Below are 54,906 nucleotides of genomic sequence, written 5' to 3'. Positions count from 1 at the left end.
ACCACCGGCTCGCCGACCACCAGGTAGACGGCCACCACGACCGCCGCGAAGGATGCGGCGCCGAAGTCGGCGAGGGAGCCCGGCAGGTCGCTCACGCCGGGCTCAGGCCTCCGCGCGCAGCAGGGCCAGCGCGCCGGCGAGGTCGGCGGGGTACCCGCTGGTGAACTCGACCCAGCGACCGTCCGCGGGATGCGGGAGGCCCAGCCGGACGGCGTGCAGCCACTGCCGCTGCACACCCAGGCGGGCGGCGAGCGTCGGGTCGGCGCCGTAGGTCGTGTCCCCGACGCAGGGATGGCGCAGCGCGGAGAAGTGGACCCGGATCTGGTGGGTCCGCCCCGTCTCCAGCCGGACGTCCACCAGGCTGGCCGCGGGGAACGCCTCCATCACCTCGTAGTGCGTGATCGACGGCCGTCCGCCCTGCACCACCGCGAAGCGCCAGTCGTGCCTCGGATGACGGTCGATCGGGGCGTCGATCGTCCCGCGCGACGGATCGGGGTGGCCCTGCACGAGGGCGTGGTAGCCCTTCTCGACCGTCCGCTCCTTGAAGGCGGCCTTGAGCGCGGTGTAGGCGCGCTCGCTCTTGGCGACCACCATCACGCCGGTCGTCGCGGCGTCCAGCCGGTGCACCACCCCTGGCGCTCGGCGGCGCCCGACGTCGATATCCGGTAGCCGGCCGCGGCCAGGCCGCCGATGACCGTGTGCCCGTCCCAGCCCGGGCTCGGGTGCGCGGCCACGCCCACGGGCTTGTCCACCACGACCATGTCGTCGTCGTCGTGGAGGATCGACATCCCGACGACGGGCCGGGGCGCGGCGGGCTCGCCCGGCGGCGGGGGCAGTTCGACCTCCAGCCAGCTGCCACCGGTGAGCCGGTCACCCTTGCCACGGACCCGCCCGTCGACCACCACGTTCCCGGCGTCGGCGAGGTCGGCCGCGGCGGACCGGGTGAGACCGAACAGCCGGGACAGCGCCTGGTCGACCCGCTGCCCCTCCAGCCCGTCGGGGACCGGTAGCGCACGGGTCGTTCCGGGGGCAGGTGGGGTCACGCGACCTATTGTGACGTGCTGCCGTCCCGACGGACGGCGACGTCGTGGGCCGTCGACCGGTCCTTCGCCGTCGAGCCGTCGAACTCGATGCCACGCAGCGCCAGGATGGCGCCGAGGATCCCGCCGCACACGATCGCGGAGTCCGCGACGTTGAACACCGGGAAGACGCTGCCGTCGGGACCGAACACCGACAGGAAGTCCACCACTCCCCGCGCAGGAAGCCGGGGTCGCGGAACACGCGGTCGATGAGGTTGCCCAGCGCGCCGCCGAGGACCAGGCCGAGCGTCACGGCCCAGGCGGTGGAGAACATCCGCCGCGCCGTCCGCACGATCACCACCGCGACGACGGCGGCGATCAGGGAGAACACGATCGTGAAGCCCTCGGCGAAGGAGAAGGCCGCTCCGGTGTTGCGCAGGTTCGTCAGGTACAGCGCGCCACCGAGCACCCGGATGTCCTCGCCCGGCTCGATCGTGGCGACGACGACCAGCTTGGTGATCAGGTCGGCCACCAGGATCGCTGCCGCGAGGGCGAGCAGCAGGCGCGCCCGTGGCCGGCGCCTGGGGGCCGGGCCCGGGGTCTCGGGCGGATCCGGCTGCTCGCTCACCTCGACGACGATAGCCGCGCCGCCGTCGGAACCGTGCTCACGCGCCGCCCGGGTCGCCGGGCGCCAGCCAGGCGGCCGCGTCGGTGGGCAGGCCCTCGGTGCACGGGGCGCTGGAGAGGAGGACCCGACCCTGTCCGCTCAGGCCCAGCGGCTCGGTGGAGAAGTTCACGACGCAGCGGAACGACGCGCCGCGGTCGAACGCGAGGACGTCGCGGCTCGTGTTCTGCCAGGTCATGCCCGTTCCCGCCAGGTCTCGCCGCAGGCGGAGCGCCGTGCGGTACAGCGCGAGCGTCGACTCCGGGTCCGAGCGTTGGGCGGCTGCAGTGGACGCCGCCCAGTCCGCCGGCTGCGGCAGCCAGGGGTCGGCGTCGTCCGCGGTGAAGCCGAACGGCGGCCGATCGCCCTCCCACGGCAGAGGCACTCTGCATCCGTCGCGACCCCGGACGGTGTGGCCGGAGCGCTCCCACGTCGGGTCCTGGAGCGTGGACTCCGGCAGGTCCTCGACCTCCGGCAGACCGAGTTCCTCGCCTTGGTAGACGTACGCGGAGCCCGGCAGCGCGAGGGTGAGCAGGGCGGCCGCCCGGGCGCGGCGGCGCCCCAGCGCGAGGTCGGTGGACGACGCGGGCAGCGGGGCGCCCCCGAAGGCCGCTCCTGTGTGCGCCCGCCCGAAACGGGTTACGTGCCGCGTCTCGTCGTGGCTGGACAGCACCCAGGTCGCCGGCGCCCCGACGGGTTCCAGCGCGGCCAGGGTGCCATCGATGACATGCCGCAGGGCGCCGGCCTCCCACGGGGCCGTCAGGTAGTCGAAGTTGAAACTGGTGTGCATCTCGTCGGGGCGCACGTATCGGCTCAGCCGCTCGGGACCGTTCACGACCGCCTCGGTGACGAACAGCCGGCCGCCCGGATAGGAGTCCCCGATGCGGCGCCAGCGCCGGAGGATGTCGTGCACCTCGTCGACGTCCCAGTGCGGGTTGTCCACCCAGAGGCGCGACTCGAACGCCGCCCCGGGCCCGTGCCCGGCGTCGGGCAGCCCGGGGCCTTCGCCATGGCCGGTGCGGCATCCACCCGGATGCCGTCGATGCCACGGTCGAACCAGAACCGCAGGATCGCGTCGAAGTCGTCCCGGACCCCTGGTGCTCCCAGTCGAGGTCGGGCTGCTGCGGGGCGAACAGGTGCAGGTACCACTGCCCCGGTCGCCCGTCCGGCTCCCGGGCCCGCGTCCAGGCCGGGCCGCCGAAGGCGCTGATCCAGTCGTTCGGCGGCTCGGCTCCCCCAGCCCTCCCGTCGCGGAAGAAGAAGCGCTCCCGCTCCGGCGAGCCCGGGCCGGCGGCGAGGGCGGCGATGAACCAGGGGTGCCGGTGCGAGGTGTGGTTGGCGACCAGGTCGATGATCAGCCGCAATCCGAGGGCGTGCGCCTCAGCCAGCAGCGCATCGGCGTCCGCGAGGGAGCCGAAGCGCGGGTCGATGTCGCAGTAGTCGCTGACGTCGTAGCCCCCGTCGGCCATCGGCGACGGGTACCAGGGCGTCACCCAGATGGCATCGACGCCCAGGTCTGCCAGGTAGGGCAGCCGCCGCCGGAGCCCGCCCAGGTCCCCGATCCCGTCCCCGTCGGAGTCGGCGAAGCTCCGGAGGTACACCTCGTAGACGACCGCGTCACGCCACCACTCGCCCGATCCCATCGATGCCATCCCCGAGCCTGTGCCGTGCGGACCGGCCACCCTCCAGGGTCCCGCGCGCAGCCTGCGAGGCGCGGGAGGAGGGCGGTCCTCCATCAGGCCGAGGCTGCCGTGGCCCCACCCCGCTGCGCACCGGCCGGCTGGGACTGTGAGTCCTCGAGCTGCTCGACGCGGTCCTGGGTCGCCAGCCGGGTCAGCTCGGCGCCGGCCTCGGCGTCACGGGTGAGGTTCTCCCCGACTCCGGGTCGAACACGTGCACCTTGCGGCTGTCGAGCCAGAACTCGGCCTCGCGGCCCTCGCGGATGCGGCTGGTCGCGTCGATCGACACGATGGCCTGGGTCCGGAGCTCCTCCGCGTCCAGCTCGCGGGACAGGTCGCGCAGCTGGGTCTGGATCGCCTCCGGGGCCTCGTACGGGATGTAGGCGTACTGGGAGTCACCGAGCCATTCGGTGACGTCGACCCGAGCCCGGAAGATCGAGCCGAGCGGCCGCTTGGCGTCGTCGACGAGGAGGCGTCCTCGAAGTACTCCGGGCGGATGCCGACCAGGAGCAGGTCGCGACCGCCGACGGCCGCCGCCCGCTTGTCGTCGAGTTCGATGTCGCCGAACGGCGTCTTGAGCCGGTTGCCCTCCGGGGTGGCGGGCAGGAAGTTCATCGGCGGGGAGCCGATGAAGCCCGCGACGAACAGGTTGACCGGCTGCTCGTAGAGCTCGCGCGGTGAGGCGACCTGCTGGATCTTGCCCTTGCGCAGGACGCAGACCCGGTCGCCCAGTGTCATGGCCTCGGTCTGGTCGTGGGTGACGTAGACGGTGGTGATGCCCAGCCGGCGTTGCAGCCGGGAGATCTCGGTGCGCATCTGACCGCGCAGCTTCGCATCGAGGTTGGACAGCGGCTCGTCGAAGAGGAATGCCTCGGCCTGGCGGACGATCGCGCGGCCCATGGCCACGCGCTGCCGCTGACCACCGGACAGGTTGGCCGGCTTGCGCTCCAGGTGCTCCTTGAGCTCCAGGACGTCGGACGCTTCCGTGACGCGGCGGCGCACCTCGTCGTCCGGGGTCTTCGACAGCCGCAACGGGAAGGCGATGTTCTCGTACACCGTCATGTGCGGATAGAGCGCGTAGTTCTGGAACACCATCGAGAGGTTGCGGTCACGCGGCGCCAGGTCGTTGACGCGCTTGCCGCCGATGATCATGTCCCCGCTGGTGATGTCCTCGAGGCCGACGATCATCCGGAGCAGCGTGGACTTCCCGCACCCTGACGGGCCGACGAGGATCATGAACTCCCCGTCGGCGATGTCCAGGCTGACGTCGTTCACCGCCGGGAACCCGTCCCCGTACTTCTTGACGATGTTGTTCATCTCGATGGAGGCCATCAGTGCTCGTCCCCTCGGTGGGATGTGGTTCGGGAGGTGGTGATCGGGGGTCGGTTCACGGCGGTCAGCCCTTGACCGCGCCGTTGGTCAGACCGGCGACGATGCGCCGCTGGAAGAGCAGCACCAGGACGACGACCGGGATCGTGACGATCACCGCGGCCGCCGCGATCGCCCCGGTCGGGTCCTCGAACTGCGAGGCACCGCTGAAGAGGCCGAGCGCCGCAGGCACCGGACGGGCCGCTTCCGTGGAGGTCAGGACGATGCCGTAGACGAAGTCGTTCCAGGCGATGAAGAACGCGATGATCGCCGTGGTGAAGACACCCGGGGCGGCCAGCGGGACGATCACCCTGCGGAACGCCTGCCAGGTCGTGGCGCCGTCGACCTGGGCTGCCTGCTCCATCTCCCACGGGATCTCCCGGAAGAACGCCGACATGGTCCAGATGGAGATGGGCAGGGTCAGCGACAGGTACGGGAGGATCAGACCCGGCCAGGTGTCGTACAGCCCGATCTGGCGCCAGACGTTGAACAGCGGCGTGACGATCGAGATGACCGGGAAGATCGCCACCGCCAACGCTGTGGAGAGGATCAGCCGCTTACCGGGGAAATCCAGCCGGGCGATCGCGTAGGCCGCGAACATCGCGAGCACGCACGAGATGGCCGTGGCGATCAAGACGATGCCGAATGAGTTCCGCAGCGCCGGGAGGAACAGGTCGCTGGCGCTGCCGGTGAGAACCGCCTCGTAGTTCACCCAGGACGCGATCGTCGGCAGGAACTGGCCGTTGGCGATGTCCGAGGGCGCCTTGAGCGAGATGGAGATGATCCAGGCGATCGGGAACAGCGCGTACAGCACGATGACCGCCCCGCCGACCCACCACAGGACCTTCTTGCGTGTGGACATCGGTCACTCCCCCGCGCCTGGGACAGGTCGATTTTGAAGCCCTTGATGAAGCTGAATGCGATCAGCACCACGGCGATGAACAGCAGGACCGAGACCGCGGATCCCAGCCCGATCTCCAATCGGGCGATTGTCTGTCGGTAGGCCAGGAACGACACCGACTCCGTGCCGTTCGAGCCGCCGGTCATGATGAAGATGCTGTCGAAGACACGGAAAGCGTCGAGGGTGCGGAACAGCAGGGCGACCATGATCGCCGCCTTCATGTTCGGGATCGTCACCTTCCACAGCCGCTGCCACCACGTCGCGCCGTCGACCTGCGCGGCCTCCTGCAACACTTCGGGAACCTGGGCGAGGCCGGCCAGCAGCAGCAGCGAGATGAAGGGCGTCGTCTTCCAGATCTCGGCGAGGCAGATGACCAGGATCGAGGTGCCCCAGTCGCCGAACCAGTCGGTGTTCGCGGACACCCCCGGTATCCAGGCGAACCACGAGTTGACGAAACCGGTGTTGATGTCGAAGGCGAACTGCCAGGCGAAGGCCGACACGACCGTGATCACGGCGTACGGGATGAGGATGGCGGCTCTGAGCACAGGCCGGAGGGCCTTGAGCGCCTTCGCCATCACCATCGCCAGGCCGAAGCCCAGCACGAGCTCCACCGCCACCGTCACCACCGTGATGAGAACGGTGACCCATATGGACTGCCACCAGAGGGGATCGCTGAGGATCACCCAGTAGTTGGTCAGCCCGATGAACTCCCGATTGGTCGGGTCGGTGAGCCGGTAGGAGAACAGCGACTCGTAGGTCGCTTGCAGGATCGGGTAGGCGGTCACCGCCAGCATCACGAAGAATGCGGGTCCGGCGAGCATCCAGCCGAGCTTCCGCTCGCTGCGGGACCTGTCGCTGATCCCGGCCTTTTTCCTCGGCGCCGACTTCGGCTGGGTCTTCTCGCCGGGCGGCAGGGTTGTCGTGCTCACAGCAGTTGCTCCCCTCGCAGGACGGCGAGAATCAGCTCACTGGCCTCTTCCCCGGTCGATCCCGGATCGATCGAGGTGGCCGGGTGGTAGATGCGTTGAAGGGCTCCCGACACCTCGCTGTAGTAGACGGTCTGCGGCCGGGGTGCGGCGTTCTCGAGCGACTCGCGGATGACCGGCGCCTGCGGGAAGACGTCGAGCACCTCGGGGTCGTCGTAGACGGTCGTCTTTGACGCGGGGTTCCCGTTGGAGATGAAGTAGTAGGCCTGGTTCTCCTCGGAGACGATGCACTCCGCGGCCTCGAAGGCGGCATCGACGTTCTCGCTGAAGGCACCCACCACCAGGTTGATGCCGCCGTAGGGAGGTGCGCTGGGCTCGTCCTCGGAGACGCGGGGGTAGAGGCTCCAGCCGTAGTCCTCGGGCACGCTCGCGTCCAGCGTCCCGGCCTCGACAGCGCCGAGCGCCCGGCCCCAGACGAACGGCCAGTTGACCATGAACGCGGCGTCGCCGTCCTCGAAGTCGGTGACGTTGGCGTCCTCCCCGGCGGTGGAGAACGCCGGCCCTCCGACCGTGGCGACGCTGTTCATCACCTCGGCGGCCGCGACGGCGGCGTCCGAGGTGAGCCCCAGCTCGATGTCTCCCGGGTCCGGCGCGGTCTCCTCGATGATGGAGCCGCCCGCAGACTCGATGAGGGCGTTGACCCACACGGTCAGGGCCTCGGCCCTGATGCCCTGCGCCGCGATCTGCGTGTCCTGCTCCTCGGCTGCCTGCACCAGCTGTTCCCAGGTGACCGGCTCCTCCATGTCCAGTCCGGCCGCCTCGGCGACCGACTGCTTGTACCAGAGCAGCTGCGTGTTGGCCCAGAAGGGGACGGCGACCAGTTCCTCGTTCCACGTCGACCCGTCAATGGCGCTCTGGACGACGTCCTCGGTCACCCGCTCCGCGACGTCCTCGGGCACCGGGGCCGTGAAGCCGGCTTCGGCGAACTCCGGGATGTAGGGCGGGTCGAGGCTCACGAGGTCGATCGAGGAGTCCTCGGCGGCGAGCCGGCGGACCAGCTGCTCGCGCTGCTGGGAGGACTCACGCGGCAGCTGCGCGGTGTCGATCCGGTACGCACCCCGGCCTCCTCGGTGCAGCGGCTCGCGATCTCGACCTGGCCTCCGGCGTCCGGGTTGATGTACCAGGTGAGCGTGTCCGCCCCTCCGTCGTCACTGCCGCACGCGGCCAGGGTGCCGACGGCCATCAGAGCGGCGGCCGTGCCCGCGACCGCTCGTCGTCGGGGCAGCCTCCCGCTCGCGGCTCGCGGAACGGTCGACCCTGCGTTGGGTCGTCCCTGGCCAGCAACTTTCGGCATTCGTCATCGCCTCCGTTTGGCGCGACAGCAACAGGTGGTCACCGCGGTCTTCGGAGCGTGGTGCAGGTCACAGGGGTGTCAATTCGAACCGTTGCGGCGCCGTGATCGTGACCGACTCGTCATCCGCCGACGGTGGTGCATCAGGTCTCCGAGAGTTCCGCCCGCACCGACGGCGTGGTGATCTCCTCCGGCGTCTGCGGCAGCACGTGGGCGACATAGGACCTCGTCGCCTCCGGCGTCCCGACGTCGCGCCGGGCCTTCTCCGACAGGAACCACCGGTGCTCGAGCACCTCGTGGAAGATCTCCGCGGGCGCCAGCCGGCCGGCCAGCTCGCGTGGGATCGCCTCCACCACCGGCTGGTAGACCTCGGCGAGCCAGCGGTGGGCGGCGAACGACTCGCTGACCGGGTGCCCGGTCTTCTGCTCCAGGTGGGCACGGAAGGCGACGATGTCGCCCCGCAACCGACGGGCCTGGCGCTCCTGCACCTCCAGGCCGGTGAGCCGCAGCAGTTCGCGGCGGTGCTGGCCGGGCTCGGCGACCCGCGTCTCCACGCGCAGCCGGGCGCCCTCCGGCGAGGTGATCAGCTCCACCTCGCCGACGTCGAACCCCAGGTCGTTGAGCCGCCGCAGCCGCTCGGTGATCCGCCACTGCTGCTCGTCGACGCCAAACACCTGCTCAGCGGTCACCTCCTCCCACAGCGCGTCGTAGCGCGCGGGCAGACCGGCGGCGACGTCGATGGGGTCGATGCTCTCGGGCAGGAGCCCGCCGAACTGCAGGTCCAGCAGCTCCGCGCCCACTCGTTCCCGGGCGAGGTCGACGTCGTAGGCGCGCAGCCTCGCGGAGAGCGACGGGTGGCGTTCGGCGGTCTCGGCGTCCACCAGGTAGGCCGCGAGCGCCCCGGCGTCGGGCCGGAACAGGGTGTTGGACAGCGAGCAGTCACCCCAGAAGATCCCGGCCAGGTGCAGGCGGACCAGCAGCTCCACCATGGTGTCGAGGAGCTGCTCGGCCGAGTGCTCGGCCCGGGGCGTGGAGAACAGCCAGCGGTAGGACATCGAGTACTCGAGGTAGCGGGTGACGAGGATGGCCTCCTGGTCGTCCGGCCGGTCGACGCAGATGCCCAGGACCGAGACCGTCGGCAGCCCCTCCTCCTCGAACTGGCCCAGCAGCGCGTACTCGTGGCGGGCGAGGCGCTCGTTGATCTCCTTCAGCGCGAAGACCCGTCCTCCGGTGGCCACGAAGCGGACCACGTGCCGCGAGATGCCCCGCTGCGGCACCTCCAGCAACAGGGCGGGGTCCCACTCCGCCAGCGGCCTGTCCCAGGGCAGGCTCAGCAGGCCCGTCGCCTCGGCGGCGGGAGGCCTGAACAGGAACCGCATGCCGCGCTCCCACCCGTGGACGGCGCCATCGCGCTCACGATGCCACGGCAGGTGCCCTCCCGCAGGGTTCCCACCGCGAGCCCTCGACGTTCCTGGAGCGGCCACCCTTCCGGGGCCTGCGCCGAGCCCGGTGACGTCCTGGAACGGCCACCCTTCAGGGGCCCGCGCCGAGCCTGCGAGGCGTGGGGGAAGGGTGGTCCTTCGTCAGTCGAGGTCGCTGGCCCGTCCTTCCTCTCCCCGCCAGCCGGCCAGCCGCCCGGCGCGGCTGACCGCGCGCAGCCGCCGTTCGGCCTCCGGCCTCGACCGCCTGGCCGACACGAGCAGCGCCTGGTCGCCGCGCATCAGCCGGGTCGTGTCGTCGGGGACGAAAGCGCGCCCGTCGCGGACGATCAGGACCACCGCGGCGTCCTCGGGCAGCCGCAGCTCCGGGAGGTACACACCGTGCAGCCGGGAGCCCGACGGCACGGTCATCTGCATCAGGTCGGCATCGAGCTCCTCGAGGGGTGCCGACTCCACGTCCACGTCGCGCGGCGCGACCGGCGCGGCGATCCGGAGGCGCCGGGCGACCCACGGCAGCGACCACCCCTGCACCAGGGTGAAGACGACCACGAGGACGAACACAGTGTCGAAGATGTTCTCCGCGCCGGGCACGCCCGCCGTCAGCGGAAAGGTGGCCAGGACGATGGGGACGGCGCCCCGCAACCCGGCCCAGGACACGAAGGCCTGCTGGGCCCAGGGCCATCGGAACGCCGCCAGGCTCACCACCACCGAGATCGGCCGGGCCACCAGGAGCAGGGTCCCGCCGACCACCAGGGCCGGTCCGAGGGCGTCCAGCAACCGGGACGGCGAGGCCAGGAGCCCCAGCAGCACGAACAGGCCGATCTGCGCCAGCGAGGCCATGCCCTCGGCGAAACCGATGCTCGCCGAGCGGTGCGGCAGGGCGGCGTTGCCGAGGACGACGCCGGCGAGGTAGACCGCGACGATGCCCGAGGTGGCCGCCAGGGTGGCGACCGCGTAGGCGAGCACGCAGAGCGCGAGCACGGCCAGCGGGTAGAAGCCGGCCAGCGGGAGCGCCACCCGCCGCAGGAGCGCGGAGCCGGCGAGCCCCAGCGCGATGCCCAGCACGGCGCCACCCACCAGCTGCCCCATGACCTGCGGCACCACCAGCCACCAGGCCGCGGCGTCGGCGTCGGTCAGGTAGGCGGCCAGCGTCGTGACGAGCAGGATCGCCGGGGCGTCGTTGAGCCCGCTCTCGGCCTCGATCGCGGCGGCGAGCCGACGCGGCAACGGCAGCCTGCGCAGGGCCGCGAACACCGCCGCCGCGTCGGTGGACCCGATCACCGCCGCGAGGAGGAGGGCGAAACCCCAGGTGGCGCCCAGCAGCCAGACGGTGACCGCCGCGGTGATGCCGACGCTCACGGCAACCCCGACGGTCGCCAGCGTGAGGCCGGGGCCGATGGCGCGGCGCACGTCGGACCAGCGGGTGGTCAGGCCACCCTCGGCCAGGATGATGACCAGCGCGGCGACGCCGAGGTTCTGGGTGAGCTCGGCATCCTCGAACTGCACACCGAGCCCGGCCTCCCCGATCGCCAGGCCGAGGCCGAGATAGATCAGCAGGCTGGGCAGGCCGAGCCGGTCGGCCAGCCGGAGGGCGACCGCGGCGACGAGCACGACGACGGCACCGATCGCCATGGCGACGGTGACCGTGGTGTTCACCGGGCGCCGTCCATGGGGGCAGTCTCCCGTACGCCGCGACGCCTCCCTCCGGGCACTCGGACGCGCCCGCAACCCGTTTGGCGGGTCGGGGAGAATGGTCGCCGTGAGCTCTCCCTCCCCGCCGGTCCCTTCGCCGCGCTGCCCCCGCAGGTCGACCTGCCGGCCATGGAGCAGCAGATCCTGCAGCGCTGGGAGGAGGGCAAGGTCTTCGACCGGACGCTGGAGGCATCGGCCGGCAGGCCGCAGTGGGTGTTCTACGAGGGCCCGCCCACGGCCAACGGCCGCCCGGGCACGCACCACATCGAGGCGCGGGCGTTCAAGGACGTCTTCCCCGGTTCAAGACCATGCAGGGCTTCTCGGTGCCGCGCCGCGCCGGCTGGGACTGCCACGGCCTGCCGGTGGAGATCGCGGTCGAGCAGGAGCTCGGCTTCGCCGGCAAGCCCGACATCGAGCGCTACGGCATCGCCGAGTTCAACGCCCGCTGCCGCGAGTCGGTGGAGCGGCACGTGGACTCGTTCTCCGAGCTCACCCGGCGCATGGGCTACTGGGTGGACATGTCCACGGCCTACTGGACGATGGACCCGGCCTACATCGAGAGCGTCTGGTGGTCGCTCAAGCAGATCTTCGACAAGGGGCTGCTGGTCGAGGACCACCGCGTCGCGCCGTACTGCCCGCGCTGCGGCACCGGCCTGTCCGACCACGAGGTCGCCCAGGGCTACGAGACCCTCACCGACCCCTCGGTGTACGTCCGGCTGCCCGTCACCAGCGGCGAGTGGGCCGGGAAGGCGGACCTGCTGATCTGGACGACGACGCCGTGGACGCTGCCGTCCAACACCGCCGTCGCCGTGCACCCCGACGTGACCTACGTGGTCGCCCGTCGGGCGGGTGGGGAGAACGGCCCCGCCGGCACGTTCGTCGTCGCCGAGCCGCTGCTCGGCGCCGTCCTCGGCGAGGACGCCGAGGTGCTCGCGCGCACGACCGGCCGCGACTGGGAGCGGGTCAGCTACCAGCGGCCGTTCGAGCTGGTCGAGTTCCCGACCGACGCGCCCACCCACTACGTGGTCCTGGCCGACTACGTCACCACCGAGGACGGCACGGGCCTGGTGCACCAGTCCCCCGCGTTCGGCGCCGAGGACCTCGCAGTGTGCCGCGGCTACGGCCTGCCGGTGGTCAACCCGATCGACCCGACCGGGCACTTCCTCCCCGAGGTCCCGCTGGTCGGGGGCCACTTCTTCAAGGCCGCCGACGCGGCACTGGTCGAGGACCTGAAGAACCGCGGCGTGCTCTTCCGCGAGCTGCGCTACGAGCACAGCTACCCGCACTGCTGGCGCTGCCACACGCCGCTCATGTACTACGCGCAGCCGTCCTGGTACATCCGCACCAGCCAGATCAAGGACCAGCTGCTCGCCGAGAACTCGACGACGAACTGGTACCCAGAGAGCATCAAGAACGGCCGCTACGGCGACTGGCTGAACAACAACGTCGACTGGGCGCTCTCCCGCGACCGGTACTGGGGCACGCCGCTGCCGATCTGGCGCAACGACGCCGACCCGAGCCGGCTGGTCGCCGTCGGCTCGCTCGCGGAGCTCTCGGAGCTGACCGGCCGCGACCTGTCCGACCTCGACCCGCACCGGCCGTTCATCGACGACGTGACCTTCACGCTGCCCGGTGAGGAGGGCACGTTCCGCCGGGTCCGCCAGGTCATCGACGCCTGGTACGACTCCGGGTCCATGCCCTTCGCCCAGTGGGGCGCGCCGCACCGGAACAAGGCGGAGTTCGAGGCCGCGTACCCGGCGCAGTTCATCTGCGAGGCGATCGACCAGACCCGCGGCTGGTTCTACACGCTGATGGCGGTCGGCACGCTGGTGTTCGAGAAGAGCTCCTACGAGAACGTGCTGTGCCTGGGCCACATCCTCGCCGAGGACGGCCGCAAGATGAGCAAGCACCTGGGCAACATCCTCGAACCGATCCCGCTGATGGACCGGCACGGCGCCGACGCCGTCCGCTGGTTCATGCTCGCCGGCGGCTCCCCTGGTCGGCCCGGCGGGTCGGCCACGAGACGCTGTCGGAGGTGGTCCGGAAGATCCTGCTCACCTACTGGAACACCGCCAGCTTCTTCACCCTGTACGCGTCGGCCAACGGCTGGGGAGGGCGGGGGACGACGTAGCGTCGCCGTCACCGGCGCCCGCGGACCGGCCGCTGCTCGACCGCTGGGCGCTGGCCGAGCTGGCCGCCGTCACCGACGGGGTCACCACCGCGCTGGAGGACTTCGACACCCAGGGCGCCGGCCGGCTGATCGCGCAGTTCGTGGACGACCTGTCCAACTGGTACGTCCGCCGGTCCCGGCGGCGCTTCTGGGACGGCGATCCCGCCGCCCTGGCCACGCTGCACGAGGTGCTCGACGGCCTGACCCGGCTCATGGCGCCGTTCACCCCTTCGTCACGGAGGAGGTCTGGACCCGTGCGGTGCTGCCCGGCCACGGGGCGGACGCCCCCGACTCGGTGCACCTGGCCACCTGGCCGGCCGTCGACGAGAGCGCCCGGGACGACGCACTCGTCGGCCAGGTGGACCTGGTCCGCCGGCTGGTCGAGCTGGGCCGCTCCGCCCGGACGTCGGCCAAGGTCCGCACCCGGCAGCCGCTGGCCCGCGCCGTCGTCGCGGCGCCGGGCTGGACGTCGCTCCCCGCGACCTGGTCGGCGAGGTGGCCGACGAGCTGAACGTGGCCGAGTTGTCCGAGCTGTCCGCGGTCGGCGAGCTCGTGGACGTCAGCCTCAAGGTCGACTTCCGGGCCGTGGGGCGCCGGCTGGGCAAGCAGGTCCAGGCCGTCGCTGCGGCCGTGGCCGCGGCCGACGCCACGGCGCTGACCGCCGCCTACCGGGCCGGTACCGCGACCGTGGAGGTCGACGGGGTGCCCGTGCCGCTCGAGGCCGGGGACCTGATCGTCACCGAGACGCCTCGGGAGGGCTGGACGGTGGCCAGCGGCGGCGGGCTGACCGTGGCGCTGGACCTCACGCTGACCCCGGAGCTGGAGCGTGCCGGGCTGGTCCGCGAGGTGGTCCGCCTGATCCAGGAGGCCCGCAAGTCCAGCGGCCTGGAGGTCAGCGACCGGATCGAGCTGTGGTGGACCGCCGACGGCGCCATGGCCGAGGCGCTCACGGAGCACGGCGAGCAGGTGGCGGGCGAGGTGCTCGCCGCGGCGGTCCACCCCGGGACGGCCGGCGAGGGCGCCGCGTTCGACGGGCCCGAGGGCTTGCGCTTCTGGGTGGCCCGCGCCTAGCTCAGGAGCTGCCCGCGGCCTTCCTGTCCCGGGCGCGCTGGGCGAGGGTCCGGTCCGGCGCGCAGACGGCGCACGGGGTGAAGCCGTCGGTACGCGCCTCGTCGAGGGGCAGCGGGATCGGGGTGTGCCCGGCCAGGTGGACGCAGCCGTCGACGTGGTAGCGAGGGTGCTCGTCGACGACGAGCACCTCGTCCTTGAGGTCGACCACGACGAGCAGGTCGGTGACCTCGACCTCCTCCACCGGTGGGTCGGCGAGGTCCGCGGCGGGAGTCGCCCCGGCCACGGACGCCGCGGTCGCCCCGCCGGGGCGGCGGAGGCGGACGCTGCCTCGGGCACGGCCGCTGCCCCGGCGGCCGGTGGTGGGCGCTGGCGCGCGCGGACGACGTCGTGGCCGGCGTACCGACCGTGGCGGTCCCGGCGGCCGGCCGGGGGACTGCGTGAGCTTCCGCCGGGCCAGGAAGAGGAGGACCGCCGCGACGACGCAGACGGCGACGCACCCCCAGTAGAAGGCCGTCACCCCGGTGAGGATGCCTCCCAGGAACAAGCCGAGGCCGAGGAGCACGCAGAGTCCGGCAGCCACGATCACGCTGCGACTCTAGAAGGACCCTCTCCTCCGCACACCTCGCAGCGTCCGCGGGCCCCGCGGCGACGTCGGCACGCGACAGGGCCCCGGACGGTGTCCAGGGGCCCTGTCGGACGAGCTGTCGTACGTGCCGTCGTGGTGCTCGCCCCGGAGGGCGCGCGCGTCAGGCGGGGGCGTGCTGGTTCTGCCGGTTCGCGGCGGCCGGCTCGGCCGACCCGCGGGTGTCCAGGTCGCGCAGGTGCGACTCCAGGTAGGACCGCAGCCGGGTGCGGTACTCGCGCTCGAAGGTCCGCAGCTCCTCGATCTTGCGCTCGAGGCTGCTGCGCTTCTCCTCGAGGCCGCTCATCGCCTCGACGTGCCGGCGCTCGGCGTCCTGCTCGAGCGCCGCGGCCTTGGCGCGGGACTCCCGCTCCATCGTCTCGGCGTGGGTGCGTGCCTCACCGACCATGGTGTCGGCGCGGTGCTTGGCCTCGGCGACCATCTGCTCGCTCTTGGTGCGGGCGTCGGTCATCAGCCGCTCGCTGTTGGTCTTGGCGCCGGTGAGCATCTGCTCGGCCTGCGCCTTGGCCTCGTTGACGTAGCGGTCGGCCGTCTCGGTGGCCAGGGCCAGCATCCGGGAGGCGCGGGCGCTGTCGTCCTCGCGGGGCTGCTGCGCCGGCGGCGGCGGAGCGGCCACCGGGGCGGGCGCGGGCGCCGCCGCGGGCGCCTCGTCCATGCGGCCGCGCCCCACACCGGCGCGCAGCTCGTTGTTCTCCTCGATGAGGCGGGCCAGCTCGGCCTCCACGACGTCGAGGAACGCGTCGACCTCGTCCTCGTCGTAGCCCCGCTTGCCGATGGGCGGCTTCTTGAAGACGACGTTGTGCACGTCGGCAGGCGTGAGTGGCATCCGGGTCACCTCGGGTCGGACGGCGAGAACGAGGACGTTCTCGGACGGGCGGCGGCTCTGGTCCCGATGGACTCAGCCATAAGCGAGCGAGTCCGTGATGTTCTTGAGAACGAGGACGGCGATCAACAGCACCATAAACCCGAGGTCCAGTCGGATGGACCCCAGGTTCAGTGGCGGGATGACCTTGCGCACCGCCTTCAGCGGCGGATCGGTGGTGGTGTACACGACCTCGAGCCCGGCGGCGACGAGGCCGGTAGGACGCCAGCTACGGGCCAGCACCATCACCCAGTCGACGACGAAGCGCGCGAAGAGCAGGACGAGGAAGACGAGGAGCACCGTAGAGACGATCTGCCAGAAGAGAGCCACGGTCCTCGTTCGGTCGGGGCACCTCGCGTGCCTTGTCCACGGTCGCGCGAGCTCTCCCCGCGCAGGCCTCAGGACTGGTTGAAGAAGCCGCCTTCGCGGATCCGCGCCTTGTCCTCGGCCGTCACGTCGACGTTCTGCGGGCTGAGCAGGAACACCTTCGCCGTGACGCGCTCGATACTACCGCGCAGTCCGAAGGACAGTCCCGCAGCGAAGTCGACGAGCCGCTTGGCGTCGGAGTCGTCCATCTCCGTCAGGTTCATGATGACCGGCATCCCGTCCCGGAACCGCTCCCCGATGGTCCGCGCCTCGTTGTAGGTGCGCGGGTGCAGCGTGGTGATGCGGTACGGCTGCGGCACGGGTGCGGGCTCGACGACGGCGACCGGCTCACGGACGGCCAGCTTGGCCGCGGTGGCACCCACCGGGCCGCTGCCGTTGGCGGAGCCGGCATTCATCACCGAGCCGCCGACCGTGGCGGAGGCGTTACCGGCCATGACGGAGCCGTTGATGGCGCGCGCCGGCCCGGCGCCGGCGCCGGCGGGGGCCAGCCCGATCGGGCGCACGGCGCGGTCCCGGCGGGGCGTGAGCGGCTCGGGCTCGCGGACCGGGGGAGCTCGTCGCCGAGGTCGTCCTCGGCGTAACCGCCGGCCGCGTACTCGTCGTCGTAGTGGCCGTCGTAGCGGTCGTCGGCGTACCGGCCGCCGTAGCGGCGGTCGCTCTCCGGGTGCTCGGACTGGCGGGCGTCGTACCGGCCGTAGCCGCGGGCGTCGTCGTCCTCGACGAGCCCCAGGTAGATACCCATCCTCCGCATGGCTCCGGCCATCGGACCTCCCCTCTGCTGGTGTCCTCAGCGTCGCGTCTGAGTGCGATCGGCCGGGTCCGCGGGGTGCTCCCGAGGACCGGGTGGCCGGTGTGACTCGTGTGGCTGGTGAGTTCTGATCTCGTCGCAGGGTAGGGGCCGATCCCCGAAGAGCGCGGTTCCGACACGCACGAGCGTGGCGCCGGCTGCGATCGCCGCTTCCAGGTCCCCGCTCATGCCGGCGGACAGGTCGACGGCCCCGGGATGGTCGGCCCGCACCCGCGCCGCCAGGGCGGCGAGGCGGTCGAAGGCGCCGCGCGGGTCCTCCCGCGCGGGGCGACCGCCATGAGGCCGCGCAGCCGGAGGCCCGCCGCCCCGACCACGTGGTCGGCCAGGGCCGGTACGTCGGCCGGGAGGGCGCCACCACGCGGTGCCGTTCCACCGGGCTCGCCGCCGAGGTCGACCTGGAGGAACACCTCCACGGGGCGCCCTGCCTGCTGACCGGCGCGGTCCAGGACCCCGCCAGCGACGCCCGGTCCACCGAGTGCACGACTGCGCCGACCCGGGCCACGGTGGCGGCCTTGTTGCGCTGCAGCTGCCCGACGAAGTGCCAGCGGAGCGGGACGTCCACCAGCTCGGCCGACTTCTCCTGCAGCTCCTGCGCGCGGTTCTCGCCGAAGTCGCGGTGGCCGAGGCCGGCCAGGGCGCGCACGTCCGCGGCCGGCCAGGTCTTGCTCACCGCCAGCAGCTGCACCGACGACGGGTCCCGTCCGGCCGCCCGGGCGGCGGCGGCGATGCGCTCCCGCACCGCCCGCAGGTTCTGCTCGAGGTCGGCCATGCCGCCGATCCTCCTCCGTCAGCCGATCCAGACGAGTCCGGCCTGGCGGCCGGTGACGCCGTCGCGGCGATGGGAGAACAACTGCGGGTCCTCCACCGTGCAGCGGAGATCCTGCACGACCTCCGGGATCCCGGCGCGGCGCAGGATCTCCTCCACTCCGGCCCGCAGGTCGAGACCGGGCGTCCCGCTCCGGGTACGCACCGCAGCGGAGGGCGCGACTCGCGCCACGTCGGCCTGCATCCGCACGGGCACCTCGTAGCACCGGCCGCACACCGCCGGGCCCAGGAGCGCGGTCACGTGGCGCGCGCGGGCCCCCAGGCGGGCCATGGCCGACAGCGCGGCCGGCAGGACGCCCTGCCGGACGCCCTCGCGACCGGCGTGCACCGCGGCGACCACACCGGTCTCGTGGTCGGCCAGGAGCACGGGGACGCAGTCGGCGACCAGGACGCAGAGCACCAGCCCGGGCGTCGCGGTCACGAGTGCGTCGGTGTCGGCGACGGGCCCGTCCTGGGGGCGGTCGACGGTGGCGACGCCGGTGCCGTGCACCTGCGACATCCACACGAGCCGGTCCTCGGGCACCGACAGCTCGCGGGCGACCCGGCTGCGGTTGGCGGCGACGTCGGCCGGGTCGTCCCCGACGTGGTCGCCGAGGTTGAAGGAGTCGTAGGGGGTACGGGACCGGCCGCCCCGCCGGTCGGTCACGACCCTGCGGGGTCGGACCGTCGACGGAGCGGCCGGGGAGGTGCTCATGTAGGCGAAGCCTACGAGGTGACGCTCTGGAACGGCCCCGTCCAGGGTCCCGGCCTGAGCGTGCGAAGGCCGGGGAGGACGGGGGTCCTTCGATCAACCCTTCAGGAACTCGGGGATGTCGAGCTCTTCCTCGAAGTCCTCGTTGGACAGCGGACGGCGACCGGCGACCGGTCCGGGGATCGGCGGGAGCGGGGGCACGGTGATCCCCCGCCGTTCGCCACCGGGGCCGGACGGGACGACGTCCCCGTGGGAGCGGCCGGCACGGGCGCCGGAGCGGCACCGTTGGCCGGCCCGGGCGCCGCCTGGGTGACCTGGGGGCGACCCGCCGCTCCCCCGCCGGCTGGTTGGCCGCCGGGCTCATCGGCCGGCGGTAGGGCGGCAGCCCCGCCGGGGCGGCCGCGGCGGCACCCGAGGAGGCACCCGTGACGACACCGGACGTCCCGGCGTCCTTGCGGGAGCTGGGACGCCCGCTGTCGAAGCCGGCGGCGATGACCGTCACCCGCACCTCGTCACCGAGGGCGTCGTCGATGACGGCACCGAAGATGATGTTGGCGTCGGCGTGCGCGGCGTCGGAGACCAGCGAGGCTGCCTCGTTGATCTCGAACAGACCCAGGTCCGAGCCACCGGAGATCGACAGCAGCACCCCGTGGGCGCCTTCCATCGAGGCCTCCAGCAGCGGGCTTGCGATCGCCTGCTCGGCCGCCAGCAGCGCACGGTTGTCGCCGCGGGCGCTGCCGATGCCCATGAGCGCCGAGCCCGCCCCGGACATGACCGACTTGACGTCGGCGAAGTCGAGGTTGATCAGGCCGGGCGTGGTGATCAGGTCGGTGATGCCCTGGACACCGGAGAGCAGCACCTGGTCGGCGGTGCGGAAGGCGTCCATCACGCTGACGTTGCGATCACCCAGCTGCAGCAGCCGGTCGTTCGGGATCACGATCAGCGTGTCGCACTCGTTGCGCAGCTCCTCGATGCCCGACTCGGCCTGGACGGCCCGCCGCTTGCCCTCGAAGGCGAACGGGCGGGTGACCACGCCGATGGTCAGCGCCCCGAGCTTGCGCGCGATCGACGCCACGACGGGCGCGCCACCGGTACCGGTGCCGCCGCCCTCGCCGGCGGTCACGAAGACCATGTCGGCCCCCTTGAGGACCTCCTCGATCTCCTCGCGGTGGTCCTCGGCGGCCTGGCGGCCCACGTCGGGCTGGGCGCCCGCGCCCAGCCCGCGCGTCAGCTCGCGGCCGACGTCGAGCTTGACGTCGGCGTCGCTCATCAGCAGCGCCTGGGCGTCGGTGTTGATCGCGATGAACTCGACCCCCTTGAGGCCGACCTCGATCATGCGATTGACCGCGTTCACCCCGCCGCCGCCGATACCGACGACCTTGATGACCGCTAGATAGTTGTGCGGAGGTGTCATGCGGTGCTCCCCAACTGGACCCTCATCCTCAAGTTCAGCCTTACAGTTATGTCAACTAGGTCGACAGGGACGAAGTTAGGACCGGCCGAGAGGCCGACACAAACACCCTCCGGGGGTCGGCGTGTCGGCCAGAGCGGATCGCACGGAACACTGCCGACCCGTTGGTCACATCCGCACCACTGACTGTGACGACCCGCGCCCGGAACGTCTCATCCCGGGGTGCAGACCCGGTGTGGCGTCCGAGGCGGGAACTCGGAAAAGTGATGTCGCGTGTCGGGCGTGTCGCGGCCCGTGGCGTGTCGACGGGCGTGGGTTCCGAGAGCGGTGCGAGAGCACGGAGGCACCCTGCGCGACGGTCGCCTCCGCAGGCCGCTGGCTCAGGCCCGGGGAACACGCCCCATGAGGAAGAACTCCTCGTTCGGCGGGATCGCCGCCCAGTGGGCGAGCCGGTTGGAGAGGGCGAAGAACGACACGATCGCCCCCACGTCCCACACGTCGTCGTCGGTCAGGCCGTGTTCGCGCAGTGCGGTGAGGTCGTCGGGGGTGACCTCGACCGGCGTCACCGCCAGCCGTACGGCCACCTCGAGGACGGCGAGCATGCGGGGCGGCAGCGGTGCCTTGCGCCAGTCGACCGCCACCTGGTCGGCCAGGTGCGGGTCGCGGGCACGGATCCGCACGATCGCCCCGTGCGCGATCACGCAGTAGAGGCAGTCGTTGGCGGCGCTGGTGGCCACCACGATGACCTCGCGGTCGGCCTTCGACAGGCCTGGCGTCTCCTTGTCCATGAGCGCGTCATGCATGGCGAAGAAGGCGGCCGCCTCCGTCGGTCGCCAGGACAGCGCCGCGAAGACGTTGGGCAGGAACCCCGACCGCTCCTCCACGGCGGCGAAGCGCTCGCGCAGCTCGGCCGGCAGCTCCTCCCTCGCGGGGACGGGAAACCGGCTCACCGCCGTTGCTGCGGTCCCGGAGGACGGGGACTCGGGCGGGCGTGGACCAGCAGCGTCGGACATGGCGCCATGGTGCGCCGACCGCTACCGCAGCACCACCGCGTCAGGGGTGCTGACGTCGATCGTCCCGGCCGGCTCGAGGGCTCCCGCGTCGATCTGCTCGAGCAGCCCCACGAGCGCTGCGGACTTCGCGCTGGACTCCGACGCGTCCCCCAACGGACGAGCGTTCCGTCGGTCAGGGTCAGGGAGATGTCGTCGGGAGTGGCCGCGGCCGCACCCGTGACCTCCGTGCGGACCTCGGCCGGCAGCGCGCTGACGGCAGCGACCCCGCGAGCGTGGCCGGGTCCTCGGGCCCGGGCGAGTCGACCAGGAGCGGGACGACGCCCTCCGGCGGGCTCCCGGTCACCATGTCGAAGAGCACGCCGTCGGCGTCGACGAGCGACCGGCGTCCGGGCTGGCCCACGATGGCGACGGGCACCCGCTCCACGACGGTGATGACGACGCTGTCGGGCCAGTTCCGGGTGACCTCCACGGCGGAGACCTGCGGCAGCCGCCCGACCCGCGCCTCGGCCGCCTCCACGTCGACGCGCAGCAGCGGCGTGCCGTCCCCGATGCCGGCGGCCTCCTGCACCTGCTCCGCCGGGAGGGTGACCAGCCCGTCGACGCGGACGTCCCGGACGGCGAGCACGGGCCCGGCCAGGAGCAGCCAGGCGACCGCTGCGACGGCCGCCAGGGCCGCCACCAGCTGCACCAGGCGACGCCGGCGCCGGGTCATGCGTCCCCGGCGCCGGGCGAGCGGGGTGACCGGCGCGGCCGGTCGGCGCCTGCTCCCGGCGCGCTGGTTCCCGTGCCGCTCGGTGCCCCCGCGGCCGCGGCCCTGGCGCTCACCTCCGCCGGGCGTCCGCTTCGCGGCGGAACGGCTCCCCGTCGCCGGGACGGCCCGCCACGGTCGCGCGTCGTCGTCCCCGAGCGGCTCACCGGTCCGGGCCCTCCGCGACGCCGCCGTCGTCGCCGGCACGGGCACGGGCCTCGAGCGCCTCGAGCACCTCCGGCCCCACCATGGACACGTCGCCCGCGCCCATGGTCACCACCAGGTCGCCGGGCCGTGCCCGGGCGGCCAGCGCCGGAGCGGCGGCCGACCAGGAGGACTCGAAGAGCACGCGGTCCGCCGGCAGGGGCACCGCGTCGGCGACCATCGCCCCCGTGACGCCGGGAACCGGGTCCTCCCGTGCGCCGTACACGTCCATCACCACGACGTCGTCGGCCAGGCCCAGGGCCTGCCCGAACCCCACGGCGAACTCCTGGGTCCGGCTGTAGAGGTGCGGCTGGAAGGCCACCACCAGGCGCCCGTCACGGGCGACGGCGCGCGCCGCCTTGAGCTGTGCGGTCACCTCGGTCGGGTGGTGGGCGTAGTCGTCGTACACGCGCACCCCGGCGACGGTGCCCTTGAGCTCGAACCGTCGGTGCACCCCGCCGAAGCGACCCAGCCCTCGACCAGGTCGGCGACCGGCAGCCCGAGCTCGATGCCGGCGAGGAGCGCGGCCGCGCTGTTGAGCGCCATGTGCTCGCCGGGCACCTGGATGCGGACCCGGCCGAGCTCTTTCCCGTCGAGGGTCGCGGTGTAGCTCGTGGCGTCCGGCCCCACCTCCAGGCCGGTCAGGTGCAGGTCGGCGTCGGCGCTCGTGCCGTAGGTGCGCAGCCGGGCTCTGTGCATCCCGGCAGGGGCGGGCACGTCGCGCAGTCGGGCGGCGCCCGGGTCGTCGGCGCAGACGACGACGAAGCCCTGCGGGTCGACGGTCTCCAGGAACCGGTCGAAGGCGGCCTCGACGGCCGCCAGGTCACCGTAGTTGTCCAGGTGATCGGCCTCGACGTTGGTGACGACGGCGCCGAAGGGCGCCAGCAGGAGGAAGGAGCGATCGCTCTCGTCGGCCTCGGCGACGAAGACGTCACCCTCCCCGCGTGCGCGTTGCTGCCGGACTCGTTGAGGTCGCCGCCGATCGCGAAGGACGGGTCGACCCCGCACGCCTGGACCGCGACGGTCAGCATCGACGTGGTCGACGTCTTCCCGTGCGTGCCCGCCACCGCCACGCTGCGCCGCCCGGCCATGACGGCGGCCAGCGCCACCGCCCGCGGCAGCACCTGGAGCCCGCGCGCCCGCGCCGTCGCCAGCTCCGGGTTGTCGGGGCGGATCGCGGTGGAGACGACGACGGTGTCGGCGTCGCCGAGGTGGGCCGCGTCGTGGCCGACGGCCACCCGGGCACCCAGCGCGCGCAGCGCCAGCAGCGTCGGGGTGTCGCGGCGGTCGCTGCCGGAGACGCGGACGCCGCGGGCGAGCAGGATGCGCGCGATCCCGCTCATCCCGGCGCCACCGATGCCCACGAAGTGCACCGCCCCGAGGTCCTCGAGGGTCGGCACCGGGCCCGTCCAGTCGGCGACGTCCTGGGCGCTCACCGGGCGACCTCGAGCACGATGCCGGCCAGCCGGTCGTCGGCGTCGGGCACGCCCGCGGCGGCTGCGTGCCGGGCGTACCCGGCGAGCGCGGCCGGATCGGTCAGCAGCGGGACGAGGTGGTCGCTGATCCACCCCGCGTCGAGGTCGGCGTCCTCCAGCAGCAGCCCGCCGCCCGCCTCGACCACGGGGAGTGCGTTGCGCCGCTGCTCGCCGTTGCCGATGGGCAGGGGCACGAAGGCCGCCGGCAGTCCGACGGCCGACAGCTCGGCGACCGTCACCGCCCCGGACCGGCACAGGGCGAGGTCGGCGGCGGCGTAGGCGAGGTCCATGCGTTCCAGATAGTCGACGAGCACGTAGGGGGACTACCCGCAGGACGCTCCGGGACAGTCACGTGCGTGTTCTTGGGTCCCCGGGCGTGCAGCACCTGGACGCCGGCGTCGGTGAGGGCGGCGGCGGCCGCGACCGCGGCCCGGTTGAGCGTCTGCGCGCCCTGGGACCCGCCGAAGACCAGCAACGTGGGGCGGTCGCCGTCCAGGCCGAACTCGGCCCGCGCCTCCCCCGCCGCGCCGCCCGGTCGAGCGAGCCGATGGCCGTGCGCAGCGGCATCCCCACGTGCTCGCCGCGGTGCAGCGGCGTGCCGGGTGCGGTCACCGCCACCCGGGCGGCCAGCCGCGCGCCGATCCGGTTGGCCAGCCCGGGCAGCGCGTTCTGCTCGTGCACCACGATCGGCACCCCGGCCCGCCGGGCCGCCAGGTAGGCCGGCAGCGCGACGTAGCCGCCGAACCCGACCACGACGTCGGCGGACAGCTCCCCCAGCAGCTCGCGGGTCTCGGCGACCGCGCGGCGGACCCGGCCCGGGACCCGCACCAGCTCGAGGGTGGGCTTCCGGGGCAGGGGCACCGGCGGGATCAGGCGCAGGTCGTACCCGCGGGCGGGGACCAGCCGCGTCTCCATCCCCGGGCCGTGCCCAGGCAGGTGATCCGCAGCTGCGCGTCGCGACGACGCAACGCGTCCGCCAGGGCCAGCATCGGTTCGATGTGGCCGGCCGTGCCACCACCGGCCAGCACCACGCTCCGCGGCCGGCTCACCCGGGCCTCCCGGGCCGGCGCGGGCTCCTCGCCGGCGGCTGCCGCCGCGCGAGGGGCTCGCGCGGCGCTGCGGTGCGGGGCCGCGGCGCTTCGCTGCGGGCCGGCGCAGCGCTGTCGGGGGCACCCGCCCGTGCCGGGGTGCGGCGGGACGGGCCGGAGCGGGTGTGCAGCACGGTGCGGCCGCTGCCGACGCTGCGGGCCGGCGCCCGGTCCTCCGGGAGCCGCCGCGGGCGGACGGGGTCGACCGGCGCCGCCGGGACGGGCAGCAGGAACCGGGCGAGGCGGCCGCGGGTCTGGGCGCGCTGCGCCTCGATCGCCGCGGGCTCGGAGCGGGCGAAGCGGGCCAGCAGCCCGACGATGAACAGCGTGAGGATGAGCGAGGTGCCTCCCGCGGAGATGAGCGGGAGCGTCACCCCCGTCACCGGCAGCAGACCGACCACGTAGCCCATGTTCATCGCCGCCTGCCCGACGAGCCAGACGGTGATGCCCACCGACGCCAGCTGGATGAACCGGTCGGCCGAGCGCCAGGCGATGCGGAAGCCGGCCCATGCCAGCACGCCGTACAGGGTGACGACGACCAGGCAGCCGAGGAAGCCGAGCTCCTCGCCGATGATCGCGAAGATGAAGTCCGACTCCGCCTCGGGTAGCAGGTTCCACTTCATCGCGCTGTTGCCGAGCCCCACGCCCCAGAAGCCGCCGGTGGCCAGCGCGTACAGGCCGCGGATCGCCTGGAAGCCGCCGTCGGTGGGATCGGCGAACGGGTCCAGGAAGGACGTGATGCGGTCCCGGCGCTCCACCGAGAACGCCATCACGGCGCCGAGCAGGGCAGCGCCGGCCACGACCGCCCAGCCGAACCAGCGCAGCGGCATGCCGCCGGCCCAGAGCAGCCCGACGAGGACGAGGCCGAGGCTCACGACGCCACCGAAGTCCGGCTCGGCGATCACGAGCACGGCCAGGACCCCGAAGACCGGCAGCACGGGCACGAGCAGCGACGACGTCGTGAGGTAGCGCTCGCGCAGCGCGAGCACGTGCGCGCCCCACAGCGCGAAGACCAGCTTGGCGATCTCCGACGGCTGCAGGAGGGCGAACCCCAGATCGAACCACTGCCGCGCGCCGTTGAGCTTCACGCCGATGCCCGGCACCAGGACGAGCAGCAGCATCGCGGCGACCACGATCAGCGCGATCGGTGACCACCGGCGGATGAGGCCGATCGGCAGGCGCAGGGCCACCAGCATGGCCCCGACACCGAGGCCGGCCCAGACCAGCTGCTGCACACCCGGTTCCCAGGCGGACTGGTTGTCGAGGGCGGCCTCGATCGAGGAGGCGGAGAAGACCATGACCAGGCCGATGGCCAGGAGCAGCCCGGCCGACCCCAGCACCAGGTGCGAGCTGGTCATCGGCCCGTCGAGCCACGCGGGGCCACGCAGGCGTCGGCGCTCGTGGCGGGTGGCGGCCCCGTCGCGGGAACCCCGCTCCGACGGTCGCGTGCGGGTGCCGGCGGTCACGGGAGCCGGTCCGTTCCGGTCACCACGTCCGCCGCCCTGTCGCCATGGCCCCATCGTCGCTGCTGGGCGGGCAGCCGCGGCCGTTCCCCGGCGCGTGTCGCGGTACGTGGGCAGATCGGCGGGGGTGCTGTGATCGGGCGATCACAGCAGGTCGTTCGCTCCCGCGGGGCGCTCCGCTCACAAGCCGACGAAGTTCAGCCAGTCGGCGTAGAACAGGCCGATGCCGAAGGCCACCGCCATGGCCGTGACCAGCCAGAAGCGCACGATGACGGTGTTCTCCGTCCACCCGGCGAGCTCGAAGTGGTGGTGCAGGGGCGCCATCCGGAACACCCGCCGTCGGGTGGCGCGGAAGAAGGCCACCTGGATGACCACCGACAACGTGACGGCGACGAAGAGCCCGCCCAGCACCACCAGCAGGAGCTCCGTGCGGGTCACGATCGCCAGGCCCGACAGCAGACCGCCGAGGGCGAGCGAACCGGTGTCGCCCATGAAGATCCGGGCCGGGCTGGTGTTCCACCACAGGAAACCCAGGCAGGCTCCGAGCCCGGCAGCGGCCACCAGAGTGACGTCGAGGGGTCGCGGACCACGTAGCAGCCGTCGATGGCCTCGGTGGCGCAGTCGTGGGTGAACTGCCAGAAGGAGATGAAGACGTAGGACGCGAACACCATCGCCGAGGAGCCGGCGGCGAGGCCGTCCAGCCCGTCGGTGAGGTTCACCGCGTTGGAGAAGCCGGCGATGAACAGGTACGCCAGGATCACGAACGCCACCGACCCCAGCGCGAAGGGCGCGATGTCACGCACGTAGGACACGACGGTGGATGCCGGGGTCACGCCCCGGCCGTCCGGGAAGTTGATGGCGAGCACCGCGAAGGCCACCCCGACGACGAGCTGCCCCACCAGCTTGGCGGTCTTGTTCAGCCCGAGGCTGCGCCGGTGCCGGATCTTGAGGTAGTCGTCGAGGAACCCGACCGTGCCCATGCCGACCATCAGGAAGAGCAGCAGCAGCCCGGTGGTCGTGAAACCCCAGTTCTCCTGGTCGGCGAGGAAGAGGTGCGCTGCGACGTACCCCCGACGGTCGCCCCGACGATCACCGTGCCGCCCATCGTGGGCGTGCCCTTCTTGGACAGGTGGCTCTCGGGGCCGTCGTCCCGGATCTCCTGGCCCAGGCCCTGCCGGCGGAAGGCGCGGATGGCCAGTGGAGTGAGCAGGATCGAGATGATCAGGCTGAACCCGGAGGCGATCAGGACCGACCTCATGCGTCGGCCTCGCCGCTCGGGACGGAGGCGGTCAGGAGGTCGGCGGCGAGCAGCTCCAGCCCGTAGGCGCGGCTGGCCTTGACGAGGACGACGTCACCTGGACGGAGCACCTCCGAGAGCAGCTCACGGGCAGCGGCCCGGTCCGGCACGTGCACCGACTCCTCTCCTGTCCGGCGGCCGGCGGCTGCCGCACCCTCCGCTATGCCTACCGCATCGGGACCCACGGCAACGATCAGGTCGACCCCGGCGGCCGCCGCGTCGCGGCCCAGCCGCTCGTGCTCGGCCCCCGCGCCGGGACCGAGCTCCCCATGGCGCCCAGGACGGCGATGCGCCGGCCGGCGGGCAGCCCGATGAGCGCCGCCAGGGCGGCCCGCATCGACTCGGGGTTGGCGTTGTAGGCGTCGTTGACGACGGTCACCCCGTCGGCGCGGCGGTCGACCTCCATGCGCCAGCGGCTGCGCGCCGTGGCGCCCGACAGCGCCGTGGCGACGTCGGCCGCGTGCATCCCGGCGGCCAGCGCTGCCGCGGCCGCCGACAGCGCGTTGGCGACCTGGTGCTCACCGGCCACCTGGAGCTGCACCGGGTGCTCCTCCCCGCGGCCACCAGGGTGAAGCGGGGCCGGGCGGCGTCGTCGAGCGTCACACCTGCCGCCCGGACGTCGGCCTCGGGGCTCCGGCCGGTCCTCACGACGCGGGCGCGGGTGCGCGGCGCCATGCCGAGCACTCGCGGGTCGTCGGCGTTGAGCACGGCGGTGCCGTCCTCGGGCAGCGCCTCGACCAGTTCCCCTTGGCCTGCGCCGTCCCCTCGGGGCTGCCGAACTCGCCCAGGTGCGCGGATCCCACGTTGAGGACCAGACCGATCCGCGGCGGGGCGATCCGGCACAGCCGGGCGATGTGCCCGGTGCCGCGCGCACCCATCTCGAGGACGAGGAAGCGGGTCGCCTCGTCGGCGTCGAGCACCGTGAGCGGCAGGCCGATGTCGTTGTTGTAGGAGCCGGGCGGGCTCACCGTCGGCCCGGCCGCGGCCAGCACCTGGCCCAGCAGGTCCTTCGTGGAGGTCTTGCCCGAGGAGCCGGTGATCCCCAGGGTGACCAGGCCGCCGGCGGTCAGCCGGGTGTGCACCCCGTCGCCAGCCGGCCCAGGGCCACGACCGGGTCGTCGACCACCACGGTGGGCAGCGCGTCGTCGCCCCGCGTCGCCAGCGCGGCCACCGCGCCGGCCGTCGCCGCCGCGCCGAGGAAGTCGTGGCCGTCGACCCGGTCCCCGGCCATCGCCACGAACAGGTCGCCGGCGCCCACGGCGCGGGAGTCCAGCGTGACCTTCCCGGTCAGCTGCAGGTCGGCGGGACCGGTGAGCTCGCCACCGGCCAGCTCCGCCACCTCGGCCAGTGACAGCGGGATCATGCGGTCCCCTCGAGCGCCCCGAGGACCTCGCGCAGCACGTCGCGGTCGTCGAACGGGTGCACGGTTCCGCCGATCTCCTGTCCGGTCTCGTGACCCTTGCCGGCCACCAGCAGCGTGTCCCCCGGCCGGGCGAGCGCGACGGCGGCCGCCAGCGCCTCCCGCCGTCCGGCCACCTCGTGCACCTCGGCCCGGCGCTCCTGGGGCACGTCCTCGACACCGGCCAGCATCGCGGCCCGGATCTGCGCGGCGTCCTCCGAGCGGGGGTTGTCGTCGGTCACCACGAGCACGTCGCTGCCGGCGGCCGCGGCAGCACCCATCGCGGGCCGTTTGCCCGGGTCGCGGTCGCCCCGCATCCCAGCACGGTGAGCAACCGGCCCTCCGTCGACCGGCGCAGCGCGGCCAGCGCCGTCGTGACGGCGTCCGGCGTGTGCGCGTAGTCGACGACGGCGACGAACGGCTGGCCCGCGTCGACCGGCTCCATGCGGCCCGGGACCACCGTGCCGGCGATCCCGCTGAGCGCGGTCTCGACGGGGACACCGACCGCGTCGAGGAGGGCGACTGCCAGGACCGCGTTCGCCACGTTGAACCGTCCGGGCAGCCGCAGCCGCGCGGGCCAGGTGCGGCCGCCCGGCCCGGTCAGGGTGAACGTGGTGCCGCCGTCGGGGGCGGCGGCCACACCCGAGGCCACCCAGTCGGCCGGCCCTCGATCGACACCGTGCCGGCGTCGGGGCGCAGCCCGGCGAGGCGACGACCCGCGTCGTCGTCCACCGTGACCAGTTCGCGGCCGGACCGGCCGTCGAAGAGCATCGCCTTCGCCCGGAAGTAGTCCTCGAGGTCCCCGTGGAAGTCCAGGTGGTCCCGGCCCAGGTTGGTGAACCCGGCGGCGGCGAACCGCACGCCGCCCACCCGGCCGAGCACCAGCGCGTGGCTGGAGACCTCCATGACGACCGTCGAGACGCCGGAACCGGCCATCGTGGCGAGCAGCGCGTGGAGGGCCGGCGCCTCCGGGGTGGTGCGCACGCTCGGGAAGGCGGTGAGGGTGGACGAGCCGTCGGCGGCCCGGCTCCGGGTGCGCGTCTGCACGGTGCCGATCAGGCCGGTACCCAGGCCGGCGGCGGCCAGGCCGGCCTCGACCAGGTAGGCGGTCGTGGTCTTGCCGTTCGTGCCGGTGATGCCGATGACGGTCAGCTGCCGGCTGGGGGCCCCGTACACGCGATCGGCCACCTCGCCGAGGACGGCCCGCGGATCGTCGACGACGCAGACCGGCAGGCCGGTGACCCGGGCGGTCTCGAGGCCGGTCGGATCGGTGAGGACGGCGGCGGCGCCGCGCGCGGCCGCGTCACTGGCGAAGCGGGCGCCGTGCGTGCGCGCACCTGGGAGCGCCGCGTAGAGGTCACCCGCCCGCACCTCGGCCGAGGCGAGCGTGACGCCGCTGATCGCCGTGGTCGCCTCGCCCGCGGCGGGCGCGCCGAGGAGATCGGCCAGGTCCGCCAGTGTCAGGGCGCTGGCCTGCGGTCGGTTCCCCGGAGGCCGGGGAGCCGACCCGGCATCGGTCGGGGTCACGGGGCTCCAATCTACCGGCGGGTGCCGGTCGGCCCGCGCGACGCCACGATCACGGGCGTGGTGGACACCGGCCCCGCTGCAGGGTCCCGCCGCGAGCCTGCGAGTGGTGGAGGGTAGCGGGGTCCTTATTCGGTGAGCACGAAGTCCGGGCGAGCGGTCCCGGACGGGACGACGCCGTCGGCGGTCAGCGCGAACCGCAGGATGTCGGCGAACACCGGCGCCGCCACCTGCCCGCCCTCGGCGTTGCTCGTCGGCCGCTCGAGGTCCACCGCGACCACGTACTGCGGGTCGTCGGCCGGCGCGAAGCCGACGAAGGTGGTCACGTAGCCGCCACCGGCGTAGCAGTTGCACTCCGGGTTGGCCCGCTGGGCGGTGCCGGTCTTCCCGGCCACCCGGAAGCCCTCGATCTGGCCGCGCGGCGCGGTGCCGCCGGGCCCGACGACGGCCTCGAGCATGTAGGCCATCTCGTCGGCGGTGGTCTCGCTGATGACGCGGGTGCCTTCGGGGGCCGGCGCCGCGGTGACCCGGCCGTCGGGGCCGGTGACCGAGTCGACGATGCGCGGGGCGACCCGTACCCCGTCGTTGGCGATGGCCTGGAAGACCGAGGCCATCTGCAGCGTGGTCACCGACACGCCCTGGCCGATCGCGACGTTCGCGGCCCGGATGCCGCTCCAGTCGTCGGAGTCCTGCAGGATGCCCCCGCTCTCCCCGGCAGCTCGATGCCGGTGGCCTCCCGATGCCGAAGGCGCGCAGGTACTCCTCGAGCTTCTCGTTCCCGACCTCGCGGGCCAGCATGATCGTGCCGACGTTGCTGGACTTGGCCAGGATCCCGGTGACCGTCCAGTCGATCGGTCCGTGGTCGGACGCGTCGGAGACCACCCGGTCGCCGGCCTGGATCCGCCCGTCCACGGACAGCACGGTGTCCGGCTCGGCCACACCTTCCTCGAGGGCGGCCGACAGCGTGACGGCCTTCATGACCGAGCCCGGCTCGAACACGCTGGAGACGAGCGGGTTGCCCAGCAGGTCGGGATCGGTCGTCGAGTAGCTGCCCGGGTCGTAGCCGGGGCAGGACCCCATCGCGACCACCTCGCCGGTCCGCACGTCGAGAACCACCGCGGACGCCCGCGTGGTCGCGCCGTCGGCACATGCCTCCCCAGGCGCTGCTCGGTCACGTACTGCAGGTCCTGGTCGAGGGTCAGGGTCACCGAGTCGCCGTCGGTCGCGGGGGTGGACTCGTCGATGCCGGAGGGGATGGGGTTGCCCCGCTGCCCACCTCGACCCGGCGGGTGCCCGGGGCGCCGGCGAGTTCGTCCTGGAAGGTCTGCTCGATCCCGGCGAGGCCCTCGCCGTCACGCCCCACGAAGCCGACGACCTGCCCGCCCACGGTGCCGGCCGGGTAGAGCCGCACGGGGTCGTCCTCGAAGAGCACGCCCGGCAGCCCCAGCGCGTCGATCGCGTCCGTGGTCTCCGGCGGGACCTGCGTGGCGAGGATGACGTAGCGGCTGTCCGCCCCGAGCTTCCCCGTGAGCTCGGGCACCGGCACGCCCAGCAGCGTGGTCAGCGCCAGCGCCGTCCGCTCCGGGTCGTCGACCACGGCCGGGTCGGCGACGACGCGGGAGGCGTCGACGGTGTAGGCGAACGGGTGCCCGTCCCGGTCCAGCACGGCTCCGCGCAGCGCCGGCACGGCGTAGGTGCGCAGCCGGTCCTGCTCGGCCGCGTTGGCGTAGGCCGCTCCGTCGACCCCCTGGAGGATCGCCAGCCGGCCGACCACGAGGACGAGGAGTGTGATCATGACGGCGAGGCCCCACCGGTTGCGCAGGCCCCGCTGGTTCACCGACAGGCCGACACCGCTGCGCCGGCTGCCCGGGGTGCGCCGCGGGGTGAAGGGGCCGGGTCGTCCGGGCGTCCGCGACCCGCCACCGGACCCCGCGCCGCCGGCTCGTCCCGCTCCACCACCCGGTCGGACAGTGTTCGGCACGGTCAGTCCCCGTCCGCGGCAGCCGGCGCCTCGGCGGGCGCCGGGGTGCCGCGCAGCACGGAACCGCCGTCGGGATCGATGACGAGGTAGGCCGCCGGGCCGGCCGGGACCAGTCCGGCCGCGACGGCCGCGGCGGCGATCTCGGCGGGCGTGGCCCCGCTGACGACGCGCTGCTCGAGACGCTGGACCTGCTGCGCGCGGGCGGCGTTCTCCGCCCTGAGCCCGGTGGCCTTGAGCGAGTCGACCGCGATCGCGGTGTTGAGGATCAGCAGGCCCAGCGTGGTGCCCACCAGCATCGCGACGACCAGCAGGACGAAGGGGGCGCGGGGGTGACGGAGCGCCCGCGGCGCCGGACCCGTGGTCGCGCGGTGGCTCCCCGGGGAGCAGGCGCAGGTCGGGGCGCTGGGCGACCCGCGAGCCGGTGCGCGGGGAGGCGAGCCGCGGGGACGCGGCGCGCGGCCCGGCCGCACGCGGGGGTGGTGCCGGAAACTCGGGCGGTGGCGCGGGTCATGCGGCCCTCCGGATGCGTTCGGCGGCACGGACACGCGCGGACGCGGCCCGGGGGTTGGCGGTGAGCTCGTCGGCCGACGGGGCCTCGCCGCCCCGGGTGAGCAGGCGCAGGACCGGGCCCAGCTCCGGCACCGGCAGGGGAACTCCGGCGGGGTGCGGTCGACCGCGTCGGCGGCCAGGGTCTGCTTGACGATGCGGTCCTCGAGGGAGTGGAAGGTGATGACGACGACGCGGCCACCCACGGCGAGCGCGTCGATCGCGGCCGGCAGCGCCCGCTCGAGGACGCCCAGCTCGTCGTTCACCTCGATGCGGAGGGCCTGGAAGGTCCGCTTCGCCGGGTGGCCACCCGTGCGGCGGGTGGCGGCCGGGATCGCCTCGCGGACCAGGTCGGCGAGGCGCCCCGTGCCGGTGAACGGCTCGCGGGCGCGTTCGCGGTCGATGGCCGCGGCGATGCGCGAGGCGAAGCGCTCCTCGCCGTACACCCGGAGGACCCGGGCCAGCTCCTTGGGCGGGTAGGTGTTGACGACGTCCGCGGCGGTGCGGCCGGTCGTCGGGTCCATCCGCATGTCCAGGGGCGCGTCGGCGGAGTAGCTGAAGCCGCGGTCGGGGCGGTCGAGCTGCAGCGAGGAGACCCCGAGGTCGAACAGGATCGCCTGGACCTCGTCGACGCCCAGGCGGGCGAGCACGTCGGGCAGCTCGTCGAAGACGGCGGGGACGAGCGTGACGCGCTCGGTGTGGCCGGCGGCGGCGATGCGGCGGGCCGCCTCGGCCCGGGCGTCCGGGTCGCGGTCCAGGCCGATCAGGCGCAGGCCGGGGTGGGCGTCGAGCATCGCCAGCGAGTGCCCGGCCAGGCCGAGGGTCGCGTCGACGAGGACGGCGCCGTCGGCAGCGCACGCGGGCGCGAGGAGTTCGGTGACCCGGTCGAGGAGGACGGGCACGTGCACGGGGGCACCCACGGGCTCGGGCGCCGCAGCATCCGTGCTGCTCATCGTCACTGCCTCTCGAACGGTCCGGGGTTGCTTCCCGGGATGGTGCCGCGCGTCCGGTCCAGGGGCGGGACGCGGCGGTTCCGGTGGAGCGGGTGGGGCTGGCTGGGCGAGGTGTTCGGCGTGGGGTGGTGGGGCGGGGTGGAGATCGTGGGGCGGGGTGGGGACGGTGGGGCCGGGTGGAGCCGGAGCCGTCCGGTTCGGGCGGGCCCGCCCCCGCGGGGACCGCCTGGCGTCGGGGAAGAGCGTCAGGTGGCTCCCGCGGGGGCGGGGATGGTCCGCCCACCTGCTGCCCGTGCGGAACGAGGGCGGTGGGACCGAGCCGCGGGGAAGGCGGCTGGGGCCCGGGCGGTCGAGCCGCGGGGAAGGCGGTTCGAACGCCGATGTCCTCGTGCGCCCGTCGGCAGCGGGCGGTGCACCGGAACGGTGCGGGCGTTCCCGGGGATCACGACAAGGTCGGCATCCCCTCGCTCTCCAGGTCGGCGTAGGCCGCCTCCAGTTCGGCCACGTAGGCCTCCCAGTTGGTGGCGTCCCAGATCTCGAAGCGGGTGTCCACGCCGACGATGACGACGTCGCGGTCCAGCCCGGCGTACTCGCGGAGGCTCGCGGGGATGGTGATGCGGCCGGTCTTGTCGGGCTCGATCTCGACCATCGACCCGAAGCTCATCCGGGCGGCCATGCGTGCCCGGGCGGTGTCGGAGGGGGCCATGGCGGCCATCGCGGCGCTCTGCTCGGCGACCCGGTTCATGGTGAGGCCGTAGATGCAGCGCTCCTGGCCCTTCTTGATCACCATGCCGTCGGCCACCTGCTCGCGGAAGCGGACGGGCAGGGCGAGCCGGCCCTTCTCGTCGAGGCGCAGGGGTAGCTGCCGACGAACACCGGATCACCCCTGCATCTGTCCTCCACTGGCTCCGCAGCGACCCCTGGTCGGTCCCTGCCTCCCCACCGGGCGACACAGTAACCCACCAGCCCCCACTGGACACCACTCGACGCCGTGTCGTGACCGGCTCCCCCACTCCCACCCAGCCGTGCGCACGCCGGCCGACCGCCCTGGGCAGCGGGCGGCCATGCGCCTCCCCGTGGGTCGCAGTGGGGAGCAGGGCGCGGTCGCGGCGCCGATCCGGTCCGGCCACGTACGGTGGGGACGTGACGGAGGCGACACGCACCGCCGACGGGGCGGCCGGTCCGTCGGTCGACGTCGCGGGGATCGGGGCCGGCATCGCGGCCAACATCGGCCGGGTGGTCCAGGGCAAGGACGACGTGGTGCGGCTGGCACTGGTGGTGCTGCTCGCCGAGGGCCACCTCCTGATCGAGGACGTGCCCGGCGTCGGGAAGACCACGCTGGCCAAGGCACTGGCCGCCTCGGTGGACGCCACCGTGCGGCGGATCCAGTTCACGCCCGACCTGCTGCCCAGCGACGTCACCGGGGTGGCGGTCTACGACCAGGAGTCCCGGGCGTTCGAGTTCAAGCCCGGTGCGGTCTTCGCCAACATCGTCGTCGCCGACGAGATCAACCGCGCCTCCCCAAGACGCAGTCGGCCCTGCTGGAGTGCATGGAGGAGCGCCAGGTCACCGTGGACGGCGTCAGCTACGAGCTGGCGCGGCCGTTCATGGTGATGGCGACCCAGAACCCGCTGGAGATGGAGGGGACCTATCCGCTGCCGGAGGCGCAGCGCGACCGCTTCACCGCCCGGGTCTCCATGGGCTATCCCGGGCGGGACGCCGAGCTGGCGATGCTCGACGAGCGATCGACGGCCGACCCGCTGTCGACCCTCTCCCCGTCGCCGACGCAGCCACCGTGCGCGACCTGGTGGCCGCGGTGGGCACCCTCTACGTCTCCGACGCCGTTCGGCGCTACGTCGTCGCCCTCGTGGAGGCGACCCGCCGCTCCCCGCACCTGCGCCTGGGCGCGTCCCCCGAGCCGGGCTGCAGCTCATGCGGGCGGCCCGCGCCTCGGCGGCGCTGTCGGGACGCGACCACGTGCTGCCCGACGACGTCCAGCTGCTCGCCGCGCCGGTCCTGGCGCACCGCCTGCTCCTGACCGCCGACGCCGCCCTCGGCCGGCGCGGCGCGGAGCAGGTCGTCACCGAGCTCCTGTCCACCGTCCCGGTCCCCGCGGACGCTGAACCGCCGTGCCGACGCCGGCTGGCCGGGTGCTCTCCTCGCTGACCGTCCGCGGGCGGTGCGTGGTCGCCGCGGCGGGGACGCTGCTGCTGGTCGGCACCGTGCTCGGCGAGCGACCGCTGGTGCAGCTCGCGGTCTTCGCCCTCGCCCTGCCGCTGCTGTCCGCGGTCGCGGTGTCCCGGCAGCGGTTCCGCATCAGCGTCCGCCGCACCGTGAGGCCGCCCCGCGTGCCTCGCGGTGACACGGCGGAGGTGGGTCTCGAGCTGACCAACGCCGACACCCGCGCCGGGGGCCTCTGGGTGCTGACCGAGCAGCTGCCCGCCGACCTGGGAGCCTCCCCGCGCTTCGTCGTCGAACGGCTCGCGGCGGGGTCCGGTACGACCGTGACCTACCGGGTGCACGGGTCCCGGCGCGGCCGGCACCTGCTCGGCCCGCTCCGGCTGCGACTGGTCGACCCCTTCGGTCTGGTGGAGCGCAGCGCCGTCGGCGCCGACAACGCGCCGCTGCTCGTCGTCCCCGCGTGCGGCCGCTCGGCACCGGAGGACCGGCCGGTGGGCACGGTGGGGGCGGCGAGGGCTCCCGCCGCACGATCGCCGTGCACGGCGAGGACGACGTGAGCATCCGGGAGTACCGCCAGGGCGACGACCTGCGGAAGGTGCACTGGCGGGCGACCGCCAGGACCGGCGAGCTCATGGTCCGGCTCGAGGAGCGACCGTGGCGTGCCCAGGCCACCCTGTTCCTCGACACCCGGGCCCGTGCCCACCTCGTCTCACCGCGCCGGCCAGCCGGTGACGACGCCCCCTCATCGGCCCCGACGGCGACGAGGCCCCGCCGTCGGACAGCCTGGAGTGGGTCGTGGAGGCCGCGGCGAGCATCGGCACGGAACTGGCCCGACGGGGCGCGGCGCTGCGTGCCGTGACCGACGCCGGCGAGCTCGTGCCCACCTCCGGCCGGGGGCGGCTGAGCGCCGAGGACCTCCTCGACCGGCTGGCCGCGCTCGGCCCCTCGCGTGCCTCGGGGCTGGGGATCGGCGTGGAACAGGTGTGCCGGGCCGCCGGCGACGGACCGGTCGTCTGCCTGCTGGGCGCGGTCGGCCCCGACGACGTGGTCGAGCTGATCCGCAGCCGCTCTGGCCCCACGACCGACATGGCGATCCTGACCGACGTGGAGAGCTGGGCCGTCCCCGTGGCGGGCCGGGGACGTCGGGTGTCGGCCGCCTCCCGCGGCACCCTGGCCGCCCAGCGGGAGGACGCCGCGGCGCTGCTGCGCGCGGCGGGCTGGCGGGTGGCCGTGGCCCGGGCGGACCGGACCGTCGCGCAGGTGTGGGCCGACCTGGGTGGCCCTCTGCCGGCCGGGGCGACGAGCGTCGCCGATCTGCACGGGGCGCCGGCGTGACCGACCAGGACCTCCGTCCCGCGGTGGCTGCGGCGGTGGCCACCTTCCTGGGCGCCGCCGCGCTCAGCCCGGTCTACACCTCCGCGGCCTGGGTGGGCCCGGTGCTCGCCGTCGTCCTCACCGTCCTGGCCGGCGGGCTGCTGCTGCGCACCGGTGGTGCGGCGCTCGGGGCAGCTCTCCGGCGCGGACGAGGGTCCTCGTCCCGGGGCTCGGGGATCGGCGTCGTGCTCGTGCCGGTGGGCCAGCTGCTGCTCCTCTCGGCCGTGCTCACCGCCCTCTTCGCCCCCACCGAGGCGATCGCGGGCGTGATCCCGACGTCGGCGAGCCTGGAGCAGCTGGTCGCCGTCTTCGCCGACGGCTCGGCCGAGCTCCGCGAGCAGGCCACCCCCGCCCTGCCGCTGACCGGGCTGCTCTCGCTCACCGCTCTCTTCGTCGGGCTCGTCGCCGTCCTCGTGGACCTGCTGACCGTGGCCGGGCGGCAGGCCACGCTCGCGGGGCTGGGGCTGCTGGTCCTGTACTGCGTCCCGGTGGCCACGATCACCGGGGGCATCGGGCTGGTGGCACTCGCCGCGCCCGCCGCGGGTCTGGCGCTGCTGATGTGGACCGACCAGCGGAGCCGGCTCGCCTCGGTCGGTCGCACAGGGGGCCGCAGCGGCGTCACCGGCGGGCGGACCGCCGTGCGGATCGGGCTCGCGGCCCTGGCCGCCGGCCTGGTCCTCGGGTCGCTCGTGCCGACGCTGGAGGAGGGCTCGCTGGCCACAGGCTTCGGCGGCGGCTCCGGTGGCTCGACCGGCACCTCCATCGACCCGGTGGCCACGATGCAGGGCCAGCTGACCCTCCCGGAGCCGATCGACCTGCTGCGACTGGAGGCCTCGGTCGAGGATCCCGGGTACCTGCGCGCGGTCGCCATCGACGAGTACGACAACCAGTCCGGCTGGTCGCTGAGCAACCTCAGCGGCGAGGAGTCCATCGCCGACGACGACCGGCTGGCGCCACTGCCGGCCCGCCAGTCCTCCCGCCCGGTCACCGCCACGATCCGGGCGCTGCAGCACGACGACCGGTTCCTGCCGACGCTCTTCTCGCCGCAGTCGGTCAGCCTGGACGACGGGGACCCGGGGTTGGCCGAGGGGTGGCGGTTCGACCCGGACACGGGCACGGTCTACGGGCGCGAGGTCACCAGCGGCGGCCTCAGCTACACCATCGCCGCCAGTGAGCCACGGCCGACGCTCGCCCAGCTGTCCGCGGCCCGGCAGCTGAGCCCCGACGACCCGGCGCAGCAGCGGTTCACCGCTCTCCCGCTGCTGGACCCGCGGGTCACCGATCAGGTCGCCGAGGTCACCGCCGGGGCGACCACCCCTACGAGCGCGTGCGGAGCATCCAGGACTTCCTGACCGACCGGGACAACGGGTTCATCTACAGCCTCTCCACCTCGCCGGGGACGACCGGGGACGACCTGGTGGACTTCCTGCGCCTGCGCCGCGGCTACTGCGAGCAGTACGCCGGCGCGATGGCGGTCATGGTGCGGGCGGCCGGCGTGCCGGCGCGGGTGGCCCTCGGGTACACCCCGGGCACCGAGCAGCCCGACGGCAGCCGGCTGATCACCAGCGACGACGCCCACGCGTGGGTGGAGGTGTACTTCGAGGATCTCGGCTGGGTGCCGTTCGACCCGACACCGATCGCCCGTGACCGCGCCGTGGACCTGCCGTGGGCGCCCCGTGCCGGCGAGGACGACGAGTCCGACGACCGGGCGCAGGCCGCCGTCCCCACGGCGCCCTCCCAGCCGCTCCCCTCGGCGCCGCGGGACCTCGCCGGGGGCGGCGCGCCGGGTGCACAGCAGGGCGAGAGCGCCGACGACGCGCTGGGCCCCTACTGGGCGCCGTTGGTGCCGTCCTGCTCGCCGGAGCCCTCGTGGGGGCCCCGGCCGCGGCCCGTTCCCTCCAGCGCCGGCGCCGGCTCGCGAGCGGGACGCCCGGCGACCTGTGGGACGAGTTGGCCGCCACGGCGGTGGACGCGGGGTGTGGCTGAATCCCGCATGGACCCCCGTCGGACCGCGCGCGAGCTGGGGGCGGTACTGGACCGGAGCGGGTCGCCCGGCGAGGGCGCCGACGTCGTGCTGCGGCTGGCCCTGGCCGAGGAGTCCGCCAGCTACGGGCCGACCGCCGGGCAGCGCGTGCACCCCGAGCTGGCCGCTGCGCTGCGGACGGCCCGACGAGGTCTGCTGGGCGCCCTGCCCCGTGCCGCCCGCGTCCGCGCCCTGCTCTGGCCGACGTCCCTGGTCAGCGGTGCCGGGAACCGGCTGAGCACCGCGGTGACCCGGAGGGTCCCGCGGCGGCTGCGGCTCCGCCGGCGGACCCGCACGGCCTGACGCCCGCTCCCCGACGACGAGACTGACGCCCGCTCCCCGACGACGAGAGCCGCCGTCCCCTGAGGGACGACGACTCTCGTCGGGACGACGGCTCTCGTCGGGCGGGTTCGGCGGCCTACTGGTCGTAACGCCGGCGGAAGCGCTCCTCGAGGCGGATCTTCAGCGGCTGCCGACCGGGGCGGTTCCCGCGGCCGGGACGCCCCGGGCCGGACGGGCTCCGGTTGCCGGCCGGCGCACTGCCGGCCTCGACCGCGCCGGTGGCGGCCTTGTAGTGCAGGACGGCGAGAGCGGCCCCGGCGAACATCACCAGGGACCCCAGGGCGCCGATGATCACGGACTGGGCGACGGCACCGCCGACCAGGCCCACGAGTCCGACGACCACGAGAAGGGCGCCGATCTGCAGTCTGCGGCGGGCCTTCTGCCGGCGATCACCGGTACGGACAGACGAAGCGAACTTGGGATCGTCATCGACGAGGGCGCGCTCGATCTGCTCCAGCAGACGCTGCTCGTGCTCGGAGAGCGGCACGTCGACCTCCAGGTGGGCGGAGCCATGGCCGTCGGTGGCTCCCGCCGACGGTGACATCGAGGATACGAGGCCTTTGCAGACTGCGAAAGGCGACCGTGCGGCGACCCGCCAGGATCGTCGTCCGATCACTCCTCCGGGTAGGCAACGACCGGGGGCCGCTCCGGTTCCTGGCCCGCTGACCAGCGGATCCGCCCTGGTCGTCCCGCCCGCTCTGCCCGCCCGGCCGCCCCGCCCGGTGCAGCAGCGTTGCCGGCCGGACCGCGCCGGCGCCGAAGCGGCGGGCGGCGCGGTCCGCGGCGAGCTCGGCCTCCCGCCGGCCGTGCTCCCGGGCACCGAGCTGCAGCTGCTGGGAGGCGGAGCCGGCGTCGATCAGCCGCTCGGCCCGGACCCCGACCAGCCGGATCCGGGCCCGCTCGAGCCCGAGCGCGTCGTAGAGGCCCCGTGCGGTGTCGTAGAGCTCCTGCCCGACGTCGGTGGGGACGTCGAGGGTGCGGCTGCGGGTGATCGTCGCGAAGTCGGCGAACCGGACCTTGATGCTGACCGTGCGGGCCAGCCACCCCCGGCGCGCAGCCGGCCCGCCGTCCGCTCGGCCAGCAGGAGGAGCTCGCGGTGGATCACCGCCGGGTCGTCGACGTCGGTGCCGAAGGTCTCCTCGTGCCCGGTGGACTTCTCGGGCTCGTTCGGGACCACCCGGCGCGGATCGCGCCCCCAGGACAGCTCGTGCAGGTGCCCGCCCGCGGCCGCACCCACGGCCCGCTGCAGGGTCTTCGCCGGCACGTGCGCGAGGTCGCCCACCGTGCGCAGGCCGAGGCGGAGCAACTGCTCCTCGGTCTTCGGGCCCACCCCCAGAGCGCGCCGACCGGCAGGGGGTGCAGGAAGTCCATGACCTCCCCGGGCGGACCACCAGCATCCCGTCGGGCTTGGACCGGGTGGAGGCGAGCTTGGCGACGAACTTGGTGCCGGCCACCCCCACCGAGCACGTGATGCCCTGCTCGTCGAAGACCCGGGCCCTGAGGTACTCGCCGATCTCCGCGGCATCCCCCAGCCTGCGGCCCGCGCCCGAGACGTCGAGGAACGCCTCGTCCAGCGAGAGCGGCTCGACCAGCGGCGTGATCGAGCGGAACAGCGCCATCACCGATCGCGACACCTCGCTGTAGAGCGCCAGGTCCCCCGGCAGCACGGTCGCCGTCGGGCACAACCGCAGCGCCCGGGCGGTCGGCATGGCCGCGTGCACCCCGTAGCGGCGGGCCTCGTAGGTGGCCGAGGTGACCACCCCGCGGTTGCCGTGCCCGCCGACGATCACCGGCGTCCCGGCCAGCTCCGGCCGCCGGCGCACCTCGACGCTGGCGAAGAAGGCGTCCATGTCGACGTGCAGGACGGTGCACCCCTCCGCGCGGCCACCGCCTCTCCGCACGCTGCACCTCTCCATGCGTCGACCCCGACATCGAACACGTGTTCGACGACGGGGTCGACGATAGCGGATCCCGGTCAGGTCAGGCGGCGACCCGCTGACGCTCGGCGTCCGTGCGGCTGGGCCACATCTTCGCCCCGAGCACTCCGCCGATGGCGGCCGCGAGGACGCCCAGGCCGAGGCCCAGTGCCGCCCAGCTGGCGCTCGAGATGGCCACGTCGGCCGCCTGTCCGGCCGCGACGTCGGGCAGGTTCGCCTGCTGGATGCTGGTCACGTCGGTGACGACGCCGGCCAGCGAGCCCAGCAGGGCGCCGCCGCCGAACAGGGTCAGGAACACGATCGAGACCACCGACAGCGCCCACACCAGGATGCCGTGCAGCAGTCCGTCGCTGAACCCGCGCCAGATCGCGCTGGCCCCGGCGGTGAGGCCACCGAGGAACAAGGCGATCAGCCCGTTGATCCCGCTGAACCAGTCCGCGTTGTTGCCCGCGCTCCCCGGGCCGACGTCCCACCAGCCCAGGGCCAGCGTGGCGACCTGGAGCAGGATGAAGGTCGGGACGGCCACGATCAGCCCGGCCCACACCGGCCCCCAGCGGACCCGGTCCCGGCGCGGTGGCGCCTGCACGAGCGGTGCGACGGCGGTGGCGCCCTCGGCAGGCCCCTCGTGGACCACCCTCTGCTGAGCGACGTCGTCCTGGACGGTGGTGTCGGTGTGCGTACGACTCTCGGTCATGAGATCGATCTCCTCCCGTGCGTCGTGCCCGTGCTGCGGATCGGGGACGAGCCGTCCCCTTCGTGCAGGGACAGGGGTTCCCCGCTGCTCGCGGGCATCCCCGTCGCCGGGCAGCCGCGATCCGATCGTCATGTGCCCTCGCACGGTCGCTCGTGCCGCCGGGCCCGCGGAGAACCCCTGGTGGGACGCCAGGTGTCAGACGAGGATGGGAGAGGTAAGCAGCGACGGGAGGCTGCCGACCGGCAGCCCCGGATCGACCTGGACGGAGATGCCATGGCTCTCGACGACGACGACATGACGAGCACGGAGGGTCCGGCCGACGGCGGCGCCCACGGTCCGGCGGACGGCGGCGCCGATGGTGGTGCGGACAGCGGCGCCGATGGTGGTGCGGACGGCGGCGCTGACGGTGGCGCCGATGGTGGTGCCGACGGCGGCGCTGACGGTGGCGCCGACGGTGGTGCCGACGGCGGTGCCGACGGCGGTGCCGACGGCGGTGCCGACGGTGGTGCCGATGGTGGTGCCGACGGTGGCGCGGACGGTTCGGCCTGACCGAGAACCCGACCACCCCGGGCCGGGCGGAGCATGAGCTCCGTCCGGCCCTGCGGCGGTGCACGACCATCGACCCCGGCGAGTTCGCCGAGCGGTACTGGTCCCGCCGGCCGCTGCTGACCCGCGCCCAGGAGTTCGGGTGCGGGTCAGCCGGCAACTCCTTCACCGACCTGCTCGACCTGCCCGACGTCGACGAGCTGCTCTCCCGCCGCGGCCTGCGCACACCCTTCCTGCGCATCGCCAAGGACGGCGCCGTCGTCGACCCCAAGCGCTTCACCAGTTCGGGCGGCGCGGGTGCCGAGATCGCCGACCAGGTGTCCTCCGAGGCGGTGCTCCGGCTGTTCGCCGACGGCAGCACCATCGTGCTCCAGGGACTGCACCGGCTCTGGCCGCCGCTGATCGAGTTCGCCGACCAGCTGGCCGCCGACCTCGGCCACCCCACCCAGGTGAACGCCTACATCACCCCGCCGTCCTCGCGCGGGTTCAGCCCGCACTACGACGTGCACGACGTCTTCGTCCTCCAGGTGGCCGGCGAGAAGCACTGGACCATCCACGAGCCCGTGCTGCGCGATCCGCTGCGCACGCAGCCCTGGAACGACCGGGCCACCGAGGTGGCCGCGGCGGCCGACCGGGAGCCGGTCATCGACGCAGTGCTGCGGCCCGGCGACGCGCTCTACCTGCCGCGCGGGTACCTGCACTCGGCGAAGGCCCTCGGTGAGATCAGCGCGCACCTCACCATCGGCGTCCACTCCGTGACCCGGTGGGCGGCAGCCGAGTCGGCGCTGGACCTGGTCCGCACGCTCGCCGCCGACGACCCGCAGCTCCGCGGTTCGCTGCCCCTCGGCCTCGACCTCAGCCAGCCCGACTCCGTCCGGGACGAGATCGCCGCGGTGGTCGCCGGCCTGCAGGAGTGGCTGGGCCGGGTCGACCCCACCGAGGTGGCCGACCGCCTGCGCGCCGGGACCTGGGCCCAGGTGCGCCCCGAACCGGTGGCCCCGCTCGCCCAGTCCGCCGCCGCCGCCGCGATCGGGCCCGACACGGTGCTCCGGCTGCGCCCCCGGCTGCGGTGCAGCCTGCGGGACGCCGCGGACGGCCGGCTCACGCTGCTGGCCGGCCGGCGCTCGCACTCCTTCCCGGCCGACGTGCGGGATGCGCTGGCAGGGCTCCTCGACGTGGGTGAACTGAAGGTCGGCGACCTGCCCCGCCTCGAGCCGGACGACCGGGTCATCCTCGCGCGCCGGCTGGTGACCGAGGGGATCGCCACCGTGCCCGGCGCCGGCCCGGCGTGACGGCGGACGATCTCGCGCCGGGGCGCAGCGCGGCGTCCGACGACTTCTGCCGCACCGACACCCCGGCCCGCCCCGCCGGACGGCTGGACGACACCCGGTGCTCGGTCCGGGCGCTGACCCGCGGCGACTCCCCGATGGCCACCGCGTCCCCGGCGCAGCGCTGGCTGCTGATCGAGCAGCCGGGCCCCTGGGGACGCGACGCGCTGACCGGATCACGGTTCGACGCCGAGGTGGCACCCCTGCTGGCCGGCCGGTCCCGCGCCGAGGGGTGCGCCTGCTGCTGGTGCGCCGCCCCGGTGACCGGCTCGCCGACTCGGGACGCCGGTGGGCCTATGCCGACAGCCGCCCAGGGCGCGAGGGCCTCTGGTGGTCGGTGCGGACGACCGACGCCGACCTGCTGACGGCTCCGTGGGACGGGTCGGTCGGCGAGCCCGCGCCCGGGCCGACCTACCTGGTGTGCACCCACGGTGGGCACGACGCCTGCTGCGCGCTGCGCGGCCGCCCGCTGGCCCGCGCCCTGCCGACGCCGGGACCGGCCGACGTCTGGGAGTGCAGCCACCTGGGCGGCGACCGGTTCGCGGCCAACGTGCTCGTGCTGCCGCACGGCTTCTACTACGGGCAGGTACCCGGCGACGGCGCGGACCTGGTCGCGGCGCACACCCGGGGGAGGTGGCCCTTCCCTGGCTCCGGGGACGTGCAGGGGTCCCCCGCCAGGACAGGCCGCCCAGCACGTCGCCCGCGGGGAACTGGGGCTCTTCGCCCTCGACGACCTGCCGGTGGCCTCCATCACGCAGCAGACGCCGCCGGGCTCGGCGATCGAACGCTGGGTCGTGGTCCTGGCCGGTCCGGACGGGGACGTCGTCACCGAGGTGGAGAGCCACCCGTCGGCCCTGGCCGACCGCCTCACCTGCCGGGCCACCCACCCGGCGCACTCGCGCACCTGGCACGTGACGCTCCCGGGAGGCTGAGCTCCCGCCGTCACCCGAGTGCGCGGCCCCGGGCGGTGAGCAGCGGGATGGCGAGCTCGGTCGGGGTGAGCGAACCGTGGTAGCCGACCAGGCTGCTCGGCCCGGGCTCCCGCTCCGGCGTCGTGAGCGCCCAGGTCCCGCGGGCGAGGGCGACGACGTCCCCGATCCGCTCGGCCAGGCCGTCGTCGACCGGGCCGAAGACGCCGCTGGCGACAGCCTCCTCGCGGTCGACCACCCAGGCCCGCTCCCCCAGCACCTCCCGCCAGCGGTGCAGGACGTCGACCTCGGCGCCCGGCTCGGCGTGCACGTACCGCGCCCGGGGCTCGCCGGCCAGCAGCCGGACCCCGTCGGCCAGGTCGGGCGCCCGGTCGAGGTCGAACCGGGTCCCGTCGGGGACGTCGAGCATGCCGTGGTCGGCGGTGACCACGAGTGCGGCGTCGTCGGGCAGCCCGGTCACGATCTCCTCGACCACCCGGTCGACGAAGGTCAGCTGCGCCCGCCAGGCGGCCGAATCGACCCCCGCACGTGGCCGGTGAGGTCGAGCTCGGGGATGTAGCCGTGGACCAGCGCCCGGGACGTGGCTGCCAGGGAGCGGAGCACGAGGGCGCAGAGATCACCGTGGCTGACCGCGCCGGTGTAGGTGGCGCCGCGGTAGACGGCACGGGTCAGGCCGGAGCCCGCGTAGGCGTACGGGCCGACGGCGGTGGCGGGCACACCGGCGGCGTCGGCCTGCTCGAAGACGGTGCGCCGGGGCTGCCACACCTCAGGATCGGGGTCGTCGCGCCACTGGACGTGGTTCAGCGCCCGCTCCTCGCCGGGGACGGCGGTGACGAAACCGAGGATGCCGTGCGCGCCGGGCGGGAGGCCGGTGCCGAGCGTTGCCAGGCTGACCGGCGTGGTGCTGGGGCACGGGGCGGACAGCTCGCCCACCGGGCTGCTGAGGGCGGCGAGGGTCGGGGCGAGGCCGGCGTGGGCCCGGATCAGGTCGGCTCCGAGGCCGTCGACCAGGAGCACGGCCACCCGGCGGGCGCCGCCGAGCGCGTCGGTGAGGCCGAGCGGATCGGCCGGCAGGTCGCCGCGTCCGACCGGGATGCCGAGCGCCGTAGCGGCACCGGGGAGCACGTCGGCCAGCGTGGCGGTGCCGTACGCGGGCACGGCGAGGTCCGGCGGTGGGAGGACCCCCGCCTCCCCGGGACGGGTCCGCTCCCTCACCGTCGGGTGGCCAGCACGTGCAGACCGGTGGCCACGTCCCGGTAGGGCGACGCCTCGGCCAGGGCCACCTCGAGGGCGCGGACGGCCTGCGGGTCGGCCCCGGTGGTCGCCTCGAGCAGGTCGGCGACCACGGAGACGCCGCGCCACGGGCCGGGGTGAGGTCGGCGCCCTCGACGAGGGCGATCAGGTCCTGGGGGTGAAGCGGCGTCGGGCCGGCTTGGCCCGCCCGGGCGCGGGGTCGCGGTCCTCCAGCAGGGCGAGCGCCTCGACGGGGTGCCCGGCGACGGCTCGCGAGAGCACGGCGCCGGCGCGATTGACCGTCGCGACGCTCACCTGCCCGCCCGGCCGCAGCGTCCGGGCGATCTCCCGGAGGGTGGCAGCCGGGTCGTCGACGACCTCCAGCACGTAGTGGCACAGCGCCAGGTCGTATCCCGCGGGTGTCCCCCGGCGGCGGGCAGGACCTCGTGCAGCAGGTCGCCGTCGCCCTGCAGGCCGTGCACCCGAGCCCCGGCCCCGGCGGTGTCTGCGCGCCGCCGCAGGGTGGCGAGAGCGTCGGCACTGGGGTCCACCACGGTGACGTCGTGGCCGAGCCGGGCCAGCGGGACGGCGAACATGCCGCTGCCGCCACCGACGTCCAGCACGCGCAGCGGCGTGCCCGCCTCGACCAGTGGGTCGAGCGCGGCCCAGACGGCGGCGGTCCGGACGGGCAGCTGCTCGGTCGCGGGGGTCGTCGGCACCCCAGGGAGCCTAGTGGCGCCCGGCCCGGACCACAGGCCTCAGGCGGGGACGTCGTCGGCGGCCCGCTTGATCTCGGCGATGTCGATCCGACGCATCTGCAGCATGGCCTGGGTGGCGCGCATCGCCCGTCCGCGGTCCGGATCGTTCAGCAGGCTGGTGAGCTCCGTGGGGGTGACCTGCCAGGAGACGCCGAACTTGTCCTTGAGCCAGCCGCACTGGCTCTCCTCCCCGCCCTCGAGCAGACGGTTCCAGTAGTGGTCGGCCTCCTCCTGGTCCTCGCACATGATCTGGAAGGAGATCGCCTCGCTGAACGGGAACTGCGGGCCGCCGTTGAGGGCGGTGTAGGGCTGGCCGTCGAGGGTGAAGTCGACGGTCATGACGTCGCCCTCCTTCATCGGCGGCGGCATGTCGGGCCCGTAGCGGGTCATGTCGCCGATGCTGGAGTTCGGGAAGATCGACGTGTAGTGCTCGGCGGCCTGCTCGGCCGTGCCGTCGAACCAGAGACACGGGATCTGCTGGGGCATGGCTGGTCCTCTCCTCGCGCCGGGGGATTCGGTCGCAGGGATGACCTCGGCGCCGACCGGATCTCATCGGTGCACGGCCCGCGCGTCATCGGGCGATCGTTTACCGCCCCGCGATCGACGGGCACAGGTCCGGGGTCAGCCCCCGTCGTCCGAGGAGCCCCCATGCCCAGGTCCACCCGCCCCCGCCTGCTCCGGTCCACGGCGGCCGCGTTCTTCATCACCGCGGCATCGCTGTCGACCGTCGCGTGCGGGGACGACGTCGTCGACGACGGCGTGGAGCAGAACATCGAGGAAGGTGTGGACGACGTCGAGCAGGAGGTCGAGGACGCCACCGACGGCGAGGACGACGAGGGCTGAGCTGCAGCGTCCCCGCTCGTCCCGCCTCGGCAGCCCTGCGGAACGCACGGTTCCGGTTCGGCCGGGGCGTCGCTGGCCTCTGCGCATGGCCATCGTGATCGGTCGGGCACTGGTCGCCGCCGGGCCGGCGGTCGCGGTCGCACAGGTCCGCGGGGCCACCCCGGTCACGACTGGTACCGCCGCGCATGTGGCGCGGGGAGACCACGGCCGCGCCGATGCTGCCCGGCGACTACTTCATGGCGGCGATCTGGATCAGGTTGCCGCAGATGTCGTCGAAGACGGCGGTGACCACGGGCCCCAGGTCGGTCGCGTCCTGGATGAACTGCACGCCCAGCCCCTTGAGCCGCTCGACCTCGGTGTAGACGTCGTCGACGGCGAACTGGGTGAACGGGATGCCGTCGGCGACCAGGGCCTCCTTGAGCTGCGCTGCCGCCGGGTGGCCGGTCGGTTCCAGCAGCAGCTCGACGCCGTCCGGGTCCGCGGGTGACACCACGGTGAGCCAGCGGGCCTCGCCGGCGGGCACGTCGGTCTTCGGGGTGAACCCCAGCGTGCCGGTGTAGAAGTCCAGCGCCTTGGCCTGGTCGTCGACCCAGACGCTGGTGAGGTGGATGCGGATCACGGGTTCGGTTCCTCTCGTTCGATGGGCCACCGGGCGACGATCGAGCGCAGCGGGCTCGTGTCGAGGTGGTGGAACTTGTACCGGCCCTGGCGCCGGGTGTGCACCAGACCGGCCTGCTCGAGCACCGCGAGGTGCTGCGAGATGGCCTGGCGCGAGGAGGCCAGGCCGTGCTTCATCGCCAGCCGGCCGCAGATCTCGAACAGCGTCTGCCCGTCCCTGTCGGCCAGCTCGTCCAGGATGGTGCGCCGCGTGGCGTCGCCGATGGCCTTGAACAGGTCATGGTCGGCGTCCACGGACACAGTCTTATGCAAGCCTCTACTTGCCTGTCAAGGGAGTGGTGCCTGGCCCTTCGCGGACTGCCCTGACCGAGTTCCGGGACCAGGTCAGTGACCGGAGCTGCCGGGGCTGGAGTGCCAGAGCTTGCGGGGCGGACCGGACGCCGCTCGGCGAGCAGCCGTCGCGGCGTCCTCCCCGGCCGGCTTGATGTCGGCGTAGGGCGACATCCGGAAGCCGGTCGGGTGGACCAGCACCGGCCGGACGACGACCGGCCGCGGCCCGTGCGAGGCCGCGGCCCCGGCGATCGCCTGCTCGGTGAACTCCCCGGGGCGGCCATCAGGTCGCGGACGCCGTCCAGCCCGTCGGCCTCCCACGCCTCGTGCAGCGCCGGCAGCTCCCAGGCGCCGGTGGCCCGGAGCGACACCCCGCGCGGGCCGGTCCGCCGCAGCACGCCCCGGACGACCAGCAGCCAGGAGTGGAACACCGTGGCGGCGTAGGGACCCTGCGCATCCTCGAAGAACGTCGAGTCGGTGCAGCCGGTGCCGTCGTCCAGGGTCACGAACACCACCCGGCGACCGGAGCGGATCGGCGGCGTCTGCGTGGCCACCTTGACCCCGGCGACCAGCACCTCCGCGCCGCTGCGGCAGCCGAGCAGCTCCCCGCCGGGACGGCGCCGAGTGCGGACAGGAACGGCCGGTAGAAGTCCACGACGTGCCGGCTGGCGTCCAGGCCCAGCACCTCCAGCTCGGCTCGCACGAGCTCGGCGTCGGTGAACTCCGGCAGTCCGCTCCCCTCTGCCCAGTGCACACCCCTCTCCTCCGGACCGTCCTCGTCCGTCTCCGGCCCCATCAGGTCCAGGCTCAGCTGGCCGCTCGAGCTCGCCCGCGCACCGCTGCGGCTCCACCGGTCCAGCTCCCCGATCTGCAGCAGCAGGTCGCGCCGGGTCACCTGCTTCCGCCGGGAGGTGGGGCGGCCGGCCTCGCGGTCGCGCACCCCGAAGCCGTAGAGGGAGTCGAAACCGCCGGCCAGCACCAGCCGCTCGACCACCGGCCGGGAGACCGACGCGCGGTGCCAGAAATCGGTCAGCGACCGGTAGGGCTGCCCGGTGACGATCCGCGCCACCTCGTCGTCGGAGATGCCCTTGACGTCCGCCAGCGCCAGGCGGATCCCGTAGCGGGACGGATCGCGCATCGACTCCGGCATCCACTCCGGCCTCGACCGACCCTCGACCTCCCGTTCATCCTCAGGGTCGCCCTCGATGCGCTCCACCCGGTAGGTGCTGGCCGAGGCGTTGACGTCGAGACCGAGCACCCGGATCCCGAAGTTGCGGGCGTCGTCGAGGATCAACCGCTTCGGGTACATGCCCGGGTCGTGGGTGAGCACCCCGGCGAGGAAGGCCGCCGGGTGGTGGGCCTTCAGCCACGCCGACTGGTAGGTCGGCAGGGCGAACGCCGCGGCGTGCGCCTTGCAGAAGCCGAAGGAGCCGAAGGCGGCCAGCACCGTCCAGACCTGCTCGGCCACCTCCACCGGATAGCCCGCGTCCAGCGCCCGGGGCACGAACCAGGCCCGCACCTCGGGATGGGCGTCCCTCTCCCCCAGCGCCCGGCGCACCTCGTCGGCGTCGGCCAGCGTGCAGCCGGTCATCCGCGCGACGACCTGCAGCACCTGCTCGTGGAAGACCACCACCCCCGCGGTCTCCTCCAGGGCGAACTCGAGGTCGGGGTGCGGGTAGACCGCGTCGCGCCACCCGTTCCGCGCCATGAGGAACGGCGTCACCATGTCGCTCTTCACCGGCCCGGGCCGGAAGAGCGAGATGTCGATGATGATGTCCTCGAACGTCTGCGGACCGAACTTGCCGACCAGCTCCCGCTGACCCGGTGACTCGATCTGGAACATGCCGAGGGTCCGGGTGCTGCGGATCAGCTCGAACGTCGTCGGGTCGTCGCGCGGGACGGCGTCGATGTCGACCTGCTCGTGGTCCACCCGTTGCACTTCGGAGAGTGCGTGCGCGATCGCCGACTGCATCCGGATGCCCAGCAGGTCCAGCTTGAGCAGCCCCAGCTCCTCGACGTCGTCCTTGTCGAACTGGCTCATGGGATAGCCGAGGTAGCTGTTCTCGACCGGGGTGCGGTCGAGCAGCGTGGCGTCCGACAGCAGCACGCCGCACGGGTGCAGCGCGATGTGCCGGGGCAGGCCGTCGAGCCGCGAGACGAGGTCGAACATCAGGTCGAGATCCCCGCTACCACCGGAACGCTTCGACCCGAGCCGGCTGGCGCGCAGCTCCGGCAGGTCCTTGAGCGCGGCGTGCACCTGGTTGGCCCGGATGTGCGGGAACGCCTTGGCGACGGCGTCGATCTCCGCCGGGGGCAGCCCGAGCGCCGCACCGACGTCGCGGATGGCGTGCCGCACCCGGTAGGTGTCCATCATCGAGATGCAGCTGACCCGGTCGGCGCCGAAGCGGTCGATGACCGCGTCGTAGACCTCCATGCGGCGCGCGGACTCCACGTCGATGTCGATGTCGGGCAGCTGGTGGCGCAGCGGCGAGAGGAACCGCTCCATCAGCAGCCCGTACCGCAGCGGGTCGACGTCGGAGATGCCCAGCAGGTAGGTGACCAGGCTGCCGGCCCCCGAACCGCGTGCGGCAGCACGAACCCTCAAGCTCTTGATGAGGTCGACCACGTCGGCGACGGTGAGGAAGTAGGAGGGGTAGCCCAGCTGGTCGATCACGGCCAGCTCCTCGTCCAGCCGCTGCCGCACCCGCTCCGACGGCGCCATCCCGCGGCGGCCCATGCCCGCCTCGCAGCGGGCCCGCAGCACCTGCGAGGGCCCCATCCCCCGCTCGGCCGGCGTGGTGACGACGTCGAGCTCGGGGTAGCGCACGCTGCCGATGCCGAGGTCCTCGCGGACGTCGACGACGCACTGCTCGGCCAGCCGGGCGGTGCCCTCGAGCAGGCGCAGGGTGGCGTCCCGGTCGGGACCGACGAGGTCCTCGGCGACCGCAGCCATCTCCTTGCCCGACTTGAGGTAGCCCTCGGCGGTCCGCCGGTCGACGTGCCGCTCGTCGAGCGCCACCAGGCGGCGCGAGGCGTCCAGGACGTCGGCGGTCGGCGCGTCGAGGGCGTCGACGTAGCGGACGGCGTTGCTGAGCACCACCGGCACGCCCTGCTCGGCGGCGAACCGGAGCATCGCCTGGGCCCGCACGCGATCGCCCCGGCCGCGGTGGTGCACCAGCTCGAGCACCAGCCGGCCCGGGCCGAAGGCGGCCCGCCAGGCGTCCAGGTGGGCGGCCGCATGATCGGCCCGGCCGGACAGCAGCGCGCGGCCGACCGCCGAGTCCGGGCCCAGCAGCGCGATCAGCCCGTTCGCGTGCTCCGCGGCCATGGCCAGCGAGCTCACCGGTTCTCCGCGGGTGCCACGCAGGTGGGTGGCGCTGGTCAGCCGGCACAGCGAGCGCCAGCCGGCGCCGTCCCGGGCGAGGAAGGTGACCCGCGGCAACCGCGGGTCCACGCTGGCCCCACCACGGGCAGGGCTGCGGCGTCCCACCGCGGTGGGCGGGCGGGCGGGCGAAGCTCTGAGCCGCGGTGGCCGGGCCCCGGACGCCTCGCCGCCGAGGGCGTGCGCCAGCGCGGGAGGCACCGTCGCGTCGAGGGCAGGAGCGACGGCGAGGTCCACCCCGAAGATCGGCCGCACCCCGGCTGACCGGCAGGCCAGCGCGAACTTCACCGCGCCGTACAGCCCGTCGCGGTCGGTCAGCGCCAGGGCCGGCATGCCGTGCTCGGCGGCACGGGCCACCAGATCGGCCGGGTGGTTGGCCCCGTACCGCATCGAGTACCCGGAGGCGACGTGCAGGTGGACGAAGGGATCATTCACCGCCCGGGCCTGGAGGCCGGCCCACCAGCTCCGCGCGGGCGGGTGAAGGGCGACCGGGACGATTCGCGTGCGGCGGGGCCGGGAGCGGCGAGGAAGTTCTCGACCACGACCAGGAAGGCCCCTACGTCCCGGACCAGGTCGTCGGCCTCGCGCTCGGTGACTGCGGAGGACAGGCCGGCCTCGGCGGCCGCACGCTTGGCTGCTCCAGCGGCGAAGAAGGTGGCCCACTCCCCAGCTCGGGAGCGATCTGCTCGAGCAGCACCCAGGCGCTGCGCGGTCGGCGACGGGCGGGCTCGGGTCGGGTACGCGCGGCCAGCACACCTGCGGCAGCCCGCAGCGCACCCAGGTGCGCGGTGGCGTACCGCTGGCGCGGGTCGGTGTGCCCGGTCGCCTCACGGAGCGCGCGGTGCGCCTGGTCCAGGAGCTGGGTGGCGGCGGCGGGCAGCGCAGGGGCAACGGCAGCTGGCCGACGGGAACGGCCCGGGCGGCGCCCATCAGTCGTGCACCCGGACGAGCCACCAGCGGTTGCCCGCAGCGTCCCAGGTGAGGTCGTAGACCCCGCGAAGCTGGTGCGGGACCGCCCGGCCCGCACCGCCTCGACCCGCCACACCTGCTGGGTGGCGACCAGCTCCGCGGAGGCCCCACCGCCGGCTACCTCCCGCCGCCACCACGGAGCGGTCTCGACCCAGGAGTCCAGCAGCTCCCCACGAGGTACCGGGACTGCCCGCGCCAGAACTGCACCGGGCCCAGGGGGCCACGCTCGACCTGGACCTCTTCGCCGACCCGTCCAGCGATCTCACCGAGCACCCGGCTCACGACAGCCTCCCCACCTCTGGCCACACCACGCGTCGCTCCCGGCCACCGCTCCGGGCGGGGAAGGGCCGGAGAGCGATGGAGGAGCGACACTGTTCGAACACGTGTTCGAACAGATCCAGTAGACCGGACCCGACCCTCGCGGTCAAGACGACGCGACAGGCGCTGTGAAGAAGTCGGCGACCTGCACCGGCCGCTCCCACTCGACGCCCTGCCGGTGGAACGAGGTCGTCGGCGGCACTGCACACGCGCACGTCGCGCGGGCCCACACGCCCGACCCAGACGACTTCCCCGGGCGCGAACCGCCAGGCCGTCATCGTCCCCGTGCGATCCGGCTCCTCGCCCAGCCTTCCGCCGTGATCGATCCCCGCCGCTCGGCCTGTCAGAAGCTCGCCGGAGGCGACAGATCCAGCAGCAGTGCCAGCGCGAGGTCGACCTGCACCTGCTCGGCGTGGGTCAGGTGGCCGACCTGCGCGCCGAGGCGCACGCCCGGGTCCACCGCCGTCAGGGCATCGCACAACACGCGCGTCGGTCCGGCCCCCAGTCGACGTCCGGTCGGACGACCATCGAGCGCGCCCCGGTACTGGTCGGCGCCACGATCCATCGGGGCAGCACGTCGAACCGGGATGCCTGCAGCACGACGGCATAGCGCGGACCGGTCTGCTCGTGACCCCGCGCCTGCCGGTCGGAACGGAGGCGGTGGACCGCGCCCTCACTCCCTGGCGCCGGTCAGCTCTCGGACGGCTGCAGCCAGCTCGGCGCGATCGGCCGGATCGGCCGCGGCCTCGGCGATCTCCCGCTCCGCCTGGCGACGGAGTGACTCCCAGCGGGTGAGTCGAAGGGCCTCGGCCAGCACCTGGTCGGCGCTCACACCGCGCTCAGCAGCCAGCCGGCGGACCTCGTCCCGCGTCTCGCGCGATACCCGGACGGTGGTGTCACCCTGTGCCATGCCGCCAGCATACAAAACGCATACCCTGACGAGGGATCGGTCACACAGTCACGTCGACGCTTCTGCCGGTGCACGGATGTCACGAGCAGGCAGCGCGTCGCCGATGCGCGTGGGGCCGGTAACTCCTGGGTGATGATCGGCGTCACCAGGCATGCCGGGACGACGGCCGCCTTGACGAGGATCGCGGCCGAGCGACACGCTCCGCGCCATCGTCTTGCGGCGGTATCCGCTCGCGTGCGCGCCTGACGGCGCGACAGGAGCGGGCTCGTCTACAGATCGAGAATCAGCGAAAGAGCCTCGCCGACGCGCTGCATCTCATCGAGCGTCAGAAAGCCGGCGGGTTCGGCGAGGCGGGTAAGATCGACCGTCGCGAGTTGGTCGCACATGACCAGAGTCCGTTGCTCGGCGATCTCCACGGCTGGCCGGAAAATGGCTTCGCGGGCGCTCGTGCTGGTGAAGGCCACGATCCACGTGCTCAACGTGAGCCAGTCTGGCTGCAGCACCACTGCGTATCGACGGCCCTGCTGCTCATGCCCTTTGCCGCGCGCCGGCAGCCGGTAGACCTCACCCCTCACGGAGCGCAGCCATGTCCT

61 protein-coding genes and 17 pseudogenes (1 of these 78 running past the window's edge) are annotated in these 54,906 nt (G+C 73.8%); 15 read left to right on the top strand and 63 right to left on the bottom strand.

Annotated features, from left to right (window positions below; translation table 11 throughout):
- Window positions 1-102: 102 nt before the first annotated feature.
- The 13 genes and pseudogenes from U6N30_RS11670 to U6N30_RS11610 all read right to left on the bottom strand — a co-directional run bounded on the left by U6N30_RS11670 (window position 103) and on the right by U6N30_RS11610 (window position 11,003).
- Window positions 103-630 carry an RluA family pseudouridine synthase gene (locus U6N30_RS11670; protein ID WP_324277432.1) on the bottom strand — a complete coding sequence of 176 codons (528 nt, stop codon included), beginning with the start codon at window positions 628-630 and terminating at the stop codon, window positions 103-105.
- Complete coding sequence (locus U6N30_RS11665) at window positions 594-1,043, bottom strand: S4 domain-containing protein (protein WP_324277431.1); 450 nt, start codon at window positions 1,041-1,043, stop codon at window positions 594-596. The genes U6N30_RS11670 and U6N30_RS11665 overlap by 37 nt, the downstream gene beginning before the upstream one ends.
- A gap of 5 nt (window positions 1,044-1,048) precedes the next feature.
- Entirely contained in the window at window positions 1,049-1,249 is a 201-nt protein-coding gene (locus tag U6N30_RS11660) for a signal peptidase II (protein ID WP_324277430.1), read from the bottom strand.
- Between the two features lie 86 nt (window positions 1,250-1,335).
- Window positions 1,336-1,551: pseudogene (locus U6N30_RS11655) on the bottom strand (signal peptidase II); the annotation flags it as partial.
- A gap of 133 nt (window positions 1,552-1,684) precedes the next feature.
- Window positions 1,685-2,626, bottom strand: coding sequence for an alpha-amylase family glycosyl hydrolase (locus U6N30_RS11650; protein ID WP_324277429.1), 942 nt, complete (start codon window positions 2,624-2,626; stop codon window positions 1,685-1,687).
- A 211-nt stretch (window positions 2,627-2,837) separates the two neighbouring features.
- Window positions 2,838-3,326 (bottom strand): annotated as a pseudogene (locus tag U6N30_RS33765) (alpha-amylase family glycosyl hydrolase); the annotation flags it as partial.
- A 213-nt stretch (window positions 3,327-3,539) separates the two neighbouring features.
- Entirely contained in the window at window positions 3,540-4,694 is a 1,155-nt protein-coding gene (locus U6N30_RS11640; RefSeq protein ID WP_479690594.1) for an ABC transporter ATP-binding protein, read from the bottom strand.
- Between the two features lie 64 nt (window positions 4,695-4,758).
- The gene (locus tag U6N30_RS11635; RefSeq protein ID WP_324277428.1) at window positions 4,759-5,544 is read right to left on the bottom strand and encodes a carbohydrate ABC transporter permease; all 786 of its coding nucleotides are present in this window, start codon (window positions 5,542-5,544) and stop codon (window positions 4,759-4,761) included.
- Window positions 5,439-6,560, bottom strand: coding sequence for a carbohydrate ABC transporter permease (locus U6N30_RS11630; RefSeq protein ID WP_324277427.1), 1,122 nt, complete (start codon window positions 6,558-6,560; stop codon window positions 5,439-5,441). The genes U6N30_RS11635 and U6N30_RS11630 overlap by 106 nt, the downstream gene beginning before the upstream one ends.
- Window positions 6,557-7,582 (bottom strand): extracellular solute-binding protein, encoded by a 1,026-nt coding sequence (locus U6N30_RS11625; RefSeq protein ID WP_324278255.1) that lies wholly within the window; start codon window positions 7,580-7,582, stop codon window positions 6,557-6,559. The genes U6N30_RS11630 and U6N30_RS11625 overlap by 4 nt, the downstream gene beginning before the upstream one ends.
- Complete coding sequence (locus U6N30_RS11620) at window positions 7,570-7,800, bottom strand: hypothetical protein (RefSeq protein WP_324277426.1); 231 nt, start codon at window positions 7,798-7,800, stop codon at window positions 7,570-7,572. Before U6N30_RS11620 ends, U6N30_RS11625 begins: the two co-directional genes overlap by 13 nt.
- Before the next feature lie 251 nt (window positions 7,801-8,051).
- The gene (locus U6N30_RS11615) at window positions 8,052-9,287 is read right to left on the bottom strand and encodes a DUF4032 domain-containing protein (protein ID WP_324277425.1); all 1,236 of its coding nucleotides are present in this window, start codon (window positions 9,285-9,287) and stop codon (window positions 8,052-8,054) included.
- Between the two features lie 204 nt (window positions 9,288-9,491).
- Entirely contained in the window at window positions 9,492-11,003 is a 1,512-nt protein-coding gene (locus U6N30_RS11610; RefSeq protein WP_324277424.1) for a potassium/proton antiporter, read from the bottom strand.
- Between the two features lie 12 nt (window positions 11,004-11,015).
- On the opposite strand from U6N30_RS11610, the pseudogene ileS reads away from it, so the two are divergent.
- From ileS to U6N30_RS11585, 3 genes and pseudogenes are all read left to right on the top strand, one after another.
- Window positions 11,016-12,964, top strand: a pseudogene (gene ileS, locus U6N30_RS11600) (isoleucine--tRNA ligase); the annotation flags it as partial.
- Between the two features lie 70 nt (window positions 12,965-13,034).
- A pseudogene (locus U6N30_RS33760) lies at window positions 13,035-13,720 on the top strand (class I tRNA ligase family protein).
- Window positions 13,705-14,280 (top strand): DUF5915 domain-containing protein, encoded by a 576-nt coding sequence (locus U6N30_RS11585; protein ID WP_324277423.1) that lies wholly within the window; start codon window positions 13,705-13,707, stop codon window positions 14,278-14,280. Before U6N30_RS33760 ends, U6N30_RS11585 begins: the two are co-directional and overlap by 16 nt.
- 1 nt (window position 14,281) lies before the next feature.
- On the opposite strand, the gene U6N30_RS11580 is transcribed toward U6N30_RS11585, so the two are convergent.
- The 30 genes and pseudogenes from U6N30_RS11580 to U6N30_RS11425 form a co-directional block, all read right to left on the bottom strand.
- Window positions 14,282-14,866, bottom strand: coding sequence for a hypothetical protein (locus U6N30_RS11580; protein ID WP_324277422.1), 585 nt, complete (start codon window positions 14,864-14,866; stop codon window positions 14,282-14,284).
- 160 nt (window positions 14,867-15,026) lie between these two features.
- Window positions 15,027-15,749, bottom strand: a complete 723-nt coding sequence (locus U6N30_RS11575; RefSeq protein WP_324277421.1) for a DivIVA domain-containing protein — start codon at window positions 15,747-15,749, stop codon at window positions 15,027-15,029.
- Between the two features lie 72 nt (window positions 15,750-15,821).
- Window positions 15,822-16,115 carry a YggT family protein gene (locus U6N30_RS11570; protein ID WP_324277420.1) on the bottom strand — a complete coding sequence of 98 codons (294 nt, stop codon included), beginning with the start codon at window positions 16,113-16,115 and terminating at the stop codon, window positions 15,822-15,824.
- 68 nt (window positions 16,116-16,183) lie between these two features.
- Entirely contained in the window at window positions 16,184-16,606 is a 423-nt protein-coding gene (locus U6N30_RS11565) for a cell division protein SepF (RefSeq protein WP_324277419.1), read from the bottom strand.
- Entirely contained in the window at window positions 16,567-16,935 is a 369-nt protein-coding gene (locus U6N30_RS11560; RefSeq protein ID WP_324277418.1) for a hypothetical protein, read from the bottom strand. Before U6N30_RS11560 ends, U6N30_RS11565 begins: the two co-directional genes overlap by 40 nt.
- Before the next feature lie 209 nt (window positions 16,936-17,144).
- Window positions 17,145-17,393, bottom strand: coding sequence for a hypothetical protein (locus tag U6N30_RS11555; protein WP_324278674.1), 249 nt, complete (start codon window positions 17,391-17,393; stop codon window positions 17,145-17,147).
- Window positions 17,394-17,767: 374 nt separating this feature from the next.
- Window positions 17,768-18,499: a peptidoglycan editing factor PgeF gene (gene pgeF / locus U6N30_RS11550; RefSeq protein WP_324277417.1), complete on the bottom strand. Its 732-nt coding sequence runs from the start codon at window positions 18,497-18,499 to the stop codon at window positions 17,768-17,770.
- A gap of 526 nt (window positions 18,500-19,025) precedes the next feature.
- Window positions 19,026-19,832: pseudogene (gene ftsZ, locus U6N30_RS11545) on the bottom strand (cell division protein FtsZ); the annotation flags it as partial.
- Window positions 19,833-20,287: 455 nt separating this feature from the next.
- A complete protein-coding gene (locus U6N30_RS11540) occupies window positions 20,288-20,857 on the bottom strand; it encodes a peroxidase-related enzyme (RefSeq protein WP_324277416.1) in 570 nt (189 codons plus the stop codon).
- Between the two features lie 84 nt (window positions 20,858-20,941).
- Window positions 20,942-21,073, bottom strand: a complete 132-nt coding sequence (locus U6N30_RS11535; RefSeq protein ID WP_324277415.1) for a hypothetical protein — start codon at window positions 21,071-21,073, stop codon at window positions 20,942-20,944.
- A gap of 25 nt (window positions 21,074-21,098) precedes the next feature.
- Window positions 21,099-21,881, bottom strand: a complete 783-nt coding sequence (locus tag U6N30_RS11530) for a cell division protein FtsQ/DivIB (RefSeq protein ID WP_324277414.1) — start codon at window positions 21,879-21,881, stop codon at window positions 21,099-21,101.
- Window positions 21,832-22,287 carry a glutamate ligase domain-containing protein gene (locus tag U6N30_RS11525; protein WP_324278253.1) on the bottom strand — a complete coding sequence of 152 codons (456 nt, stop codon included), beginning with the start codon at window positions 22,285-22,287 and terminating at the stop codon, window positions 21,832-21,834. The genes U6N30_RS11530 and U6N30_RS11525 overlap by 50 nt, the downstream gene beginning before the upstream one ends.
- Entirely contained in the window at window positions 22,245-22,880 is a 636-nt protein-coding gene (locus U6N30_RS11520) for a Mur ligase family protein (RefSeq protein WP_324278252.1), read from the bottom strand. Before U6N30_RS11520 ends, U6N30_RS11525 begins: the two co-directional genes overlap by 43 nt.
- Window positions 22,881-23,011: 131 nt before the next feature.
- Window positions 23,012-23,215: pseudogene (locus U6N30_RS11515) on the bottom strand (Mur ligase domain-containing protein); the annotation flags it as partial.
- Window positions 23,216-23,304: 89 nt separating this feature from the next.
- Window positions 23,305-23,661, bottom strand: a complete 357-nt coding sequence (locus U6N30_RS11510) for a glycosyltransferase (RefSeq protein ID WP_324277413.1) — start codon at window positions 23,659-23,661, stop codon at window positions 23,305-23,307.
- Complete coding sequence (locus U6N30_RS11505; protein ID WP_324277412.1) at window positions 23,583-23,822, bottom strand: glycosyltransferase; 240 nt, start codon at window positions 23,820-23,822, stop codon at window positions 23,583-23,585. The genes U6N30_RS11510 and U6N30_RS11505 overlap by 79 nt, the downstream gene beginning before the upstream one ends.
- 197 nt (window positions 23,823-24,019) lie before the next feature.
- Window positions 24,020-24,336 (bottom strand): annotated as a pseudogene (locus U6N30_RS11500) (UDP-N-acetylglucosamine--N-acetylmuramyl-(pentapeptide) pyrophosphoryl-undecaprenol N-acetylglucosamine transferase); the annotation flags it as partial.
- 56 nt (window positions 24,337-24,392) lie between these two features.
- A complete protein-coding gene (gene ftsW, locus U6N30_RS11495; protein WP_324277411.1) occupies window positions 24,393-25,793 on the bottom strand; it encodes a putative lipid II flippase FtsW in 1,401 nt (466 codons plus the stop codon).
- 285 nt (window positions 25,794-26,078) lie between these two features.
- Window positions 26,079-26,423, bottom strand: a complete 345-nt coding sequence (locus U6N30_RS11490) for an MraY family glycosyltransferase (protein ID WP_324278251.1) — start codon at window positions 26,421-26,423, stop codon at window positions 26,079-26,081.
- A complete protein-coding gene (locus tag U6N30_RS11485) occupies window positions 26,333-26,887 on the bottom strand; it encodes an MraY family glycosyltransferase (protein WP_324277410.1) in 555 nt (184 codons plus the stop codon). The genes U6N30_RS11490 and U6N30_RS11485 overlap by 91 nt, the downstream gene beginning before the upstream one ends.
- The gene (locus U6N30_RS11480; protein ID WP_324277409.1) at window positions 26,887-27,156 is read right to left on the bottom strand and encodes a hypothetical protein; all 270 of its coding nucleotides are present in this window, start codon (window positions 27,154-27,156) and stop codon (window positions 26,887-26,889) included. The genes U6N30_RS11485 and U6N30_RS11480 overlap by 1 nt, the downstream gene beginning before the upstream one ends.
- Window positions 27,153-27,601, bottom strand: a pseudogene (locus tag U6N30_RS33755) (glutamate ligase domain-containing protein). The gene U6N30_RS11480 and the pseudogene U6N30_RS33755 overlap by 4 nt, the downstream one beginning before the upstream one ends.
- A 238-nt stretch (window positions 27,602-27,839) precedes the next feature.
- Window positions 27,840-28,277 carry a Mur ligase family protein gene (locus U6N30_RS11465; protein WP_324277406.1) on the bottom strand — a complete coding sequence of 146 codons (438 nt, stop codon included), beginning with the start codon at window positions 28,275-28,277 and terminating at the stop codon, window positions 27,840-27,842.
- The gene (locus tag U6N30_RS11460; RefSeq protein ID WP_324277405.1) at window positions 28,262-28,558 is read right to left on the bottom strand and encodes a Mur ligase domain-containing protein; all 297 of its coding nucleotides are present in this window, start codon (window positions 28,556-28,558) and stop codon (window positions 28,262-28,264) included. The genes U6N30_RS11465 and U6N30_RS11460 overlap by 16 nt, the downstream gene beginning before the upstream one ends.
- Window positions 28,555-29,039 (bottom strand): annotated as a pseudogene (locus U6N30_RS33750) (glutamate ligase domain-containing protein). The gene U6N30_RS11460 and the pseudogene U6N30_RS33750 overlap by 4 nt, the downstream one beginning before the upstream one ends.
- 155 nt (window positions 29,040-29,194) lie before the next feature.
- A complete protein-coding gene (locus U6N30_RS11445) occupies window positions 29,195-30,121 on the bottom strand; it encodes a Mur ligase family protein (protein ID WP_324277402.1) in 927 nt (308 codons plus the stop codon).
- A gap of 125 nt (window positions 30,122-30,246) precedes the next feature.
- Window positions 30,247-31,198 (bottom strand): annotated as a pseudogene (locus tag U6N30_RS11440) (peptidoglycan D,D-transpeptidase FtsI family protein).
- Between the two features lie 124 nt (window positions 31,199-31,322).
- On the bottom strand, window positions 31,323-32,099 hold the full coding sequence (locus U6N30_RS11435; RefSeq protein WP_324277401.1) for a penicillin-binding protein 2: 777 nt from the start codon (window positions 32,097-32,099) through the stop codon (window positions 31,323-31,325).
- Between the two features lie 2 nt (window positions 32,100-32,101).
- Complete coding sequence (rsmH, locus tag U6N30_RS11430; protein ID WP_324277400.1) at window positions 32,102-33,598, bottom strand: 16S rRNA (cytosine(1402)-N(4))-methyltransferase RsmH; 1,497 nt, start codon at window positions 33,596-33,598, stop codon at window positions 32,102-32,104.
- A gap of 442 nt (window positions 33,599-34,040) precedes the next feature.
- A complete protein-coding gene (locus U6N30_RS11425; protein ID WP_324277399.1) occupies window positions 34,041-34,400 on the bottom strand; it encodes a division/cell wall cluster transcriptional repressor MraZ in 360 nt (119 codons plus the stop codon).
- A 194-nt stretch (window positions 34,401-34,594) separates the two neighbouring features.
- Between U6N30_RS11425 and U6N30_RS33745 the strand changes: the two are divergent.
- The 7 genes and pseudogenes from U6N30_RS33745 to U6N30_RS11385 all read left to right on the top strand — a co-directional run.
- A pseudogene (locus U6N30_RS33745) lies at window positions 34,595-35,223 on the top strand (AAA family ATPase); the annotation flags it as partial.
- A gap of 25 nt (window positions 35,224-35,248) precedes the next feature.
- Window positions 35,249-35,764 (top strand): hypothetical protein, encoded by a 516-nt coding sequence (locus U6N30_RS33740; RefSeq protein ID WP_324278250.1) that lies wholly within the window; start codon window positions 35,249-35,251, stop codon window positions 35,762-35,764.
- Window positions 35,728-36,336 (top strand): DUF58 domain-containing protein, encoded by a 609-nt coding sequence (locus U6N30_RS11405; protein ID WP_324277398.1) that lies wholly within the window; start codon window positions 35,728-35,730, stop codon window positions 36,334-36,336. The genes U6N30_RS33740 and U6N30_RS11405 overlap by 37 nt, the downstream gene beginning before the upstream one ends.
- Complete coding sequence (locus U6N30_RS11400) at window positions 36,240-36,638, top strand: DUF58 domain-containing protein (protein ID WP_324277397.1); 399 nt, start codon at window positions 36,240-36,242, stop codon at window positions 36,636-36,638. The genes U6N30_RS11405 and U6N30_RS11400 overlap by 97 nt, the downstream gene beginning before the upstream one ends.
- Complete coding sequence (locus U6N30_RS11395; RefSeq protein ID WP_324277396.1) at window positions 36,575-37,114, top strand: hypothetical protein; 540 nt, start codon at window positions 36,575-36,577, stop codon at window positions 37,112-37,114. Before U6N30_RS11400 ends, U6N30_RS11395 begins: the two co-directional genes overlap by 64 nt.
- Window positions 37,111-38,505 (top strand): TgpA N-terminal domain-containing protein, encoded by a 1,395-nt coding sequence (locus tag U6N30_RS11390; protein WP_324277395.1) that lies wholly within the window; start codon window positions 37,111-37,113, stop codon window positions 38,503-38,505. Before U6N30_RS11395 ends, U6N30_RS11390 begins: the two co-directional genes overlap by 4 nt.
- The gene (locus U6N30_RS11385; protein WP_324277394.1) at window positions 38,481-39,479 is read left to right on the top strand and encodes a transglutaminase-like domain-containing protein; all 999 of its coding nucleotides are present in this window, start codon (window positions 38,481-38,483) and stop codon (window positions 39,477-39,479) included. Before U6N30_RS11390 ends, U6N30_RS11385 begins: the two co-directional genes overlap by 25 nt.
- A gap of 115 nt (window positions 39,480-39,594) precedes the next feature.
- Here the strand turns inward: U6N30_RS11385 and U6N30_RS11380 are convergent, their stop codons facing one another.
- The 4 genes and pseudogenes from U6N30_RS11380 to U6N30_RS11365 form a co-directional block, all read right to left on the bottom strand.
- Window positions 39,595-40,005, bottom strand: a complete 411-nt coding sequence (locus tag U6N30_RS11380; protein WP_324277393.1) for a DUF3040 domain-containing protein — start codon at window positions 40,003-40,005, stop codon at window positions 39,595-39,597.
- Window positions 39,944-41,043 (bottom strand): annotated as a pseudogene (locus tag U6N30_RS11375) (DNA polymerase Y family protein). Before U6N30_RS11375 ends, U6N30_RS11380 begins: the two are co-directional and overlap by 62 nt.
- Window positions 40,949-41,368, bottom strand: a pseudogene (locus tag U6N30_RS11370) (Y-family DNA polymerase); the annotation flags it as partial. The pseudogenes U6N30_RS11375 and U6N30_RS11370, both read right to left, overlap by 95 nt.
- Before the next feature lie 130 nt (window positions 41,369-41,498).
- Window positions 41,499-42,281: a permease gene (locus U6N30_RS11365; protein WP_324277392.1), complete on the bottom strand. Its 783-nt coding sequence runs from the start codon at window positions 42,279-42,281 to the stop codon at window positions 41,499-41,501.
- 223 nt (window positions 42,282-42,504) lie between these two features.
- Here U6N30_RS11365 and U6N30_RS11360 point away from each other — a divergent pair, with 223 nt between their 5' ends.
- The 4 genes from U6N30_RS11360 (at window position 42,505) to U6N30_RS11345 (ending at window position 45,038) form a co-directional block, all read left to right on the top strand.
- Complete coding sequence (locus tag U6N30_RS11360) at window positions 42,505-42,735, top strand: hypothetical protein (RefSeq protein WP_324277391.1); 231 nt, start codon at window positions 42,505-42,507, stop codon at window positions 42,733-42,735.
- Between the two features lie 277 nt (window positions 42,736-43,012).
- The gene (locus tag U6N30_RS11355) at window positions 43,013-43,987 is read left to right on the top strand and encodes a cupin domain-containing protein (protein ID WP_324277390.1); all 975 of its coding nucleotides are present in this window, start codon (window positions 43,013-43,015) and stop codon (window positions 43,985-43,987) included.
- Complete coding sequence (locus U6N30_RS11350) at window positions 43,984-44,388, top strand: hypothetical protein (protein ID WP_324277389.1); 405 nt, start codon at window positions 43,984-43,986, stop codon at window positions 44,386-44,388. The genes U6N30_RS11355 and U6N30_RS11350 overlap by 4 nt, the downstream gene beginning before the upstream one ends.
- Entirely contained in the window at window positions 44,271-45,038 is a 768-nt protein-coding gene (locus U6N30_RS11345) for a sucrase ferredoxin (protein WP_324278249.1), read from the top strand. The genes U6N30_RS11350 and U6N30_RS11345 overlap by 118 nt, the downstream gene beginning before the upstream one ends.
- On the opposite strand, the pseudogene U6N30_RS11340 reads toward U6N30_RS11345, so the two are convergent.
- From U6N30_RS11340 to U6N30_RS11320, 5 genes and pseudogenes are all read right to left on the bottom strand, one after another.
- A pseudogene (locus U6N30_RS11340) lies at window positions 44,966-45,969 on the bottom strand (alkaline phosphatase family protein). The gene U6N30_RS11345 and the pseudogene U6N30_RS11340 sit on opposite strands and share 73 nt — an antisense overlap.
- 194 nt (window positions 45,970-46,163) lie before the next feature.
- Window positions 46,164-46,298: a hypothetical protein gene (locus U6N30_RS11335; protein WP_324277388.1), complete on the bottom strand. Its 135-nt coding sequence runs from the start codon at window positions 46,296-46,298 to the stop codon at window positions 46,164-46,166.
- A 52-nt stretch (window positions 46,299-46,350) separates the two neighbouring features.
- Window positions 46,351-46,584 (bottom strand): methyltransferase domain-containing protein, encoded by a 234-nt coding sequence (locus U6N30_RS11330; RefSeq protein WP_324278248.1) that lies wholly within the window; start codon window positions 46,582-46,584, stop codon window positions 46,351-46,353.
- The gene (locus tag U6N30_RS11325; RefSeq protein ID WP_324277387.1) at window positions 46,497-46,904 is read right to left on the bottom strand and encodes a class I SAM-dependent methyltransferase; all 408 of its coding nucleotides are present in this window, start codon (window positions 46,902-46,904) and stop codon (window positions 46,497-46,499) included. Before U6N30_RS11325 ends, U6N30_RS11330 begins: the two co-directional genes overlap by 88 nt.
- A 39-nt stretch (window positions 46,905-46,943) precedes the next feature.
- On the bottom strand, window positions 46,944-47,429 hold the full coding sequence (locus U6N30_RS11320) for a VOC family protein (protein WP_324277386.1): 486 nt from the start codon (window positions 47,427-47,429) through the stop codon (window positions 46,944-46,946).
- A 162-nt stretch (window positions 47,430-47,591) separates the two neighbouring features.
- Between U6N30_RS11320 and U6N30_RS11315 the strand changes: the two genes are divergently transcribed.
- Complete coding sequence (locus U6N30_RS11315; protein ID WP_324277385.1) at window positions 47,592-47,786, top strand: hypothetical protein; 195 nt, start codon at window positions 47,592-47,594, stop codon at window positions 47,784-47,786.
- Window positions 47,787-48,015: 229 nt separating this feature from the next.
- Here the strand turns inward: U6N30_RS11315 and U6N30_RS11310 are convergent, their stop codons facing one another.
- The 11 genes and pseudogenes from U6N30_RS11310 to U6N30_RS11260 all read right to left on the bottom strand — a co-directional run.
- The gene (locus tag U6N30_RS11310) at window positions 48,016-48,405 is read right to left on the bottom strand and encodes a VOC family protein (RefSeq protein WP_324277384.1); all 390 of its coding nucleotides are present in this window, start codon (window positions 48,403-48,405) and stop codon (window positions 48,016-48,018) included.
- Window positions 48,402-48,698, bottom strand: a complete 297-nt coding sequence (locus tag U6N30_RS11305; RefSeq protein WP_324277383.1) for an ArsR/SmtB family transcription factor — start codon at window positions 48,696-48,698, stop codon at window positions 48,402-48,404. The genes U6N30_RS11310 and U6N30_RS11305 overlap by 4 nt, the downstream gene beginning before the upstream one ends.
- Window positions 48,699-48,788: 90 nt before the next feature.
- Entirely contained in the window at window positions 48,789-49,055 is a 267-nt protein-coding gene (locus U6N30_RS11300; protein ID WP_324278673.1) for a hypothetical protein, read from the bottom strand.
- 89 nt (window positions 49,056-49,144) lie between these two features.
- Window positions 49,145-49,249: pseudogene (locus U6N30_RS11295) on the bottom strand (hypothetical protein); the annotation flags it as partial.
- Complete coding sequence (locus tag U6N30_RS11290; RefSeq protein ID WP_324277382.1) at window positions 49,237-52,551, bottom strand: DNA polymerase III subunit alpha; 3,315 nt, start codon at window positions 52,549-52,551, stop codon at window positions 49,237-49,239. The gene U6N30_RS11290 and the pseudogene U6N30_RS11295, both read right to left, overlap by 13 nt.
- Window positions 52,548-53,143 (bottom strand): annotated as a pseudogene (locus tag U6N30_RS11285) (SAV_6107 family HEPN domain-containing protein). Before U6N30_RS11285 ends, U6N30_RS11290 begins: the two are co-directional and overlap by 4 nt.
- Before the next feature lie 59 nt (window positions 53,144-53,202).
- A complete protein-coding gene (locus tag U6N30_RS11280) occupies window positions 53,203-53,367 on the bottom strand; it encodes a hypothetical protein (RefSeq protein ID WP_324277381.1) in 165 nt (54 codons plus the stop codon).
- Between the two features lie 501 nt (window positions 53,368-53,868).
- A pseudogene (locus U6N30_RS11275) lies at window positions 53,869-54,039 on the bottom strand (type II toxin-antitoxin system PemK/MazF family toxin); the annotation flags it as partial.
- Between the two features lie 37 nt (window positions 54,040-54,076).
- Window positions 54,077-54,313, bottom strand: a complete 237-nt coding sequence (locus U6N30_RS11270) for a hypothetical protein (RefSeq protein ID WP_324277379.1) — start codon at window positions 54,311-54,313, stop codon at window positions 54,077-54,079.
- Window positions 54,314-54,582: 269 nt separating this feature from the next.
- On the bottom strand, window positions 54,583-54,888 hold the full coding sequence (locus U6N30_RS11265) for a type II toxin-antitoxin system PemK/MazF family toxin (protein ID WP_324277378.1): 306 nt from the start codon (window positions 54,886-54,888) through the stop codon (window positions 54,583-54,585).
- Window positions 54,878-54,906, bottom strand: the final stretch of a protein-coding gene (locus tag U6N30_RS11260; protein WP_324277377.1) for a hypothetical protein. 208 nt of this gene lie beyond the right edge of the window; the window shows 29 of its 237 coding nt (coding positions 209-237); the start codon falls outside the window, past its right edge; it ends in the stop codon at window positions 54,878-54,880. The genes U6N30_RS11265 and U6N30_RS11260 overlap by 11 nt, the downstream gene beginning before the upstream one ends.

This window comes from Blastococcus brunescens, from assembly GCF_035320885.1.
Taxonomy (GTDB): Bacteria; Actinomycetota; Actinomycetes; order Mycobacteriales; family Geodermatophilaceae; genus Blastococcus_B; species Blastococcus_B brunescens.
The sequence above is the reverse complement of the archived record's forward strand: the minus strand, read 5'-3'. Positions and strand labels throughout refer to the sequence as shown.

What these genes read in the sequence shown, in the direction of transcription:
- U6N30_RS11640 (WP_479690594.1), bottom strand. Translation starts at nt 4,694, where the DNA reads ATGGCCTCCATCGAGATGAACAACATCGTCAAGAAGTACGGGGACGGG.
- U6N30_RS11620 (WP_324277426.1), bottom strand. Translation starts at nt 7,800, where the DNA reads ATGGCCGTCGGCACCCTGGCCGCGTGCGGCAGTGACGACGGAGGGGCG.
- U6N30_RS11615 (WP_324277425.1), bottom strand. Translation starts at nt 9,287, where the DNA reads ATGCGGTTCCTGTTCAGGCCTCCCGCCGCCGAGGCGACGGGCCTGCTG.
- U6N30_RS11575 (WP_324277421.1), bottom strand. Translation starts at nt 15,749, where the DNA reads ATGCCACTCACGCCTGCCGACGTGCACAACGTCGTCTTCAAGAAGCCG.
- U6N30_RS11565 (WP_324277419.1), bottom strand. Translation starts at nt 16,606, where the DNA reads ATGGCCGGTAACGCCTCCGCCACGGTCGGCGGCTCGGTGATGAATGCC.
- U6N30_RS11560 (WP_324277418.1), bottom strand. Translation starts at nt 16,935, where the DNA reads ATGGCCGGAGCCATGCGGAGGATGGGTATCTACCTGGGGCTCGTCGAG.
- pgeF (WP_324277417.1), bottom strand. Translation starts at nt 18,499, where the DNA reads ATGAGCACCTCCCCGGCCGCTCCGTCGACGGTCCGACCCCGCAGGGTC.
- ftsW (WP_324277411.1), bottom strand. Translation starts at nt 25,793, where the DNA reads ATGACCAGCTCGCACCTGGTGCTGGGGTCGGCCGGGCTGCTCCTGGCC.
- U6N30_RS11485 (WP_324277410.1), bottom strand. Translation starts at nt 26,887, where the DNA reads ATGGTCGGCATGGGCACGGTCGGGTTCCTCGACGACTACCTCAAGATC.
- U6N30_RS11480 (WP_324277409.1), bottom strand. Translation starts at nt 27,156, where the DNA reads ATGAGGTCGGTCCTGATCGCCTCCGGGTTCAGCCTGATCATCTCGATC.
- U6N30_RS11460 (WP_324277405.1), bottom strand. Translation starts at nt 28,558, where the DNA reads ATGATCCCGCTGTCACTGGCCGAGGTGGCGGAGCTGGCCGGTGGCGAG.
- rsmH (WP_324277400.1), bottom strand. Translation starts at nt 33,598, where the DNA reads ATGAGCAGCACGGATGCTGCGGCGCCCGAGCCCGTGGGTGCCCCCGTG.
- U6N30_RS11365 (WP_324277392.1), bottom strand. Translation starts at nt 42,281, where the DNA reads ATGACGATCGGATCGCGGCTGCCCGGCGACGGGGATGCCCGCGAGCAG.
- U6N30_RS11360 (WP_324277391.1), top strand. Translation starts at nt 42,505, where the DNA reads ATGGTGGTGCGGACAGCGGCGCCGATGGTGGTGCGGACGGCGGCGCTG.
- U6N30_RS11320 (WP_324277386.1), bottom strand. Translation starts at nt 47,429, where the DNA reads ATGCCCCAGCAGATCCCGTGTCTCTGGTTCGACGGCACGGCCGAGCAG.
- U6N30_RS11315 (WP_324277385.1), top strand. Translation starts at nt 47,592, where the DNA reads ATGCCCAGGTCCACCCGCCCCCGCCTGCTCCGGTCCACGGCGGCCGCG.
- U6N30_RS11270 (WP_324277379.1), bottom strand. Translation starts at nt 54,313, where the DNA reads ATGGCACAGGGTGACACCACCGTCCGGGTATCGCGCGAGACGCGGGAC.